General features: G+C 65.5%; 53 protein-coding genes (1 of these 53 running past the window's edge). 20 read left to right on the top strand and 33 right to left on the bottom strand.

Annotation, left to right across the window (positions count from 1 at the left end; translation table 11 throughout):
* Positions 1–357: the 5' end (the start) of a CaiB/BaiF CoA transferase family protein gene (locus AC1DIO_RS28185; protein ID WP_476854412.1), read on the bottom strand. It extends 777 nt beyond the left edge of the window; the window shows 357 of its 1,134 coding nt (coding positions 1–357); its start codon is at positions 355–357; its stop codon lies beyond the left edge, outside the window.
* A gap of 36 nt (positions 358–393) precedes the next feature.
* The gene (locus AC1DIO_RS28180; RefSeq protein ID WP_441491709.1) at positions 394–1,365 is read right to left on the bottom strand and encodes an AEC family transporter; all 972 of its coding nucleotides are present in this window, start codon (positions 1,363–1,365) and stop codon (positions 394–396) included.
* A gap of 276 nt (positions 1,366–1,641) precedes the next feature.
* Between AC1DIO_RS28180 and AC1DIO_RS28175 the strand changes: the two genes are divergently transcribed.
* Both AC1DIO_RS28175 and hspQ read left to right on the top strand, forming a co-directional pair.
* Entirely contained in the window at positions 1,642–2,700 is a 1,059-nt protein-coding gene (locus AC1DIO_RS28175; protein ID WP_441507652.1) for an HpcH/HpaI aldolase/citrate lyase family protein, read from the top strand.
* Positions 2,701–2,817: 117 nt separating this feature from the next.
* The gene (gene hspQ / locus AC1DIO_RS28170) at positions 2,818–3,147 is read left to right on the top strand and encodes a heat shock protein HspQ (protein ID WP_043242591.1); all 330 of its coding nucleotides are present in this window, start codon (positions 2,818–2,820) and stop codon (positions 3,145–3,147) included.
* A gap of 141 nt (positions 3,148–3,288) precedes the next feature.
* On the opposite strand, the gene AC1DIO_RS28165 is transcribed toward hspQ, so the two are convergent.
* Positions 3,289–4,086 (bottom strand): invasion associated locus B family protein, encoded by a 798-nt coding sequence (locus AC1DIO_RS28165; RefSeq protein WP_476776608.1) that lies wholly within the window; start codon positions 4,084–4,086, stop codon positions 3,289–3,291.
* A gap of 243 nt (positions 4,087–4,329) precedes the next feature.
* On the opposite strand from AC1DIO_RS28165, the gene AC1DIO_RS28160 reads away from it, so the two are divergent.
* Entirely contained in the window at positions 4,330–6,183 is a 1,854-nt protein-coding gene (locus tag AC1DIO_RS28160; RefSeq protein WP_441507651.1) for an extracellular solute-binding protein, read from the top strand.
* A gap of 10 nt (positions 6,184–6,193) precedes the next feature.
* Positions 6,194–7,210 (top strand): AMP-binding protein, encoded by a 1,017-nt coding sequence (locus AC1DIO_RS28155; RefSeq protein WP_441507650.1) that lies wholly within the window; start codon positions 6,194–6,196, stop codon positions 7,208–7,210.
* Between the two features lie 59 nt (positions 7,211–7,269).
* On the opposite strand, the gene ppx is transcribed toward AC1DIO_RS28155, so the two are convergent.
* Positions 7,270–8,772: an exopolyphosphatase gene (ppx, locus tag AC1DIO_RS28150; protein ID WP_476854411.1), complete on the bottom strand. Its 1,503-nt coding sequence runs from the start codon at positions 8,770–8,772 to the stop codon at positions 7,270–7,272.
* 7 nt (positions 8,773–8,779) lie between these two features.
* Positions 8,780–10,975 carry an RNA degradosome polyphosphate kinase gene (locus AC1DIO_RS28145; protein ID WP_476854410.1) on the bottom strand — a complete coding sequence of 732 codons (2,196 nt, stop codon included), beginning with the start codon at positions 10,973–10,975 and terminating at the stop codon, positions 8,780–8,782.
* 264 nt (positions 10,976–11,239) lie between these two features.
* Between AC1DIO_RS28145 and AC1DIO_RS28140 the strand changes: the two genes are divergently transcribed.
* Complete coding sequence (locus AC1DIO_RS28140) at positions 11,240–12,481, top strand: acyl-CoA desaturase (protein ID WP_476854409.1); 1,242 nt, start codon at positions 11,240–11,242, stop codon at positions 12,479–12,481.
* A gap of 81 nt (positions 12,482–12,562) precedes the next feature.
* Here AC1DIO_RS28140 and AC1DIO_RS28135 read toward each other — a convergent pair whose 3' ends face one another.
* The 4 genes from AC1DIO_RS28135 to AC1DIO_RS28120 all read right to left on the bottom strand — a co-directional run bounded on the left by AC1DIO_RS28135 (position 12,563) and on the right by AC1DIO_RS28120 (position 15,347).
* Entirely contained in the window at positions 12,563–12,850 is a 288-nt protein-coding gene (locus AC1DIO_RS28135; RefSeq protein WP_476768665.1) for a gamma-glutamylcyclotransferase family protein, read from the bottom strand.
* Between the two features lie 38 nt (positions 12,851–12,888).
* Positions 12,889–13,587: a P-loop NTPase family protein gene (locus AC1DIO_RS28130; RefSeq protein WP_476854408.1), complete on the bottom strand. Its 699-nt coding sequence runs from the start codon at positions 13,585–13,587 to the stop codon at positions 12,889–12,891.
* Entirely contained in the window at positions 13,580–14,689 is a 1,110-nt protein-coding gene (locus AC1DIO_RS28125) for an AI-2E family transporter (RefSeq protein WP_441491719.1), read from the bottom strand. Before AC1DIO_RS28125 ends, AC1DIO_RS28130 begins: the two co-directional genes overlap by 8 nt.
* 127 nt (positions 14,690–14,816) lie before the next feature.
* Positions 14,817–15,347, bottom strand: coding sequence for a CDP-alcohol phosphatidyltransferase family protein (locus AC1DIO_RS28120; RefSeq protein WP_441507644.1), 531 nt, complete (start codon positions 15,345–15,347; stop codon positions 14,817–14,819).
* Between the two features lie 141 nt (positions 15,348–15,488).
* Between AC1DIO_RS28120 and purM the strand changes: the two genes are divergently transcribed.
* Positions 15,489–16,562: a phosphoribosylformylglycinamidine cyclo-ligase gene (purM, locus tag AC1DIO_RS28115; protein ID WP_476854407.1), complete on the top strand. Its 1,074-nt coding sequence runs from the start codon at positions 15,489–15,491 to the stop codon at positions 16,560–16,562.
* Positions 16,563–16,615: 53 nt separating this feature from the next.
* Positions 16,616–17,179, top strand: coding sequence for a phosphoribosylglycinamide formyltransferase (purN, locus tag AC1DIO_RS28110; RefSeq protein ID WP_441507672.1), 564 nt, complete (start codon positions 16,616–16,618; stop codon positions 17,177–17,179).
* On the opposite strand, the gene AC1DIO_RS28105 is transcribed toward purN, so the two are convergent.
* A complete protein-coding gene (locus AC1DIO_RS28105) occupies positions 17,110–17,889 on the bottom strand; it encodes a helix-turn-helix transcriptional regulator (protein ID WP_476854406.1) in 780 nt (259 codons plus the stop codon). The genes purN and AC1DIO_RS28105 overlap by 70 nt on opposite strands.
* Positions 17,890–18,009: 120 nt before the next feature.
* Here AC1DIO_RS28105 and AC1DIO_RS28100 point away from each other — a divergent pair, with 120 nt between their 5' ends.
* Complete coding sequence (locus AC1DIO_RS28100; protein WP_441507641.1) at positions 18,010–18,732, top strand: glutathione S-transferase family protein; 723 nt, start codon at positions 18,010–18,012, stop codon at positions 18,730–18,732.
* Here AC1DIO_RS28100 and AC1DIO_RS28095 read toward each other — a convergent pair.
* Positions 18,716–19,078, bottom strand: coding sequence for a hypothetical protein (locus AC1DIO_RS28095; protein ID WP_441507640.1), 363 nt, complete (start codon positions 19,076–19,078; stop codon positions 18,716–18,718). The two genes, AC1DIO_RS28100 and AC1DIO_RS28095, sit on opposite strands and share 17 nt — an antisense overlap.
* A 111-nt stretch (positions 19,079–19,189) precedes the next feature.
* The gene (locus AC1DIO_RS28090; RefSeq protein WP_476776611.1) at positions 19,190–21,277 is read right to left on the bottom strand and encodes a molybdopterin-containing oxidoreductase family protein; all 2,088 of its coding nucleotides are present in this window, start codon (positions 21,275–21,277) and stop codon (positions 19,190–19,192) included.
* A 139-nt stretch (positions 21,278–21,416) separates the two neighbouring features.
* On the opposite strand from AC1DIO_RS28090, the gene AC1DIO_RS28085 reads away from it, so the two are divergent.
* Complete coding sequence (locus tag AC1DIO_RS28085; protein ID WP_476854405.1) at positions 21,417–22,235, top strand: MipA/OmpV family protein; 819 nt, start codon at positions 21,417–21,419, stop codon at positions 22,233–22,235.
* Positions 22,236–22,301: 66 nt separating this feature from the next.
* On the opposite strand, the gene ndk is transcribed toward AC1DIO_RS28085, so the two are convergent.
* The gene (gene ndk, locus AC1DIO_RS28080; protein ID WP_441491726.1) at positions 22,302–22,724 is read right to left on the bottom strand and encodes a nucleoside-diphosphate kinase; all 423 of its coding nucleotides are present in this window, start codon (positions 22,722–22,724) and stop codon (positions 22,302–22,304) included.
* 224 nt (positions 22,725–22,948) lie between these two features.
* Between ndk and AC1DIO_RS28075 the strand changes: the two genes are divergently transcribed.
* Complete coding sequence (locus AC1DIO_RS28075) at positions 22,949–23,341, top strand: DUF2147 domain-containing protein (protein ID WP_441507637.1); 393 nt, start codon at positions 22,949–22,951, stop codon at positions 23,339–23,341.
* A 130-nt stretch (positions 23,342–23,471) separates the two neighbouring features.
* On the opposite strand, the gene AC1DIO_RS28070 is transcribed toward AC1DIO_RS28075, so the two are convergent.
* The 4 genes from AC1DIO_RS28070 to gatB form a co-directional block, all read right to left on the bottom strand.
* Positions 23,472–24,179, bottom strand: a complete 708-nt coding sequence (locus tag AC1DIO_RS28070) for a glutathione S-transferase N-terminal domain-containing protein (RefSeq protein ID WP_441507636.1) — start codon at positions 24,177–24,179, stop codon at positions 23,472–23,474.
* Positions 24,180–24,326: 147 nt separating this feature from the next.
* Positions 24,327–24,815 carry a GNAT family N-acetyltransferase gene (locus tag AC1DIO_RS28065; protein WP_441491729.1) on the bottom strand — a complete coding sequence of 163 codons (489 nt, stop codon included), beginning with the start codon at positions 24,813–24,815 and terminating at the stop codon, positions 24,327–24,329.
* Between the two features lie 120 nt (positions 24,816–24,935).
* Complete coding sequence (locus AC1DIO_RS28060) at positions 24,936–25,442, bottom strand: GNAT family N-acetyltransferase (protein ID WP_441491730.1); 507 nt, start codon at positions 25,440–25,442, stop codon at positions 24,936–24,938.
* The gene (gene gatB / locus AC1DIO_RS28055; protein WP_476854404.1) at positions 25,439–26,920 is read right to left on the bottom strand and encodes an Asp-tRNA(Asn)/Glu-tRNA(Gln) amidotransferase subunit GatB; all 1,482 of its coding nucleotides are present in this window, start codon (positions 26,918–26,920) and stop codon (positions 25,439–25,441) included. The genes AC1DIO_RS28060 and gatB overlap by 4 nt, the downstream gene beginning before the upstream one ends.
* 228 nt (positions 26,921–27,148) lie before the next feature.
* Here gatB and AC1DIO_RS28050 point away from each other — a divergent pair, with 228 nt between their 5' ends.
* A complete protein-coding gene (locus AC1DIO_RS28050; RefSeq protein ID WP_441507635.1) occupies positions 27,149–28,306 on the top strand; it encodes an efflux RND transporter periplasmic adaptor subunit in 1,158 nt (385 codons plus the stop codon).
* A gap of 72 nt (positions 28,307–28,378) precedes the next feature.
* Positions 28,379–31,573, top strand: a complete 3,195-nt coding sequence (locus AC1DIO_RS28045) for an efflux RND transporter permease subunit (protein WP_441507634.1) — start codon at positions 28,379–28,381, stop codon at positions 31,571–31,573.
* A gap of 56 nt (positions 31,574–31,629) precedes the next feature.
* Here the strand turns inward: AC1DIO_RS28045 and AC1DIO_RS28040 are convergent, their stop codons facing one another.
* The 4 genes from AC1DIO_RS28040 to AC1DIO_RS28025 all read right to left on the bottom strand — a co-directional run bounded on the left by AC1DIO_RS28040 (position 31,630) and on the right by AC1DIO_RS28025 (position 34,795).
* Positions 31,630–31,836, bottom strand: a complete 207-nt coding sequence (locus tag AC1DIO_RS28040) for a hypothetical protein (RefSeq protein ID WP_441507633.1) — start codon at positions 31,834–31,836, stop codon at positions 31,630–31,632.
* 169 nt (positions 31,837–32,005) lie between these two features.
* Positions 32,006–33,520, bottom strand: a complete 1,515-nt coding sequence (gene gatA, locus AC1DIO_RS28035; RefSeq protein ID WP_441507632.1) for an Asp-tRNA(Asn)/Glu-tRNA(Gln) amidotransferase subunit GatA — start codon at positions 33,518–33,520, stop codon at positions 32,006–32,008.
* A gap of 88 nt (positions 33,521–33,608) precedes the next feature.
* The gene (gatC, locus tag AC1DIO_RS28030; RefSeq protein ID WP_113512524.1) at positions 33,609–33,896 is read right to left on the bottom strand and encodes an Asp-tRNA(Asn)/Glu-tRNA(Gln) amidotransferase subunit GatC; all 288 of its coding nucleotides are present in this window, start codon (positions 33,894–33,896) and stop codon (positions 33,609–33,611) included.
* Positions 33,897–34,096: 200 nt separating this feature from the next.
* Positions 34,097–34,795, bottom strand: a complete 699-nt coding sequence (locus AC1DIO_RS28025; RefSeq protein ID WP_441507631.1) for a metal-dependent hydrolase — start codon at positions 34,793–34,795, stop codon at positions 34,097–34,099.
* Positions 34,796–34,918: 123 nt separating this feature from the next.
* Here AC1DIO_RS28025 and ade point away from each other — a divergent pair, with 123 nt between their 5' ends.
* The gene (ade, locus tag AC1DIO_RS28020; RefSeq protein ID WP_476776612.1) at positions 34,919–36,619 is read left to right on the top strand and encodes an adenine deaminase; all 1,701 of its coding nucleotides are present in this window, start codon (positions 34,919–34,921) and stop codon (positions 36,617–36,619) included.
* 166 nt (positions 36,620–36,785) lie between these two features.
* Here the strand turns inward: ade and AC1DIO_RS28015 are convergent, their stop codons facing one another.
* The 5 genes from AC1DIO_RS28015 to AC1DIO_RS27995 all read right to left on the bottom strand — a co-directional run bounded on the left by AC1DIO_RS28015 (position 36,786) and on the right by AC1DIO_RS27995 (position 41,493).
* Positions 36,786–37,766, bottom strand: coding sequence for an Ldh family oxidoreductase (locus tag AC1DIO_RS28015; protein ID WP_441507629.1), 981 nt, complete (start codon positions 37,764–37,766; stop codon positions 36,786–36,788).
* Positions 37,763–38,692, bottom strand: a complete 930-nt coding sequence (locus tag AC1DIO_RS28010; RefSeq protein WP_441491579.1) for a hydroxyacid dehydrogenase — start codon at positions 38,690–38,692, stop codon at positions 37,763–37,765. The genes AC1DIO_RS28015 and AC1DIO_RS28010 overlap by 4 nt, the downstream gene beginning before the upstream one ends.
* Before the next feature lie 24 nt (positions 38,693–38,716).
* Positions 38,717–39,766, bottom strand: coding sequence for a YeiH family protein (locus AC1DIO_RS28005; RefSeq protein ID WP_441491578.1), 1,050 nt, complete (start codon positions 39,764–39,766; stop codon positions 38,717–38,719).
* Between the two features lie 83 nt (positions 39,767–39,849).
* Entirely contained in the window at positions 39,850–41,040 is a 1,191-nt protein-coding gene (locus tag AC1DIO_RS28000; RefSeq protein WP_441507671.1) for a UxaA family hydrolase, read from the bottom strand.
* Between the two features lie 165 nt (positions 41,041–41,205).
* Entirely contained in the window at positions 41,206–41,493 is a 288-nt protein-coding gene (locus tag AC1DIO_RS27995) for a UxaA family hydrolase (RefSeq protein WP_043234293.1), read from the bottom strand.
* Here AC1DIO_RS27995 and AC1DIO_RS27990 point away from each other — a divergent pair.
* The 3 genes from AC1DIO_RS27990 to ruvX all read left to right on the top strand — a co-directional run bounded on the left by AC1DIO_RS27990 (position 41,467) and on the right by ruvX (position 43,954).
* The gene (locus tag AC1DIO_RS27990) at positions 41,467–42,348 is read left to right on the top strand and encodes a GntR family transcriptional regulator (protein WP_441507627.1); all 882 of its coding nucleotides are present in this window, start codon (positions 41,467–41,469) and stop codon (positions 42,346–42,348) included. The two genes, AC1DIO_RS27995 and AC1DIO_RS27990, sit on opposite strands and share 27 nt — an antisense overlap.
* Positions 42,349–42,416: 68 nt before the next feature.
* On the top strand, positions 42,417–43,406 hold the full coding sequence (locus tag AC1DIO_RS27985; protein ID WP_441491576.1) for a tripartite tricarboxylate transporter substrate-binding protein: 990 nt from the start codon (positions 42,417–42,419) through the stop codon (positions 43,404–43,406).
* Positions 43,407–43,462: 56 nt separating this feature from the next.
* Positions 43,463–43,954: a Holliday junction resolvase RuvX gene (gene ruvX / locus AC1DIO_RS27980; protein ID WP_441491575.1), complete on the top strand. Its 492-nt coding sequence runs from the start codon at positions 43,463–43,465 to the stop codon at positions 43,952–43,954.
* A 63-nt stretch (positions 43,955–44,017) separates the two neighbouring features.
* Here the strand turns inward: ruvX and AC1DIO_RS27975 are convergent, their stop codons facing one another.
* The gene (locus AC1DIO_RS27975; protein WP_441491574.1) at positions 44,018–44,389 is read right to left on the bottom strand and encodes a hypothetical protein; all 372 of its coding nucleotides are present in this window, start codon (positions 44,387–44,389) and stop codon (positions 44,018–44,020) included.
* 63 nt (positions 44,390–44,452) lie between these two features.
* Entirely contained in the window at positions 44,453–44,944 is a 492-nt protein-coding gene (locus AC1DIO_RS27970) for a hypothetical protein (RefSeq protein ID WP_441507626.1), read from the bottom strand.
* Between the two features lie 271 nt (positions 44,945–45,215).
* Here AC1DIO_RS27970 and AC1DIO_RS27965 point away from each other — a divergent pair, with 271 nt between their 5' ends.
* Both AC1DIO_RS27965 and AC1DIO_RS27960 read left to right on the top strand, forming a co-directional pair.
* The gene (locus tag AC1DIO_RS27965; RefSeq protein ID WP_441507625.1) at positions 45,216–46,139 is read left to right on the top strand and encodes an AEC family transporter; all 924 of its coding nucleotides are present in this window, start codon (positions 45,216–45,218) and stop codon (positions 46,137–46,139) included.
* 218 nt (positions 46,140–46,357) lie between these two features.
* Positions 46,358–46,546, top strand: coding sequence for a hypothetical protein (locus tag AC1DIO_RS27960; RefSeq protein ID WP_441507624.1), 189 nt, complete (start codon positions 46,358–46,360; stop codon positions 46,544–46,546).
* 83 nt (positions 46,547–46,629) lie between these two features.
* Here AC1DIO_RS27960 and dprA read toward each other — a convergent pair whose 3' ends face one another.
* The 4 genes from dprA to AC1DIO_RS27940 all read right to left on the bottom strand — a co-directional run bounded on the left by dprA (position 46,630) and on the right by AC1DIO_RS27940 (position 50,844).
* Entirely contained in the window at positions 46,630–47,859 is a 1,230-nt protein-coding gene (gene dprA / locus AC1DIO_RS27955; protein ID WP_441507670.1) for a DNA-processing protein DprA, read from the bottom strand.
* A 15-nt stretch (positions 47,860–47,874) separates the two neighbouring features.
* A complete protein-coding gene (gene plsY / locus AC1DIO_RS27950) occupies positions 47,875–48,486 on the bottom strand; it encodes a glycerol-3-phosphate 1-O-acyltransferase PlsY (protein WP_441507669.1) in 612 nt (203 codons plus the stop codon).
* A gap of 48 nt (positions 48,487–48,534) precedes the next feature.
* Positions 48,535–49,827: a dihydroorotase gene (gene pyrC / locus AC1DIO_RS27945; protein WP_441507668.1), complete on the bottom strand. Its 1,293-nt coding sequence runs from the start codon at positions 49,825–49,827 to the stop codon at positions 48,535–48,537.
* 72 nt (positions 49,828–49,899) lie between these two features.
* Positions 49,900–50,844 carry an aspartate carbamoyltransferase catalytic subunit gene (locus tag AC1DIO_RS27940; RefSeq protein ID WP_069880943.1) on the bottom strand — a complete coding sequence of 315 codons (945 nt, stop codon included), beginning with the start codon at positions 50,842–50,844 and terminating at the stop codon, positions 49,900–49,902.
* Positions 50,845–51,138: 294 nt separating this feature from the next.
* Between AC1DIO_RS27940 and topA the strand changes: the two genes are divergently transcribed.
* Complete coding sequence (gene topA / locus AC1DIO_RS27935) at positions 51,139–53,823, top strand: type I DNA topoisomerase (RefSeq protein WP_476854403.1); 2,685 nt, start codon at positions 51,139–51,141, stop codon at positions 53,821–53,823.
* 243 nt (positions 53,824–54,066) lie between these two features.
* Here topA and AC1DIO_RS27930 read toward each other — a convergent pair whose 3' ends face one another.
* A complete protein-coding gene (locus AC1DIO_RS27930) occupies positions 54,067–55,137 on the bottom strand; it encodes a DUF2778 domain-containing protein (RefSeq protein ID WP_441507622.1) in 1,071 nt (356 codons plus the stop codon).
* Positions 55,138–55,798: 661 nt separating this feature from the next.
* On the opposite strand from AC1DIO_RS27930, the gene AC1DIO_RS27925 reads away from it, so the two are divergent.
* The coding region (locus AC1DIO_RS27925; RefSeq protein ID WP_476854402.1) for a DNA translocase FtsK at positions 55,799–56,990 on the top strand (1,192 nt) is incomplete at its 3' end.

The raw sequence follows: 56,990 nt of genomic DNA, 5'->3' as shown, positions 1-56,990 counted from the left end.
GCAATAGATCAGCCGGGGATTGATCATGTGGAGGGCTTCGAAACCGAGACCGAGCCGCTCCATCACGCCAGGGCGGAACTGTTCGATCAGGATGTCGGCGCGCTCGACCAGAGGGCGCAGCAATTCGGCGGAATCGGAGGATTTCAGGTCGATCTCGATGCTCTTCTTGCCGCGGTTGAGCGCAGCGAATGGAGCCGAGGTCTCGCCGAAGCGCGGTGGGAAGCGGCGGAGGTCCTCACCACCCGGCCGCTCGATCCGGATGATCTCGGCACCCGCCTCGGCCAGAAACAGGCTCGCGAGCGGGCCCGGCAGCAAAGTCGAGAAATCCAGAACCAGAAGGTCGTCGAGCGGCAGCATCGCGATCCCGGGGATTGGACGGGCGCAGGGCAGCCGTCAGGGAAACAGGTCTGCCGCCATCCTGCCCGTCTTCACCAGCCACAGGAAGCCCGTCAGCGTCACCATCGAGACGATGGTGCCGACGAGGATGCAGGCCGAGGCGCGCTCGACGCCGACCTTGTACTGCGTCGAGATCACGAAGATGTTCAGGGCCGGCGGCAGCGCCGCCATGATCACCGCCGCATAGACCCAGGGGTCGGCGAAATTTCCGAGCGCCGAGAGCAGCACCCAGACCAGCAGCGGGTGGAGGACGAGCTTKACCGCGACCAGGGCCGGCACTTCCGCGGGCATCGACCTCATCGGCCGCAGCGCCACCGTGACGCCGAGCAGGAACAGCGCGCAGGGAGCCGCCGCCTGCGACAGCCAGAGCGTCATCTTGTCGAGCGCAGTCGGCAATTCGAGCTTGGTGTAGCTCGCGATCACGCCGGCCAGGGTCGCGAGATTGAAGGGGTGCGTCACCACCTTCCAGAGCACCTCGCCGGCTGTCGCGAGAAAGCCCTTCTTCTCGACGCCGGCCAGGGCCATCAGGAAGGGCACCAGCGAGAACAGCAGAATATTGTCGAAGACAAAGATCAGCGCCACCGGCGCGCTCGCGACCGGCCCGAGCGCGGCCAGGATCAACGGTGGGCCCATATAGCCGATATTCGAGTAGGAGCCGGCGACCGCCTGCATCACCGCCTGGGGCATATGCCCGTGCGTGGATTTCAAGCCGATGAGGAAGGAGAGCGAGAAGACGCAGAAGGTGGCGAGCGTCGTGGCGCCGACAAAGCCCCAGTTCGAGAGCTCGCTCAGCGGCTTGTCGGCAATCAGGCGGTAGAACAGCGCCGGGAGGGCGATGTAGATCAGGAAGTACTGCATCCACGCCAGCCCCTCTTCCGGGAGCCGCTTGTAGCGCCCGACAGCGAAGCCAAGGACGATCAGGCCGAAGAACGGCGCGACCAGATTGAACAGGCTGGCAAGTTCGGCCATACGCGCTGGAACCTCGGGCGGGTGCACCTCCCGGGTAACAGGCAGGCGCATCGCGGCGGTGTAGCGGGTCGAGGGCCAACGGCAAAGCCGCGCAGCGCATCGCTCGCAGCCCGGCAATGCAACAGGCATGAATGCCTAGGAATATTGTCTGACGCGCGCGCTGGAATTTCATCCTAGGCTATCATTCTCAGTTCGACGCCCGGCGCGCTGCGAAAACCMAATGGACGGGCGCTGCATGGTCCGGCACATTCGCTGCAACGCACCATGGAGCCCACCATGCCAACCAAGACGCCGCGCCAGTTCTTCCGCCCGCTCGCCATCGGCGCGCCGGAGCCCTTGCGGGAGCTGCCGCTGAAACTGGAGCGCATGATCCATTTCGTGCCGCCACATCTTGAAAAGATCCGCGCCAAGGTCGGGGAACTCGCCGGTCAGGTCGATATCGTGCTCGGCAATCTCGAGGATGCGATCCCGGTCGACGCCAAGACGGCTGCGCGCGACGGATTCATCATGATGGCCAAGTCCGTCGATTTCGGCGCGACCGGCCTATGGACGCGGGTCAACGCCCTGAACTCGCCCTGGTTTCTCGATGATATCAGCACGATCATGTCCGAGGTCGGCGGCAAGCTCGATGTCGTAATGGTGCCAAAGGTCGAGGGGCCCTGGGACATCCATTATGTCGATCAGCTGCTCGCCCAGTTCGAAGCGCGGCATCAGCTCCGCAAGCCGATCCTGATCCATGCCATTCTTGAAACAGCCGAAGGCGTGAAGAATGTCGAGGCCATCGCCACGGCCTCCCCCCGCATGCACGGCATGAGCCTTGGCCCAGCCGATCTGGCCGCTTCGCGCGCCATGAAGACGACGCGCGTCGGCGGCGGGCACCCCGAGTACAAGGTGATCGCCGACCCCTCCCCCGAAGGCGGCGCTCGCGCCGTCGCTCAGCAGGATCTCTGGCATTATACGCTGGCGAAGATGGTCGACGCCTGCGCGTCGGCCGGGTTGAAGCCCTTTTACGGCCCTTTCGGCGACTTCTCGGATGCAGCCGCCTGCGAAGCCCAGTTCCGCAACGCCTTCCTGCTCGGTTGCGCCGGCGCCTGGACCTTGCATCCCTCGCAGATCGAGATCGCCAAGCGCGTCTTCAGCCCGGATCCCGGAGAGGTCGCGTTCGCCCGACGCATCCTGGAAGCCATGCCCGACGGCTCGGGCGCGGTCATGATCGACGGCAAGATGCAGGACGACGCCACCTGGAAACAGGCCAAGGTCATCGTCGATCTGGCCCACCAGGTTGCCGCTCGCGATCCGGCTCTCGCCGAGCGCTATGGATTGCCGCCGAACTAGCGACTTTCAGCCGTTGATCTTGACCTATTTGCGACGCAATCCTACCGCATGCGCGAGATGGCGACGTTAGCCGGCAGTATGAGAGCCTGCCGGCTTGAGGACGGATCAAGGCGAGACATGGAAGCGCGTTCAGCGAAATTCCGGATCGGGCAGGTGGTGAAACACCGTGTCTATCCGTTCCGAGGGGTGATTTTCGACGTCGACCCCACCTTCTCCAATACGGAGGAATGGTGGCTGGCGATCCCGGAGAACCTGCGCCCGTCGAAGGACCAACCATTCTACCATCTCTTCGCGGAGAACGAGGAGACGGAATATGTCGCCTATGTTTCCGAGCAAAATCTCGTGATCGACGAATCCGGCCGGCCGATCCGCCATCCGCAGGCCAAGGAGTTCTTCAGGCGCGACCGCAAGGGCCGCTATCTCATCGACAAGGCCGACCTGAACTGATCCCGCCGCCCGACGCCATTGGAGTGCCCGCCCGAAAAGTGGGTTCCGGCTCTCGGGAAAGCTGATGCAAACGCAGAAGGCCCATGAAAAAGGCCGGCCCCGAGGGGCCGGCCTTTTCTGTTTGTGCGAACGGCAACCCGATCAGGGCTTGGGAGCAGCCGGAGCGCCGGGAGCGGGAGTCGCGCCGGGAGCCGCCGGAGCGCCCGGAGCCGCATTGGCTCCGCCGCCGCCAAGACGCTGGCGCAGCTCTTCCTGGCGCTTGGACAATTCGTCCTGCAGTTGCTTCTGCTGTTCTTCCAGCACCTTCGGGTCGATCGGGGCGCCATCGAAGCCCTTGCCGAAATCGGCAAGCGGAATCGAGAAGGTCACCTCGCGGCCGGTCTGATTCTGCACGCTGATATTGAGCGTATTGCCCTTCTTCATCGCGTTGATKACATCGTCCTTCACCTGCGCCTCGGCGAAGCAGCCGTTCGGGAAGCAGATGGCGTAACGGCCGGGCACCGGCTGCGCCGCGTCTACGCCGAAGCGGACACCAGGCTGCAGCATCAGGCCGAGCGGCATCAGGAAGCGCACAATCCGGGTCGCGTCGCCCTTGACGTCATAGACGGCAACCGCAAGCACCGGCTGGCCCTGATCCGAGACGAAATCGCGCGTCGTGTAGCAGATTTCCTTGTTGGCGGCCTGATCCTTGCCGCAAACCTTGGTCCAGCTGGTCTGAGACGGCTCCGGCTTGACCTGAACGACGGTGGGACCACCCTGCTGAGCTTGTCCGGCCGGCGGCTGCGCGGGCTGCTGCTGAGCCGGTGGCTGGGCCGGGCGCTGGGCGGGACGCTGCTGCTGAGCGAAGGCGGCGACCGGGCTGAGGCCGATCACGGCGCTCATGGCCAGGCCGAACGCTCGGGCGGACAGGCGCTGAGACGGGCTGAACGAAGCGGTCATATGGTTTTCCTTACCAGGCGAATCTCGAAACACGACTTCGCAAGCCGCGCGCATCATTGTCGACGGGCTCAATCGCTTACGCGCGCCAGCCCCTGGAAGGCCGTGCACATCGGTTGCGATTGCGGCGTTTGAATGACACCTCGCGCTGCGTTTAGCGAGTTCTGCTGCAGGTTTCCAGTCTGAACAGCTTACGTGACGGCCGGCAAGCCGTGTTATTCTTGCCGCTGGGAATCAGGTCAGGCAATGGGTTCATATCTTGCGCCGGCTGCAGCGATTGGCGTTGCGGTACGGCATATCTTCGCAATTCTTGCCGCCGTTCTGGCGGCGGGCGCGGTTGCGCGCGCCGAATCGCCATCGGTCGATCATGCCATCGCCATGCATGGCGAGCCCGCCCTGGCGAAGGGCTTTGCGCATTTGCCCTATGCCGATCCGGCCGCTCCCAAGGGGGGGCGAATCATTTTTGGCCTGCAGGGCACCTTCGACAGCCTGAATCCGCTCGTGGTGCTCGGCGTCGCCCCGGACGCCGTGCCCCGCTATGTGCAGCAGAGCTTGCTCTTCCGCTCGGCTGACGAGCCCTTCACGTCCTATGGCCTGCTGGCGAGCAAGATCGAGCTCAATGACGACCGCACGCGGCTCGCCTTCGAGATCGATCCGCGGGCCACCTTTTCGGATGGCCAGCCAGTCACTGCCGAAGATGTGCGCTTCACCTTCGACATGCTGAGGACCAAGGGCAAGCCGTTCCACCGCTCCAGTCTCGGGCGCGTGACCAAGGTCGCAGTGCCCACGCTGCGCCGGATCGAGTTCGAGCTCGGCGACGGCTCCAATCGCGAATTGCCGCTGGTGATCGGCGCCATGCCGATCTTCGCCAAGCACGCGACCAATGCGGAAACCTTCGCAGAGACCAGCTTCAAGCCCGCTCTCGGCTCCGGTCCCTATCTCGTGAGTGACGTGAAGCCGGGCGAGGCACTGACCTTGAAGCGCCGCAGCGGCTTCTGGGCCGAGGATCATCCGCTGACCCGCGGTCTCTTCAATGCCGACGAGATCCGCTACGATTTCTATCGAGACGCCAATACGCTCTTCGAAGCGTTCAAGGCCGGCCTCTACGATATCCGTCTCGAAGGGGACCCGACACGCTGGATGACGGGCTATGATGTTCCCGCCGTGCGCGATGGCCGCATCGTCCGGGAGGCGCTGCGCTTCGAGGCGCCGAAGGGCATGACGGGCTTCGTCTTCAACACGCGCCGCACGGTCTTCGCCGATGTCAGGGTGCGCGAGGCGCTCGGCATCCTGTTCGACTTCGAATGGGCCAACCGCAATCTGTTCCATGGCGTCTATCGACGGGCCGGCAGCTTCTTCGCGGATTCGGAGCTCTCCGCGCTCGGAGTGGCGGCGGATGCGCGCGAGAAGGCACTGCTCGCAGGCTTCCCCGGGGCCGTCCGGGAGGACGTTCTCGCGGGAACCTGGATGCCCTCGGCGACCGACGGTTCCGGCCGTGACCGCGATCAGGCGCGCAAGGCGCTCGATCTGCTGCAGAGCGCTGGTTACGCACTTCAGGACGGCGTGCTGCGCCAGAGCAAGAACGGCGAGGCGCTGAGCTTCGAGATCACCGTCACCAGCCGGCCGCAGGAGCGGCTTGCGCTGAACTATGCGAAGTCGCTGACCAGGCTCGGCATCGCCGTCACGGTCAGGTTGATCGACGACGTGCAGTATTGGCGCCGCCTTTCCACCTTCGATTTCGACATGATCCAGTGGACATGGCCGGCCTCGGCCTCTCCCGGCAACGAGCAGGTCGGGCGCTGGGATTCGAGCAATGCCGAGCGCAAGGGCTCGTTGAACTATGCAGGCGTGAAATCGCCGGCCGTCGACGCGGTATTGAAAACGCTGCTCTCCGCCCGCGAACGCGCCGATTTCGTTGCCTCGGTGCGCACGCTCGACCGGCTGCTGATCTCCGGGTTCTATGTCGTGCCGCTCTATTATTTGCCCGAGACCTGGCTCGCTCGTTCACGCGATGTCGTGCTGCCGGCCCGCAGGCCGGCCTATTTCCTGTCCACCGAAGTTCTGGCCCGCGTCCCGGCGCCGCCCGCTCCGGCGAACTGAAGGATCGTCGATGCGGGCTGACTACGACGACGCTGCTGCCCTGCTAGACGGCCTCGATCTCGATACTTTGCTGAAGGCCCTGGTGCGCAGCCGCGGCTACGAGGCGGCGCTGCGCGATCCCCCCGGACGCCGCAGCTGGAGCGACGAGCAGCCGCGCTCCCTCAGTTTCGTGGACCTGGACGACCGGGTTTCGCGCCTCGCCGGGCTTCTGAGCACCAATCATGCCCAGCCCGGCGCGAGCGTCGCGATCCTTGCACCGCTGGGGCCCGAGGCACTGGTTTCCATTCTGGCCGCCTTGCGCTCCGGCCTCTCGCCGCTGATGTTGCCGCTGCACGCCAATGAGCTGGATCTGCTCCGGTTGATCGAGGCATCGGGGGCGGTGATGGCCCTCGGCGCCGGCCGCATCGGGCACGTTCGCCCATTGCTGATGCTGCGGACACTTGCCATGCGTGCCTTCGGAACGCGCTTCGTCGGCGGTTTCGGCCGTGACATTCCCGACGGCGTCGCTCCGCTCGATACCCTGATTGCGAATGGCGTGCGCCACCCCCTGCCGGAATCGACGGAACGCCCGGCCCTCCAGGTCGTCGACAGCAGGAGCTTTGCGGGACCGCAGGCCATCTCGGAACGCGCATTGCTGAGCAAGGCGCTGGAGATTTCGCGCCTGCTGAAACCGCTGGCCTCGTCACGGATCATCACCACGCTGGTCGGCGGGGACCTCGCCGCGCTCGCCTCCGGGCCCGGTATGGCGATCCTGACAGGTGTCGAGCTGCTGCCGCTTGGCCTGTTCAGCCTCGGCGACCTGCATGCCTGCCTCGAAGGAGGCAGAAAGGCACATCTGGTGCTTCCCGGCGCCATGGAGCCAGCCTTGGCACGTTCGAAACTGGCGAGCCACCCTGCCCTCGCCAGCCTGGTCTTCGTGCAACGGCCAGGCGAGACGCGCGCCTATCCGGCCATCGATCGCCCCGACCTCGCGATTGTCGATGTCGATGTACGCTCGGCGACCGAGGTCGATGTCAGCAGGCGTTAGGTCCCCGGACCCGGTATCGCATCGGGCCCGATGATCGAACCCTCTTTCCGGCCGATGCCTTAGCCCGCCGCGACCTCGTGCTCGCGGCCGAGCAGGCGGGCGAGCTGCTTCAGCCGCCCGGTGACCCGTTCGCTCGACAGCGCCTTAAGGTCTGCCGGGAAGCGCAGCACGAGCCGGCGGTCGACGCAGGTCAGCGAAATGCGGGTCAGGATATCGGGCATGCCCGCCGAAAGCAGATAGGCCACGCGGAACGTCGCCGCGAGCAGCAGCGCGCGTTCGAGCTGCCGGGGTGTCAGGAGGCGCCGCAGCTCGGATGCCACCGGCGTGTCGCTCTTGGCGCCGGCATAGCGATGGAACACGGCGAGCGCCAGKAAGGCGCGGCCGGGGTGATCCACGCCGTTGAAGGCGGCATGGGCAATGACATTGAGGCTCTGCTCGCCGCGATAGTCCGGATGGGCGCGCCAGCCGATATCCGAGAGCAGGCAGGCGACGTCCTGCAAGCGGCGGCTTGCCGCATCCTCATGCATGCCAGCGCTGGCGAAGAGCTTTGCGACCCAGGCAATCAGGTCGATCGCATGCCGCGGGTCGCGGGCCCTGAGCTGGTTGTAGTCCTGTGCCCCCTGAAGCAGCGGATCGATCCTGCGCTCCTCGTCGGGGAGCTGTTCGTGCAACAGTCCCTCGCGGACACCGTTGGCCGAAATCACAACAGACCTGGGACGGCCGCGCTTGATCAACTGGTCGAGCACCAGTGCGCCATAGGCCAGGAGCGGCCGGCGCGCCGAGGACACTGCTTCGATCGATTCCAGCACGGCGCTGTCGGCCCGCTCGACCAGCTTGGCGAATTCCGTCACGTCCCGCGCCGGCACGGTGTAGGCGTGCATCACGCTCAGCGGATAGACCGACTGGCGCTGATGCAACGTTGCGAGCGCACGCCAGGTGCCACCGACGGCGTAGAAATCGCGTCCGCGCATCGCGGCGAGCTGCGGCAGGTTGTCGAGTGCCTCGCGGACGATCTTCTCGGCGAGCTTGACCGAGCCTTTCGAGCGGTCGAGCAGCGCCAGCACGCCAATCGGCAGGCTGGCCCCCTCGCCCACCCGGTCGTTGTCGACGGCGGCAAGCTCAAGCGAGCCGCCGCCAAGGTCGCCGACGACGCCACGCGGTGCGTCAAAGCCCGAGATCACGCCGAGAGCCGACAAATAGGCTTCACGCCCCCCGGAGATCAGCTCGATCGGCTGGCCGATCGCCCGCTCGGCAAGCGCAATGAACGCAGGTCCATTGGCGGCGTCGCGTGCCGCAGCCGTCGCGATGACCCGGATATCGCGGACATGCATCGCCTCGCAGAGAATGCGGAAGCGCACGAGCGCGCCAAGCGCCTTCTCGATGGCGTCATCGGCAAGCCGCCCGGTTGTCGCGACCTGACGGCCGAGGCCGGCCATCTCCTTCTCGTTGAAGACCTGCGCCGGCGAACGCGACAGCATCTCGTAGACGACGAGACGCACCGAGTTCGAGCCGATATCGACGATGGCGAGCGTCTCGCCGAGGCTCAGCCGCCCCGGGATCAACGCCGGGTCAAGCCTTTCTGCCGGTCCGGCGCGCAAGGCTGCGGGGGCTTGAATTGGAGAGCGATTTTCCACGTCCGGACAAACTCGGATTGGTCATGAAATATTTGTGGGCGTTGAACGACTCGTCGCTCGGCGGCGGGACAATGCGTCTTGAGCCACCATCGGGCAAGATGGTCCAGCTTTGCTCGTTGTCGAGGAAATTCGCCAGCATGATCTGCTCCAGCAATTGCTGGTGCACCGTCGGATTCTGGATCGGGGTTAATGCCTCGACGCGCCGATCGAGATTCCGCGGCATCAGATCGGCCGAGGAAATATAGAGCTTGGCCTTGGCCGAGGGCAGGCCGAAGCCGGCGCCGAAGGCATAGATCCGGGTGTGCTCGAGGAAGCGTCCGACAATCGACTTGACCCGGATGTTCTCCGACAGCCCCGGAATTCCGGGTCTCAGGCAGCAGATGCCGCGCACGACGAAGTCGATCTCCACACCGGCCTGGCTCGCATCATAGAGCGCGTCGATGATCTCGGGGTCGACCAGCGAGTTGCACTTGCCCCAGATCGCACCCTTGCGGCCTGCCTTCACATGGGCAATCTCCTCGGCGATGTCGGACAGCAGGCGCTGTTTCAGCCCCACCGGTGAGACGGACATCTGCTCCAGCTCGGCCGGCTCCGCATAGCCGGTGATGAAGTTGAAGACGCGCGCGACGTCCTGCCCCATCACCGGATCGGCGGTGAAGAAGGAGACGTCGGTGTAGATGCGCGCCGTGATCGGGTGATAATTGCCGGTCGCGATATGGCAGTAGCTGACGAGTTGGCCGGCCTCGCGCCGCACCACCATCGAGAGCTTGGCGTGGGTCTTCAGCTCGATGAAGCCATAGACGACCTGCACGCCCGCGCGCTCCAGATCCTTGGCCCAGCGAATATTCGCCTCCTCGTCGAAGCGCGCCTTGAGCTCGACCAGGGCCGTCACCGACTTGCCCGCCTCGGCAGCCTCGGCCAGCGCCCTGACGATCGGCGAGTTCGATGAGGTGCGGTAGAGCGTCTGCTTGATGGCGACGACGTTGGGGTCATGCGCCGCCTGCTGCAGGAACTGCACGACGACGTCGAAGCTTTCATAGGGGTGGTGGACGAGCAGGTCCTTCTGGCGGATCGCGGCGAAGCAATCGCCGCCATGCTCGCGAATGCGCTCGGGGAAGCGGGCGTTGTACGGCTTGAACTTGAGGTCCGGCCGGTCGACGCCGACCAGCTGCGAGAGCTCGTTCAGCCCGATCATACCATCGACCTGGACGATCTCGTCGGGATCGACCTTCAGTTCGCGCACGATCAGCCGGTGCAGATGCGGCGGCATGCCGTCGCTGACCTCGAGACGGATGACGACGCCACGGCGGCGCTGCTTCAGCATCGTCTCGAAGACGCGGACCAGATCCTCGGCCTCCTCCTCGATATCGAGGTCGGAGTCGCGAATGACGCGAAACGAGCCGGTTCCCTTGACGTCGTAGCCAGGGAAGAGCTTGCCGATGAAGAGCGAGACGGTGTCTTCCAGCGTGATGAAGCGGTGCACGCCGTCGCGTGCCAGATCGGGCAGCTCGATGAAGCGGTCGATCTTCCCGGGAACCCGGATCAGCGCGTCGAGCTGCCGGCCATCGCTGATCCGCTCCAGCGCCAGCGCCAGCGTGAAGCCAAGGTTGGGGATGAAGGGAAAGGGATGCGCCGGGTCGATCGCCAATGGCGTCAGCACGGGGAAGAMGAGATGGAGGAAGTGGTCCTCGAGCCAGGTGCGGTGCTGCGCACCGATGTCCTTCGGCCCCAGCAGCACGATCCGATTATCGTCCAGCTCGCGCTTGAGTTCGACCCAGCGCGCCTGCTGGTCGGCGGTAAGATCGGCCGTCGCCTTGGCGATTTCGATCAGCTGCTCGGCCGGGGTCAATCCATCCTGGCTGGGCGTGACGACACCCGCCTTGAGCTGCTCGCGCAGGCCCGAGACGCGGACCATGAAGAACTCGTCGAGATTATTGGCAGAGATCGAGAGGAAGCGGAGCTGCTCCAGCAGAGGATGGTTGCGGTTCGACGCCTCCTCCATCACCCGACGGTTGAACTGCAGCCAGGACAGCTCGCGATTGACGAAGCGGGCCGGCGAATGGCGCAGACCGATGGGACCGACCTGAGGCGCGATGTCCGCGGCCTTCACGTTTGTCGGTTCGATATTCATGAGTTTCGCCCTCGTCTCGAACGCAAGCCGGGCCGAGATCGCCCGCCTGTCAAACTTGAAGCCATCCTAGCGTGACGCTTCGATGACGGGCGAGTGCTATTCCTGCGTTGCCTCGAACCAATTGCCTTCCCACGTGGTTTCCTTGCCATGCTGCGGCGAGTGGCCTACTTGCGCGGCGCCGGCTCGTCCTGTTTGGTGCCGCTGGACATGCGGCCCGTGCCGCACCGAAGCGGCGAATCCGCGCGAACCCCACAGAGAGCATTCTTGAGCGACAGCACTGCCCCTCATGATGATGGCGACATCGTCTACCCATCCGCCGTTCCCTTCGTGCTGGCGCATCTCGCCTGTTTCGGGGCGCTCTGGAGCGGTGTGACCTGKACCTCGGTCTGGCTCGCGATCGGGCTGTACTGGTTGCGGATGTTCGCGGTCACCGGTGGCTATCACCGCTATTTCTCACATCGCTCCTACAAGACCAGCCGCTTCGGGCAGTTCCTGCTCGCGCTGCTGGCCCAATCGACGGCGCAGAAGAGCGTGCTCTGGTGGGCCTCCAAGCACCGTCACCATCATCGCTATGCCGATACCGAGCATGACGTGCATTCGCCGGTCATGACATCCTTCGCCTATTCGCATGTCGGCTGGATCTTCAGCCGCGATCACAGCACCTTCGACGATTCAACGATTCAGGACCTGACGAAGTTCCCCGAATTGCGCCTTTTGCACCGTTTCGAGCTGGCGCCCGCGATCCTGCTTGCCGGCCTCTGCTTCGCGATCGGCGGCTGGGCCGGCCTGATCGTTGGCTTCTTCTGGTCGACGGTTGCGGTCTATCACGCGACATTCTGCATCAACTCGCTCGCGCATGTGCATGGCGACAAGGACTATGTGACCGGCGACGAGAGCCGCAACAACTGGTGGCTGGCGATCATCACCATGGGCGAAGGCTGGCACAACAACCACCACGCCTATCAGTACAGCGTGCGTCAGGGCTTCCGCTGGTGGCAGTGGGACCCGACCTATTACGTGATCCTCGGTCTCTCGAAGATCGGCGCGGTCTGGGACCTGAAGGCGCCGCCGCAGGCCGTCGTCGATCGTTCGCAGGCCCTGCCGCCGCGCGTCATCGAACGCTCTGCCGAGCGGCTTGCGGCTTCGGTGCCGCTGGACCGCGTCGTCAGCGCCTTCCGGGAAGCCTATGCGGCGAGCCCTGCCCTGTCGGAGCTGCATCTGCCGACGATGACGCTCGCCGATTTGCGCGAAGCGCTCGCCGAACTGCAGCAACGTGCGGGTGACCGGCTGGCCGAAATGCAGCAGCAGGCCCAGGACGCCGTTGCGCAATGGCATCTGCCGGTCCTGCCGAGCCGCGAGGAGCTCAGCGAGAAGGCGGCCGCGATGTTCGTGCGGACGCCCTCGCTCGACGCGATCGCAGCCCGTGCGCATGAACTTCTGATCGAGGCCATGCATGCACGCCTCGTTGGGCCGTCGGCCAAGTCGGCTTCGGAAGGCGCGGCCTGAACGTTCGATTCAGGACGCGTCCGCAGCCCGGACATAGACKAACGCCTCGGTCCCGGATCTGAGCCACACCGCAATCCGGCGCTAATCCGAGACCTCGTAGGAATCGGCCGCGGCGAGCTCCGCGGCTGTGATGTTGAAGACGGTTCCGGCCACTTCGTCGGCAGGATTGCCGGACCGGGTCACGATCGGATGATGCGTCTCGCGGCTGGTGGCGATCACCTCCGGATCGGTGATCTCGACCATTGTGCGGGCGAAGCCGACAAGGGCGTCGTCACGGCCTTCGAGCTCTCGGCCGAATGTGGCGAGCTGGACGTTCCTCTGGCGCAATGTGCCGTAGGAAAACAGCCGGATCTCACGTCCGTCGGCCATACCGCTCTCCTTCCAACCTGCCTGGCTGCGCTGCCTGTTCAGTTCGCATCATCCGGAAAGAGGTCCGCCAGGACCTCGCCGGCCAGGGCGCGCGTGACGCGCCGCCCGCGTTCCAGCGAAAGCCTGTCGAGCGCGTCGACCAGTGCACGCGCCGCGGCAAACGAGCGCTCCATCCGCAGCGTCAGCGCTTCGATGATGCCGGCATCGACGATGAGCTGCCGGTCGATGAAGAGCTTGACCAGCAGCGCCCGCAGCAGCGCATCGTCCGGCGGCGCGATCGTCGCATGGGGCGCCAGCCGCAGGCGCGACAACAGGTCGGGAATACGTACGCCCCATTGATCGGGAGCTGCGCGTGCGGTCAGCAGCAGCGAGCCGCGCTTCGCCTTGATCGCGTTCAAGAGGTGGAACAGGGCGGCTTCGTCGCGAGGCCGTCTGTCGCAATCCTCGACGACGAGCGCCCCTCCGGAGATCAGGTGCGGCACGTTCTCCTCGGTCACCTCGGAGACGGGCATGACCCAGGCATGGGCCGCCTTGGCCCAGATCGCCGCKAGATGGGTCTTTCCCGCCCCTTCCGGGCCAACCAGGCGCAGCCAGGCCTCGGGCCAGTGCGGCCAGGCCTCGATCATCCCATAGGCGGCTTCGTTGGACGGGCCGATCAGGAAATCCTCGACGCCGTGGCGGCTGTCGACGGGCAGGTCGAAGGCGAGCTGACGCGGGCGGCTTGTATGGTCAGACATCGGCTCCGAGACGCTTGCGGGCTTCGGCGGACTTCGAAACATCGCCGCCATGATAGATGTTGCTCGCCAGATACTGCCGAAGCGCGAAACGGCTCAAGACCCCGATGACTGCCGCCAAGGGAACCGCAAGCAGGAGCCCGACGAAGCCGAAGAGAGAGCCGAAGGCAAGCAGCGCGAACATCAGCCAGACCGGATGCACGCCGATCGAGTCGCCGACGAGCTTCGGCTGCAGGATGTTGCCTTCGATGAACTGACCGGCGGCAAAGACGCCGAGCGTCACCAACGGCCAAGTCCACTCCGGCCAGAACTGCACGATCGCGACGCCGACCGACAGCACGAGGCCCGTCAGCGAGCCGACATAGGGGATGAAGGAGAGGAAGCCGCTGATGATGCCGATGAGCGCGCCGAAGTTGACGCCGACGATGCTCAATCCGACGGCATAGAAGGTCCCGAGCAGGATGCAGAGCAGCGCCTGGCCGCGCAGGAAGCCGGCGATCGCCTTATCCATCTCGCTCAGCAGGCCGCGGATGGTGTCGCGATGGTCGAGCGGCAACCAGCTGTCGACGGTCGCGCACATGCGGTCCCAGTCGACCAGCAGATAGAAGGCGATGACGGGGGTCAGAACCAGCAGCGAGAACACGCCGATGATCGCGGTCCCCCCGGACCAGAGCGATTGCAGGACACTGCCGACCCATTTGGTTGCTTCGCCGACGAGATTTCCGAGTGAATTCTGGGCATCCTGGGCAAGCTTGCCACCACCCAGCTTCTCGAGGAGCGGCGCCCCCCGCTCCAGGATCAGCGTTTGCAGCTTGGCAGCGACCTCGGGCATCCGCGCAACGAAGCCGGCGAGCTGCTGGCCGAGCAAGGGCATGAGCAGCACGAGCGACAGCACGAAGATCAGAAGGAAGACGATCAGGATGACAATCGTCGCGGCCAGACGGCTCATTCCGAGCCGCTCGAGCCGATCCGCAAGGGGGTCGAGCAGATAGGCCAGCGCCAGCGCCGCGATGAATGGCAGCAGCACGTCGCGCAGCAAGACCAGGCACAGCACGAAGACTGCGAGCGAGATCAGCCAGAAACCGATTTGGCGTTGCAACGACATGAACAGGCAGTCCCCGGCGGATTCCGCGATGCGAGATCATCGACCGCGTCCACGAAGATGGGTGAACACGAAGCAAGTTCCAAGCCGCAGCACTGAAACGGACGCAATCGCGCCCGCTCGCCGCAGGTCAGGCCGCCATATGGCGCAGCCAGAACGCGAGATAGGCCGCCATTGATCCCAGCGTCAATACGGCGACCAGGAGCTGGCCGACATCGATCGCCGGCCCGGGATCGACCCCGAAGGCCTTGCTCCCGAGCATCAGCGCGGCGAAAATGAGCTGTGCGGCCGTGTTGAGCTTGCTGACCACGAAAGGAGCGATCTCGACGGGTTTTTCCATCACCCAGGACAGGATCACGGCGGAGACGATCATCAGGTCGCGCGAGACCACCAGGACGACCAGCCAGACCGGGATAGCCCCGACCAGCGCAAGCGTGATGTAGATCGAGACGATCAACGCCTTGTCCGCGACGGGGTCGAGATAGGCGCCGAGCTCGCTGGTCATGCCGAAGCGCTTGGCGATGAATCCATCGACCGCGTCCGAGACGCCGGCCGCCACGAAGAGGATGAAGGCCGTCTCCCAGCGTCCATTGGTGATCATCACCACGACGAGCGGCACCAGAAACAGCCGGCCGATGGTGATGAGGTTGGGAAGGGTCATGCTCTTCCGGATTCGCAGCGCTGTCCTGTGCGAGGCTAGAGCCCGAAACGGTGCACCGGCAAGGCCGAATCCGTCATAGCGGCTTGCAAGGCGCGGCTGGCTTGCCTATCGCTCGCGCGAACGGAATGGAAGCCGAGGACCATGAGCAAGCCAGKAGCGAACGGACTGACCTATGCGCAGGCGGGCGTCGACATCGATGCCGGCAACGCGATGGTCGATGCCATCAAGCCGCTGGTGCGTGCCACGCGCCGCCCCGGTGCCGATGCGGAGATCGGAGGCTTCGCCGGCCTCTTCGATCTGAAGGCTGCGGGCTTCAATGACCCGATCCTGGTCGCCGCCAATGACGGCGTCGGCACGAAGGTCAAGATCGCGATCGAAAGCGGGCGGCATTCGACGATCGGCATCKACCTCGTCGCGATGTGCGTCAACGACCTGATCGTGCAGGGCGCCGAGCCGCTGCTTTTCCTCGACTATTACGCTACCGGCAAGCTCGATCCGCAGGTCGGCGTCGAGATCGTGCGCGGCATCGCCGATGGCTGCCGGCAAGCCGGCTGCGCGCTGATCGGCGGCGAAACTGCCGAGATGCCCGGCATGTATGCCGAGAAGGATTATGACCTCGCGGGCTTCGCGGTCGGCGCCGCCGAGCGCGGGGCACTGCTGCCGCGTGCGGATCTCGTGCCCGGCGACGTGGTCTTCGGCCTGCCCTCCTCCGGCGTCCATTCCAACGGCTACTCGCTGGTCCGGCGCATTGTCGCTCTGTCGGGACAGAGCTGGGAGGCTCCCGCCCCCTTCGCACCTGAGACCAGCCTCGCCGAAGCGCTGCTCGTGCCGACACGCATCTATGTAAAGCCGCTGCTGGCCGCGCTGAAGGCGACGGCGGGCATCAAGGCGCTTGCCCACATCACCGGGGGCGGCTTCCCCGACAATATTCCGCGCGTGCTGCCCGAAGGGCTCGGCGTTGCGCTCGATCTTGCGGCCATTCCGGTTCCGCCGGTCTTCGGCTGGCTTGCCAAGGTCGGCGGTGTTGCCGAGCGCGAGATGCTTCGCACCTTCAATTGCGGCATCGGCATGATCGTCACCGCTGAAGCCGGCAAGGCCGGTGAGGTCGAGGCCGCCCTGAGGGACGCCGGCGAAGCGCCGGTGCGGCTTGGCGAAATCGTCCCGGTCGCGGCCGGCGAAGAGCCGGTGAGCTATCGCGGGACGCTCAGCCTGTGATTCAGCCGGCGCGTCGTCGCACCGCGATCCTGATCTCGGGGCGCGGTTCCAACATGGCCGCGCTGATCGAGGCGGCGCAGGCCGGCGACTATCCGGCCGAGATCGCTCTCGTGCTCTCGAACGTGCCCGAGGCCGGTGGCCTGGCCCGGGCTGCGGCTGCCGGGGTGCCCGTCGCAACCGTCGATCACCGCTCCTTCGGTCGGGATCGTGAGGCTTTCGAGCGCGCCATGGACGATGTCCTGCGCGTCAATCAGATCGAGCTCATCGCGCTCGCCGGCTTCATGCGCATCCTGACGCCCTGGTTCGTCAGGCGCTGGGAAGGACGGCTGCTCAATATCCACCCCTCGCTGCTTCCCCTGTTCAAGGGCACGCATACTCATCGCCAGGCTCTCGAAGCCGGGGTCAGGGAGCATGGCTGCAGCGTGCATTTCGTCGTGCCGGAGCTCGATGCCGGGCCGGTGATCGCACAGACCCGGGTTCCCGTGCTCGCCGGCGACGATGAGGATGCCCTGGCGCACCGCGTGCTCGGCGTCGAACACGCGCTCTATCAGCGGGCGCTGGCGGAGGTTGCCTCCGGCAGGGCCACGCTGGCGGGGGGCGAGGTCGTGCGCGGCTGATCGATCGGGCAGGATCGGGCCTGTGCCGCCTGTTCCTCTTCCTTCTCCCAGCGACGGAACAGATCGGCCCGTCTTGCCGGATAGCGCTCTTCGCGCGGGACGAGATCGGTGATGCGGTCCGTGCGAAAATGCCGGAAGGCCTGCCGCAGCTCGCACCAGGCGATGACGATCCGCACCCGCTCGTAGAATGTCATGCCGATCGGCCAGATCATCCGGTCGGTCTCCTGACCGGCCTCGTCGCGATACCGGATCGCGAGCTTGCGGCCCTGGCGGATCGCAGCCCTGATGCCGGCGGCATCGATCTGATCGACCGGCTGGTCGCAGCGATAGGCCGGCGCGAACAGGGCGCCATCGAGCAGGATCGGTCGTAGATGCGGCGGCAGGACGGCTGCGACCTTGCTGACGACGTCTTCCGCCGCGCGTGCCAGCACCGGGTCGGCACGCTCACCAAGCCAGCGCATGCMGACGAGAACCGCCTCGATCTCGTCCGGCGAGAGCATCAGCGGCGGCAGATCGAAGCCAGCGTCAAGCACATAGCCGATGCCGGCCTCGCCGCGCACCGGCACGCCCTGGCGCATCAATGCGCCGATATCGCGGTAGATCGTCCGMACCGAGACATCGAGTTCGGCGGCGAGGGTATCGGCCGTCACCGGCCTGCGACGTCGGCGCAGGCCCTGGATCAGATCGAGCAGACGTTCGGCACGTTGCATGACGAGGAATTCCCAAGCATCAKGTTGGGCAGGAGAATGCTCTAGCTCTGCTGACAAGAGTTGTCAGCAGTCTGTCAGCAGAAAACCAACGCCTTGCCTCTGCCAATGGGAGGATTTCGCATGATCACGCTACAGGTCTTCGGACCCGGGTTCGGCCTGCCGGACCCGAGCCCTTTCTGCATGAAGGCGGACATCCTCCTGCAGATGTCCGGCCTCCCGCATGAGCGCAAGATCGGCAATATGAGGCGGGCGCCCAAGGGCAAGCTGCCGCTGATCATCGACGCTGGCGAGATCGTCGCCGACAGCACCTTCATCAGACTGCATCTGGAGCGGAAATACGGCATCGACTTCGACAAGGGCCTGACGCCGGAACAGCGCGGCATCGCCTGGGCCGTCGAGAAGATGCTGGAGGATCATCTCTACTGGTTCGTGGTCAGCGAGCGCTGGGCCAATGACAGCAATTTCAACCGGGGGCCGCTTCAGTTCTTCAGAGTCGTGCCGGCGCCGTTGCGACCGCTGGTTGCCGCGATGGTCAAACGCCAGGTGCAGCGCACGCTCAAGGGCCAGGGCACCGGGCGCCACAGCCCGGTTGAACAGGCGGAACTCGCCCGGCATGCGCTGGGAGCCGCCGCCGCGATTCTGGGCGAGCGGCCCTATCTGATGGGCAGCGAGCCTTGCGGCGCGGACGCCACGCTTGGCGCCTTCCTGGCCTCGGGGCTGTGCACGCTCTTCGAGTCGCCGATACGCGGCCTGATCGAAAGCCACCCCAATCTCGTCGCCTATGCGGCGCGGATCGGGGCGCGCTATTTCGCCGACCGGAAGCTGATCAGCTCGGCCGCCTGAGCTTGCAGCGATCGATGAAATCGTAGCCCTTGGCGCGGGCGCTGTCGTTGAAATAGCCGGTTTCGCGGAAGGCCTGGATCTCGTCCTTGGTCATCGCGTTGACGGTGCCCTTGGCATAGCAGCTGCAAGGCGTGTGGACGGCTTCACGCGTCGTGCCGATCAGCTGCGACTGGGTGACCAGGCAGGCATCGAAGGCCCGAAGCTGGATCATGTAGGGCGTCAGGTTCTTGGCGGTCGGATCGGGCGGCGGCAAGGCGCTCGTGCCGCTCGCGGCCTGGGCCGAAACCGCAGCCATCATCAGGAACCCACCGGCCAGAACGACCGCACCTATCCGCCGCATCTTCATGATTCCGCAGTTCCTTCGAGACATGCCCATGCCGGGGCAAGCATCATCCATGCCTCGCCCGCGCGCGGCGGAATGGTCACAGCCCTCCGTAAAGGTCAAGTGGCCGATCAGTCACGCCTTCTTGATCCACACTTTGTTGTCGTGGAAGGCGGCCCCGCCGAAGGGAGCGACCGCATCGGCGCCGGTGATGGTGTTGATGCCGCGCCCATGCTTGTGCGCCGCATTCGGCCAGATCGATTCGGCAATGACKACGCCGCGCACCACGCCGGAGAAGAACTTCGCCGTCAGATGCACGCTGCCGCGCCGGTTGCCGATAACGACTTCGCCGCCATCGGAAATGCCGAGCCCTTCCGCGTCCTGCGGATGCATCATCAAGCTCGGTCCGCCCTCCTTCTTCTGCGAGCTTGGTGTCTCGGTGAAGGTCGAGTTGAGGAAGCTGCGGGCGGGGCTGGTCGCGAGGCGGAAGGGATGCGTCTCGTCCGTGTTCTCGATTACGCCCCAATGATCGGGAAGACCCGGCATCTGGCTGTAGGGGCCGACCGGGCCGTCATTGGCGTTGGGCACCTTCGGCCAGTCCGGCTTGAAGCGGAACTTGCCGTCGCGATAGCCGAAACCGTCGACGTAATGCGCGCGATCGAACCCCGGCTGGATGTCGTGGAAATCAGCCGCGATCAGCTCGTCCAGCGTGCCGCGGCCGGTCTCGCGCAGCGTCCAGTCGACGATCTCGCGCGGCGTCATCGCGAACCCGCGATGTTCGGCGCCCAGGCGCTCGGCAAGCGCACAGATCACCTCGTGGTTCGAGCGGCACTCGCCAGGCGGCTCGACGAGCTTGCCGCCCCACATGATGTGCTGATGCCCGCCGCCCTGGTAGAGGTCGTCATGCTCCATGAACTGCGTCGCCGGCAGCACGATGTCGGCCATGGCTGCGGTCTCGGTCATGAACTGCTCGTGCACGACCGTGAACAGGTCGTCGCGGGCAAAGCCCTGCTTGACCAGTTCCTGCTCGGGCGCAACCGAGACGGGATTGGTGTTCTGGATGAAGAGCGCCTTCACGGGCCCGCCCTGGCGCAAGGCCTCGGCGTCGCCAGTCAAAACCCTGCCGATCTGCGACTGGTCGAGCTGGCGGATGCGGGGATCCCGGACATCCAGCCCTTCGATCAGGCTCTTGCGCCACTGGTAGATGCCGCTGTTCGAATGAAAGGCGCCGCCGCCTTCGTACTGCCAGGCGCCTGTCACCGTCGGGACGCAGAGCGCCGCATGCATGTTCACCGCACCGTTGCGCTGGCGTGCGAAGCCATAGCCGAGGCGAAAGAAGCTGCGTTTGCGGGTGCCGACCAGGGTCGCGAATTCCTCGATCGCGGCGACGTCGAGTCCGGTGATCGCAGCCGCCCATTCCGGCGTGCGGCTGGCGAGATGCTCCTCGAGTTCGGCGGGCGCATCAGTGTAGCGCGCGAGATAGTCGCGGTCGGCATGGCCGTCGCGGAAGAGGACATGCATGACGGCGCAGGCGAGCGCGCCATCGGTACCCGGGCGCAGCACCAACGCGAGATCGGCCTGGGCCAGCGTCGGGTTGTGGTAGATGTCGATGGCGACGATCTTGGCGCCGCGCTCCTTCCGCGCCTTGATCGCGTGATGCATGACATTGACCTGGGTGTGCACGGCGTTCGTGCCCCAGATCACTACGCAGTCCGATTTCGCCATCTCGCGCGGATCGGGACCGGCGAGCCGGCCCGTGCCGGCGATGAACCCGGTCCAGGCCATCGTGGTGCAGATCGTCGAATACTGGCCGGAGTAGCGCTTGACGTTGCGCAGCCGGTTGATGCCGTCACGCATCACCAGCCCCATCGTGCCGGCATAGTAATAGGGCCAGACGGCGTCGGCGCCGTGCTCGGCCTCGATCGCGAGGAAGCGGCGTGCGGTTTCGTCCAGCGCCTCATCCCAGGAGATACGCTCGAACTGCCCGGAGCCCTTCGGTCCGGTGCGGCGCAAGGGGTGCAGCAGCCGGTCCGGATGATGGATGCGCTCGGAATACCGCGCCACCTTCGCGCAGATCACGCCGTCGGTGTAGCTCTGGCGCTTGCTGCCGCGCACCCGCCCGATGCTGCGCCCGTCGATCACCTCGACTTCCAGCGAACAGGCCGATGGGCAGTCATGCGGGCAGACTGACGGCAGATGCGTGATGCGGGGCAGTTCGGTCATGGATGATCCTTCAGCCCGCTACTGGTGACGCGCCGGGCTTTTGCGGTCAATGCCGGCGGCGTCAACCCGGGATTAACGATAACGCTTCAGATTGTCGGAACTTCCGCTTGCCAAGGCGCCGTTGCGCCGGAGTTCGATAATGCGTTGCGTTGCGTTTCTGACCGGCCTTGCGGCCAGTCTCTGCCTGTCGCCTGCCGGCTMAGCTCAAGCCCAGTCCAGCGATTACACCACCCTCACCTCCCCCGAATCCGTCCAGAACTGGCACCTGACCCTGGGAGGCGGCCTGCGCTACACGCCGGACTATTCCGGTTCGAACGACTATGTCTTCCGGCCGCGGGCGATCGTGAACCTGGCGCGTGGCACCAAGAGCACCTGGTGGTCATCGGAAGACGATGCGATCAGCATCGGATTCTTCTCCGGCAAGGCCTGGCGCGTCGGCTTCTCCGGCAACCTGCTCTGGGAGCGCAAGGCGAGCACCAACCCTGCGCTGATCGGCATGCCGGACGTCAAGTTCGGCGCCGAGCTCGGCGGTTTTGTCGAATTCTACCCGACCTCCTGGCTGCGCGGCCGCGTCGACCTGCGCCGCGGCGTGATCACGCATGACGCGCTTGTCGCCGAATTCAAGATCGACGCCTTCCAGAAGATCGGGGCCTGGACGATCGGCGCCGGCCCGCGCATGAGCGTCGTCGGGGCCGACTATGTCCGGACCTATTTCGGCGGCAATTACGCGGGCAGAGGCGGCCTGCTGCAGCGTTACAATGCTGGGATCAACTCGATCGGCGCGATCGCGCAGGTGACCTATAACTGGTCCGAGAAGCTGCAGACGACTGCCTATCTCGAATACAAGCACCTCGTCGGCGATGCGACCAGATCGCCGATCGTCAAGCCGTTCGGCTCACGGGATTCGCTGACTGTCGGCGTCTCCGCCAGCTACGCCTTCGATCTCGGCTTCAAATAGTTCCCCGAACGAAAACGGCGGAGCCACTGGCTCCGCCGTTCGAAGACGATCAGCAGTCGCGCCGCGTCAGCCGACGATCTCGTTGCCGGCGAAGAACTGCGCGATCTCGATGGCGGCGGTCTCCGGCGCATCCGAACCGTGAGCGGTGTTCTCACCAACCGACTCGGCGAAGAGCTTGCGGATCGTGCCCTCGGCGGCATTCGCCGGGTTGGTGGCGCCCATCACGTCGCGATAGGTGGCGATGGCGTTCTCGCCTTCCAGGACCTGAACGACGACCGGGCCGGACGTCATGAACTCGACCAGCTCGCCGAAGAAGGGCCGTTCCTTGTGGACGGCATAGAAGGTCTCGGCCTGGCCCTTGGTCATCTGAATGCGCTTCTGCGCGACGATGCGCAGGCCAGCCTTCTCGATCACCGCGTTGACCGCGCCGGTCAGGTTGCGCCGCGTCGCGTCGGGCTTGAGAATGGAAAAGGTACGCTGGACAGCCATCGTTGGTTCCTTAGGGACAATCTGGAGAATGCGGCGGCTTATAGCTGCCGCCTCCCCGCCCTACAAGGCTGCCCGGCCGGCTTCGTTTGCCTGTCCTGCTCCGTGTCGGTCCGGCGGGAGCCGTCCATCAAGCCCGACGCGTCTCCAGCTTGAAGCGAAAGCCGGCTCGGATATAGTTCATATCTGAACCATGCAGCCATAGCTGGTCGAAACGGGAGGATCGCATGCGCTTTCACAAGACCTCGGCCAGGGCCGCTCTGCTCGGATTCGCGACGCTGGCACTCGCCGGCACCGGCTCCGCCCTGGCACAGGATGTCAGCGGCACCTGGCTGCGCGATAGCGGGGCCTCGCGGGTGCGCTTTGCCAAATGCGGCGAGGCGATGTGCGGCACACTGGCCTGGCTGAAGGACACGAACGGCCCCGCCAAGGTCGGCCAGCGCATCTTCTACGACATGAAGCCGACCGGCGCCGGCAAATGGAGCGGCAGCGCCTTCAATCCGGAGGATGGCAAGACCTATTCCGGCACGATGTCCTTGTCCGGAGATGCGCTGACCACCTCGGGCTGCGTGCTCGGCGGTATCATCTGCCGCTCGGTGAAATGGACTCGGGCGAACTGACGCGACGAGCTTAGGGCGCTGTCCGGTCAGCGCCGTCAGCAACCGGCATCTGGGCCGCCAGCCCGGCGCGCGCCGAGCGTGGCGGGAGGGTGACGGTCAACCCAAGGTCGACCATCGCCAATGGATCAGCTCAGCGGGCCCGCTGCCCGAACAGAACGGCCTTCTCTTCCGGCGTGCTGATGCCGGCCGGATTGCGCAGTTCAGCGCCGATCGCGAGGCCGCGCTGCACGGCCGGGCGGGCCTGCATCGTTTCCAGCCAGCGCCCGACATTCGGGAACTGCCTGATGTCCTGCCCTTGCTTCTCCCAGCCTCTGGCCCAGCCGATGCAGGCCATGTCGGCAATCGAGTAAGCGCCGCAGATATAGTCGCGGCCCTCGAGACGGCGATTGAGCACGCCATAGAGCCGGTTGGCCTCGTTGGTGTAGCGATCGATGGCGTAAGGCAGCTTCTCGGGCGCGTAGATGCGGAAATGATGGGTCTGGCCGAGCATCGGCCCAAAGCCGCCCATCTGCCAGAACAGCCATTCATCGACCGCGACGCGGCCACGCTCATCGGCAGGGTAGTATTGTCCGGTCTTGCGGCCGAGATATTGCAGGATCGCACCGGACTCGAAGACCGAGATCGGCTCTCCGCCGGGCCCATCATGATCGACGATCGCCGGCATGCGATTATTCGGCGAGATCTCCAGGAAGTCGGGCTTGAACTGATCGCCCTTGCCGATATTCACGGGGATGAGGTTGTAAGGGAGCCCGCACTCCTCGAGCATGATGGTGATTTTCCAGCCGTTGGGCGTCGGCCAGTAGTAGAGATCGATCGGCTTTGACGAACGTGCGAGCATCACAGCTTTCCTGTCGCGATTGAGCCGGGATCTGATGTAGGCCGCCCGGCAGGCCGTCGGTAGGGTTGCCGACCTGCTTGGCAAGCAGGTTGGTCATGTCCGGGCATGGTAAGCCGCCCGCGATCGGCCTGGACGGCTCTGCGGCCTTCAGACCGGCTTCTTGAAGCCTTCGTGGCTCTGGTCGAAGCCAAGATTGCGATAGAAGCGATGGGCGTCGGTGCGAGCCTTGTGCGAGGTCAGCTCGACCAGCCCCGCTCCCTTCTCCTTTGCGAAGGCGAGCCCGTGGGTCATCATCACTGCGCCGATCCCCATTCCCCGCGTTTCCGGCGCAACGTGGACACTCTCGAACTTCGCACGCTTGCGCCCTCGTGCGGCGAAACCCGGAATGAGCGTGACCTGGAAGGTGCCGACGACCTCTCCGGCGCGCTCGGCGACGAAAAGTGTGGTGTCGGGACTCGCCAGAACCTCGTCGAAGGCCCGCTCATAGTCCGGGTGCGCGGCTTCAGCTGCGGCGTCCTGTTCCGTCACTTCCTGTGTCGCGGAGCCAAGCACGATCAGGCTGGCGACACGCTGGACATCGTCGCGCCGGGCCTGGCGAATGGAAATCTCGGACGGATCGATCTTGCTCTTGCTCATGGCCAGGCCTCCGGACCGCTGGACAGCCCCGCGGTTGGCGCGGTGTTAGCAAAGCCCTTTCTGAAACGGAACTCGGCATGCCGGCCCATGCGGCACGCTGACGGGCTCCGCCGGCTGCCGTCACTCGGCAAACAGGCGCTTTGCCATCAGCAAGGTGTTGGGCGTGTCATCGCGGCCGTCGAAGCGGGCCGAGCGCTGCAGGAAGAAGCCCATCCGCTCGTAGAATGCGATCGCGGGCTCGTTCTGCAGCTCGACTTCCAGGCGCGCAACCGGCGCCAGGGGGAAATGGGCGAGCGTGACGTGCAGCAGGGTGCGGCCGATCCCGACGCCCTGATAGGTCGGCAGGACATAGAGCCGCGTCAGCAGCGCCGCCCGGTCGCGCTCGCGGCGGGCGGACGAGGTCGCAACGATCTGGTCATCGACCAGAGCAACGAGAAAGGCTTCGCCGTCGCGACCGAGCTGGGCGCTCAGATTCTCCAGCGAATGCCAGGCATTGGTGATCTCGGCGACACGCTGCCAGCCATAAATGCCGTCATAGGTCGCATGCCAGGTCTCGACCAACAGCGAGCGGACGGCCGGGAGATCGGCCGCAACCGCGTCGCGGATGATGAGCCTGTCTGGCGTCACTCGATACCCAGCTTCTTCTTCAGGATCTCGTTCAGCGCCTGCGGATTGGCCTTTCCGCCCGACGCCTTCATGGCCTGGCCGACGAACCAGCCAAGCATGGTCGGCTTCAGCTTGACCTGCTCGACCTTGTCGGGATTGCCGGCGATGATCTCGTCGACCGCCTTCTCGATCGCTCCAGTGTCGGTCACCTGCTTCATGCCGCGCGTCTCTACGATCTCGCGCGKATCGCCCCCTTCGGACCAGAGTATCTCGAACAGATCCTTGGCGATCTTGCCCGAAATGACGCTMTCGCCAAGCAGATCGACGAGGCCGCCGAGCTGGGCGGCAGAGACCGGCGAGGCGGTCACATCCTTGCCTTCCTTGTTCAGGCGGCCGAACAACTCGTTGATCACCCAGTTGGCGGCGGCCTTGCCGTCGCGGCCCTTGGCGACAGCCTCGAAGTAATCCGCCTGCTCGCGCTCGGCGACGAGCACGGAGGCATCATAGGGCGTCAGGCCGTATTCGGCGATGAAGCGCGCCTTCTTGGCGTCGGGCAGTTCCGGCAGCGCTGCCTTCAGATGTTCGACGAAGGCATCGTCGAATTCGAGCGGCAGCAGGTCCGGGTCCGGGAAATAGCGATAATCATGCGCCTCCTCCTTGGAACGCATCGAACGGGTCTCGCCCTTGCCGGGATCATAGAGCCGCGTTTCCTGGTCGATCTTGCCGCCATCCTCGAGGATGCCGACCTGGCGGCGCGCCTCGACATCGACCGCCTGGCCGATGAAGCGGATCGAGTTGACGTTCTTGATCTCGCAGCGCGTGCCGAGGGGCTCGCCGGGGCGGCGCACCGAGACGTTGACGTCAGCGCGCAGGTTGCCCTTCTCCATGTCACCATCGCAGGTGCCGAGATAGCGCAGGATGGTGCGCAGCTTGGTGACAAAGGCCTTGGCCTCGTCGGCCGAGCGCAGGTCGGGGCGCGAGACGATCTCCATCAGCGCGACGCCGGAGCGGTTGAGATCGACGAAGCTCATCGTCGGATGCTGATCATGGATCGACTTGCCGGCATCCTGCTCCAGATGGAGGCGCTCGATGCCGACGCTGATCTGCTCGGTCGGCGAGAGATCGACGACGATCTCACCTTCGCCGACGATCGGGCTCTTGTACTGGCTGATCTGGTAGCCCTGCGGCAGGTCGGGATAAAAATAGTTCTTGCGATCGAACACGGACCGGTTGTTGATGCGCGCGTTCAACCCTAGGCCGGTACGAACTGCCTGACGCACGCATTCGGCATTGATCACCGGCAGCATGCCGGGCATGGCCGCGTCGACTAGGCTGACATGCTCGTTCGGCTCGCCCCCGAAGGCGGTGGAGGCGCCTGAGAAAAGTTTCGCGTTGGAGGTGACCTGGGCATGGATTTCCATGCCGATGATGATTTCCCAATCGCCGGTTGCACCCTTGATCAGCTTCTTCGGGTCGGCAGGGCGGGCATGCGCGTTCATATCGGTCTTCCAACTCTGGTCAGGTCGCGTCTTCGGTAGAACCTTGGCGCCCGGGCGGCAAGCGTCTGTTGCCATCCTGTCACCCCCTGGCCGGAATGTTGCTAATCTGTCGTCATTCGACGGTGCTGTCGAGTGACGGAACTTGACAATCGTCAGCACGCAACCTTTCTTGCGCGCGGCCCGGAAACCGAGAGTGGTTGCGCCGGCCCCGCTATCCGGAGTTTTTCCATGCGAATCCGCCGCTCAACGGGTCGGACTCTTGCCACCTTCGCGGTGCTGCTCGCGACGTCCGCCGCCACGGCCCTCGCCCAGGGCGCCCCACCGGCTCCGCCGGTCCAGACTGCAGCGCCGCTCGCCAAGCGCGTGACCAACTGGGACGAGTACACAGGCCGCTTCGAAGCGCGCGAGCAGGTCGAGATCAGGGCCCGCGTCTCCGGGTTCCTCGACAGCATCCATTTCCGCGACGGCGATCGGGTGAACAAGGGCGATCTGCTCTTCACAATCGACCAGCGCCCGTATCAGCTTGCCGTCGATGCGGCACGCGCTGAAGTCGCGCGCGCCAAGGCCCAGGTCGAGCTCGCCCAGAACGAGGTCGAGCGCGCCGAGGCTCTGACGCAGAACCGGACGATCACGGTTCGCGACATTGACCAGCGCCGCGCCAACTTGAACGGTGCCGTCGCGTCCCAGCAGGCGGCCGAGGCCAATCTCAAGACCGCCGAGCTCAATCTGGAATGGACGCAGGTTCGCGCCCCCCTGTCCGGCCGGATCTCGAACAAGCGCGTCGATGCGGGCAACCTCGTCGCGGGCGGCCAGTCGGGTGCGACGCTGCTGACGACGATCGTCGCTACCGATCCGATCAATTTCGTGTTCGATACGTCGGAAGCCGACTACCTCCGCTATTCCAGGCTCGCCGGCGAACAGCGCGGGCTGACGAACCGTGAAAGCGCTCCGACCGCACAGGTCAGGCTCGCCGACGAGACGAGCTGGAAGCGCCAGGGCAAGATCGACTTCGTCGACAACGCCTTCAATGCCCGCTCAGGTACGATTCGCAGCCGCGCCGTATTCGAGAACAAGGATCAGTTCCTGACGCCCGGCACCTTTGGGCGCGTGCGCATCTATGCTGGCCAGGTCGACGCATTGCTCGTTCCCGACGCCGTCATCGTCTCGGACCAGGCCAGCAAGATCGTGCTGACGGTCGGCGCCGACAACAAGGTCGTGCCCAAGCCGGTGGTGCTCGGTCAGATCGCGGACGGGTTGCGCGTGATCACCAAGGGCCTGGAGAAGGACGACAAGGTCATCATCAACGGGCTCGCCAGCCCGATGGTGCGGCCGGGCGCGACCGTCACACCGCAGGCCGGCGAGATCAAGGTCGCCGCAACCAACTGACGGCTTACGCCGCCATCACCGGAAGCGGACGGCATCGGCCGCCCGCCCTGCCCTCCCGGCCAGGACCCCAGCATGTTCCGCTTTGCGCATTTCTTCATCGACCGGCCGATCTTCGCGACCGTTCTCTCGATCCTGCTGACGATCGCCGGCGCCATCGCGCAGCGCAGCCTGCCGATCGCGGAATATCCCGAGATCGCGCCGCCGACCGTCACGATCACCGCGACCTATCCGGGCGCATCGGCCGAGGTCGTCGCCTCGACCGTCGCAGCGCCGATCGAGCAGGAGGTCAACGGCGTCGACGATATGCTCTATATCTCGTCGCAATCGACCGGTGACGGGCGTGTTACGATCAGCGTCGTCTTCAAGGCCGGCACGGATGTCGACCAGGCGCAGGTGCTGGTGCAGAACCGGGTCTCGGCGGCCGAACCGCGCCTGCCGCAGGACGTCCGTACGCTCGGCCTGCAGGTCCGCAAGGCCTCGCCCGACTTCCTGATGGTCATCCACATGCTGTCGCCCGACGGCTCGCGCGACCAGCAATACGTCTCGAATTACACGACGCTGAACGTGAAGGACGTGCTGACCCGCGTCGAAGGCGTCGGCGACGTGCAGGTCTTCGGCGCGCGCGACTACTCGATGCGTGTCTGGCTCGATCCCGCCAAGGTCGCGGCGCGCAATCTGACGGCCGGGGATGTCATCGCCGCGATCCGCGCCGCCAACATCCAGGTCGCCGCCGGAGCAATCAACCAGCCGCCGGCGAAGTCGGATGGCGCCTTCCAGCTTTCGGTMAATACGCAGGGACGCCTCACCAGCATCGACGAGTTCTACAACATCGTCGTCCGCTCGGACGCGGATGGCGGCACGATCCGCGTCCGCGACGTGGCCCGCGTCGAGCTCGGCGCGCAGGACTATCTGTCGAACTCCTATCTCGACAACAAGGAAGCCGTCGCGATCGGCGTGTTCCAGCGTCCGGGCTCGAATGCGTTGTCGGCATCCGAAGCGCTCATCAAGACAATGGACGGGTTGTCGAAGAACTTCCCGGCCGGGGTCGAGTACAAGATCGTCTACAACCCGACGGAGTTCATCGCTGAATCCGTCTCCGCCGTGGTGACGACGCTGCTCGAGGCGATCGTGCTCGTCGTCTTCGTCGTGATCCTGTTCCTGCAGACCTGGCGTGCGGCGATCATCCCGATCATCGCGATCCCGGTTTCGCTGGTCGGCACCTTCCTGGTGATGAGCGCGGTCGGTATCTCCTTCAACACGATCTCGCTGCTGGCGCTGGTGCTGGCCATCGGTATCGTCGTCGACGACGCGATCGTCGTGGTCGAGAATGTCGAGCGCTATCTGGCGCAAGGCATGAGCGCCAAGGACGCAGCGCACAAGACCATGGACGAGGTCGGCGGCGCCCTGCTCGCGATTGCGCTCGTGCTGTGCGCCGTGTTCATCCCGACCGCCTTCATCACTGGTCTGCAGGGCACGTTCTACCAGCAGTTCGCAGTCACGATCGCAGCCTCAACGGCGATCTCGTGCTTCGTTTCGCTGACCTTGTCACCGGCGCTGTCGGCTATCCTGCTGAAGCCGCACAGCCATGAGGAGCCGAAGGGTTTCTTCGCGGCAATCGGTGCGCCGCTGCGTTGGTTCTTCAAATATTTCAACATGGCCTTCGACTGGCTCTCGCGCGCATACGGCGCGGCGACCTCGCGCCTGATCCGCGTCGGCGTCCTGATGCTGCTGGTCTATGCCGCCCTGATCGCGGTCGCCGGCCAGCGCCTGGCGGCGATTCCGACGGGCCTCGTCCCGCAGCTCGACCGCGGCTACTTCATCGCCGTCGTGCAGCTGCCTCCGGGCTCGTCGCTGCCGCGGACCGACGAGGTCATCCGCAAGGCGACCGACATGCTGCTGTCGCGGCCTGGCGTCGCCCATATCGTCGCCTTCGCCGGCCTTGATGGCGCAACCTTCACCCTGGCGCCCAATGCCGGCGTCGCCTTCGTCACCCTCACCGACTTCAGGGAAAGGGCCAAGGCGGGCCTCACGACCCAGGGCATCCTCAACGATCTGCGCAGCCAGCTGGGCCAGATCGGCGAGGCCTTCGCCCTGGTGATCGAGCCTCCTGCCGTTCCCGGAATCGGCAACGGCGGTGGTCTCAAGGGCTATGTCCAGGATCGCGGCGGGCGCGGCCTGCCGGCGCTTGAGGGCGCGACCTGGGCAGTGGCTGGAACCGCGGGCCAGGCTCCGGGAATCCAGCAGCCGTTCACGCTGTTCTCGACCAGGACGCCACAGATCTACGCCGATATCGACCGGACCAAGGCTGAAATGCTCGGTGTGCCCGTGACCCGGGTGTTCGAGACCCTGTCGGTCTATATGGGGTCGGCCTATGTCAACGATTTCAATATCCTGGGCCGCACCTTCCGGGTGACGGCGCAGGCCGACAATCCCTACCGGCTCGACATCCGCGACGTCGCGGCGTTGAAGACGCGCAATGTCGACGGCGAGATGGTGCCGATCGGCTCGGTCGCGACCTTCTCCGACACGACCGGCGCCTATCGCGTGCCGCGCTACAACCTCTATCCGGCGGCCGAGGTCCAGCTTTCGATGGCGCGCGGTTATTCGACCGGCCAGGGCATCGCGGAGGTGGAGAAGATCGCGCAGCAGGTTCTGCCGGCCGGGTTCGGTTTCGAATGGACCGAGATCGCATTGCAGGAGAAGCTTGCCGGCAACACTGCGATCATCGCCTTCGGCCTCGCCGTCGTCTTCGTCTTCCTGCTGCTGGCGGCACTGTACGAGAGCTGGACCTTGCCGCTCGCCGTCATCCTGATCGTGCCGATGTGTATTCTCGCGGCGATGGTCGGCGTCGGTTACAAGGACTTCGATCGCAACGTGCTCGTCGATATCGGTCTCGTCGTGCTCGTCGGCCTTGCTGCGAAGAACGCGATCCTGATCGTCGAATTCGCCAAGCAGGCCGAGGACGAGGGTATGAGCCGGCGCGAGGCTGCGATCGCAGCGGCCAGGACCCGGTTGCGACCGATCCTGATGACGTCGCTCGCCTTCATCCTTGGCGTGCTGCCCCTGACGATCTCCGTCGGTGCCGGTGCCGAAATGCGCCAGGTTCTCGGCGTCGCGGTGTTCTCCGGCATGATCGGCGTGACGCTGTTCGGCCTGCTGTTCACCCCGGTCTTCTATGTGGTGGTGCGCTGGCTCGCTTCTGTGCTGAGCCGGAAGAAGAAGGGCGAGCCGACCGCCGGCAAGGATGCCCATCCGGCAGCCCACTGAAGCCTGCTGAACAACGAAACCCCGCCTTGCCGATCCGGCAAGGCGGGGTTTCTCTTTTAGGCGAACTTTCGAGCCAGGAGCCGGCACGCGAAGGCGACGCCAGCCGCCACCGCAGCCGCGATCAGGTTCGCGAGGGGCTGCGCACCGGCATCGCCCCTCACCTGCTGCACGATGATCAGGAGAAGCAGGAGCGCGGCGACGAAGGCCAGCGCCCCTTGCAGGAAAGTGAGACAGGCCCAGGCGATGGCGCGGCTGAAGATCATGCCGCCAGCCTAGACCCAAAGCATGGTCCAGCGGAAATCTGTCCGCGCCATGCCGGACAAACCGCAAGGTGATGCAGAGCCGGAAACGATCCGGAAACTTCGAAGATCCAGGTGACGAATCCCGGGCTCCTGCCTGGAGGCTCCCGGGATTGGCGCCGCGCTCAGGCGCTTACGCCCACCACTTCTCGCCAACCGTGAAGCGGCCAGCCGCGTCCTCGATGACCTGGCCGAGCGAGAACAGCGTCTCCTCGTCGAAGGGGCGGCCGATCAGCTGCAGGCCAAGCGGCAGGCCCTGCGCATCCTGTCCGGCGGGCACCGCGATGCCCGGCAGGCCGGCCATGTTCACCGTGACCGTGAAGACGTCGTTGAGATACATCTCGACCGGATCAGACGAGCCCTTCTCGCCGATGCCGAAGGCCGCCGAGGGCGTCGCCGGCGTCAGCACGGCGTCGATTCCGTCGGCATAGGCCAACTCGAAATCGCGCTTGATCAGCGTGCGGACCTTCTGGGCCTTGAGATAATAGGCGTCGTAATAGCCGGCCGAGAGCACATAGGTGCCGATCATGATGCGGCGCTTGACCTCGGCGCCAAAGCCTTCGGCGCGGGTCTTCTCGTACATCTCGACGATGTCGCGGCCCGGCACGCGCAGGCCGTAGCGCACGCCGTCATAGCGGGCGAGGTTGGAGGAGGCTTCCGCCGGCGCGACGATGTAATAGGCGGGCAGAGCGTATTTCGTGTGGGGCAGCGAGATGTTGACGATCTCGGCACCGGCTGCCTTCAGCCAGGCGATGCCCTGCTGCCAGAGAGCCTCGATCTCGGGCGACATGCCGTCGAGCCGGTATTCCTTGGGAATGCCGATCTTCATGCCCTTCACCGAGCGGCCGACCGCGGCCTCGTAGTCCGGCACGGCGAGGTTCGCGGAGGTCGTGTCCTTGGCATCGTACCCGGCCATCGAGCGCAGCATCACGGCGCTGTCGCGCACCGTCTTGCCGATCGGACCGGCCTGGTCGAGCGAGGAAGCGAAAGCGACCGTGCCCCAGCGTGAGCAGCGGCCATAGGTCGGCTTGATGCCGACTGTCCCGGTGAAGGCCGCCGGCTGGCGGATCGAGCCGCCGGTATCCGTCGCGGTGGCGGCCAGGCAGAGGTCGGCGGCGACGGCGGCGGCCGAGCCGCCCGACGAGCCGCCCGGAACCAGATGGTTGCCCTCGATTGCGCCGGAGCCACCTGCTCCGACATTCGAGCCGCTGCGGCGCCAGGGATTGACGACATTGCCGAAGGCGCTGGTCTCGTTCGACGAGCCCATGGCGAACTCGTCATTGTTGAGCTTGCCGAGCATCACCGCGCCGTCGCGCCAGAGCTGGCTCGTCACGGTCGATTCATAGGCTGGCACGAACTCGCCAAGGATCTTCGAGCAGGCGGTGGTGCGCACGCCCTCGGTGGCGAAGAGGTCCTTGATGCCGAGCGGCAGGCCTTCGAGCGGGCCGCCCTCGCCCTTCGCCAGCCTGGCATCGGAGGCCGCGGCCTGCTTCAGCGCGTGGTCCGGCGTCTCCAGCACGAAGGCGTTGAGCGCGCGGGCCTTCTCGATGGCGGCGATATGCGCCTTGGCGAGGTCAGTCGCGGAAAAGGTCTTTGCCTTGAGGCCGTCGCGGGCCTCGGTCAGCGTCAGGCGGGTCAGGTCGGTCACGTCAGTGGTTTCCGGCAAATTGAACTGGGAGGAGCCCGCGGAGCGCGCGCCTGGCGCTTCCGGGGAGATAGAACGGGCGGATCAGCGCCTATTCGACCACCTTCGGCACCATGAAGAAATTGTCCTCGGAGACCGGCGCATTGGCGACGATCCGATCGGCGATCTCGCCATCCGTGACGACATCCTGGCGTTGCGTCATCGCCATCGGCGTGACCGATGTCATCGGCTCGACGCCGCTGACATCGACCTCGTCCAACTGCTCGACGAAGCCGAGAATGGCGTTGAGCTCGCCTTGCAGCTTGGGCAGATCGGCCTCGGGCACGGCAATGCGCGCCAGATGCGCGACGCGCTTCACGGTGGCGAGATCGACCGACATGGCAGGCTCCTGAAACTGTGGCTGAACAAGCCGAAACTGATTTGCCCGCGCTATAGCGCGTCGGCGGCAAAAGGATAAGTCAATACTGACGGGTCGTCGGAATCCCGGCCAGAACGCCGGGATCCATCGTCATGGACCGAAGCTGGATGGAGACGGGAATAGCGCGCTTCGTTGCCGATCCCGGATGACGCGGCCTTGCGTCAGATCTCGACCGCCTCGCCCTTCCCGGGCACGAGGGCCCGAACATCGCTGCCCTTCAACGCCGCGACGAACTCGTCGGCATTCTGGGCGATGATCGGGAAGGAGCCGTAATGGCAGGGGATCGCGACCTTCGGCTTGACGAAGCGGGTCATGGCCAGCGCCGCGGTCTTCGCGCCCATGGTGAAGCGGTCGCCGATCGGACAGATGCAGATGTCGACGGCATTCAGTTCGCTGATCAGCGCCATGCCCGGGAAGATGTCGGTGTCGCCCATATGCCAGAGCGTCTTCTCGCCCGGGGCCTTGATGACCACGCCATTGGCGCTGCCGAGCGGGAAAGCGACACCGGCCTCGACCAGGCCGGCCGAGTGATCTGCCCTGACCAGGGTGGTCTGGAAGGAGCCGAGATCGACCGTGCCGCCGGTATTCATCGGCTCGAACTTCTTCAGGCTCTTCGAGGCAAGGTACATGCACAGGTCGAAATTGGTGACGACGGTCGCGTGATTGGCCTCGGCGATGGCAAGCGTGTCGCCGATATGGTCGCCATGGCCATGGGTGATCACGATATGGCTGACGCCCTTCGATGCCTCGGCGGCATTACCCTCGAAGGCCGGATTGCCGGTGAAGAACGGATCGATCAACAGCGAAGCGCCGGGGAGATCGAGGCGGAAGGCCGAATGGCCGAACCAGGTGAGCTTCATGGCGGAACCCCTTAGGCTGACGGGCAAGACAGCCTATCTAGGCCGGCAACGCGCGCCGTCCAAGTCGACTTTGCATCGGGCGACGTGCACGCTGCCACGCCTGGACCAAATGGAACCCTCGCCATGACCGACGCCGCAACCCTTTCCCGCCGCATTGCCCAGGGCCGTGGCGACGAGCCGGCCGATCTCGTCATTCGCGGCGCCAGGCTGTTCGATCTCGTCACCGGCGCCCTGGTCGAGACCGATATCGCGCTCTGCGGTGGAACGATCGTCGGCACCTATGGCCGTTATGAGGGCATCGCGAGCTTTGATGCCCGGGGGCTGATCGCGGTGCCCGGCTTCATCGACACGCATCTTCATGTCGAATCGTCGCTGGTGACGCCGTTCGAGTTCGAGCGCTGCGTGCTGCCGCACGGGGTCACGACCGCGATCTGCGACCCGCACGAGATCGCCAATGTCCTTGGCGTCGAGGGTATCAGCTATTTCCTGCGCTGCGCCGAGGCGATGCGCATGGATTTGCGCGTGCAGCTCTCGAGCTGTGTGCCGGCGACGCATCTGGAAACAGCAGGGGCCCGACTGGAGGCGGGCGACCTGACGCCGCTGATGGACCATCCCAAGGTGATCGGGCTCGCCGAGTTCATGAACTTCCCGGGCGTGCTTCACCGCGATCCCGGCTGCCTCGCCAAGCTCGAAGCCTTCTCTCACCGGCATATCGATGGCCACGCCCCGCTGGTCCGTGGAATGGACCTGAACGGCTACCTCTCGGCCGGCATCCGCACCGATCATGAAACGACCACGGCCGAGGAGGCGCGCGAAAAACTCGCCAAGGGCATGGCGATCCTGATCCGCGAGGGCTCGGTGTCAAAGGACCTGCATGCCCTGATCCCGCTGATCACCCGCGACGCCTCCCCCTTCCTCGCGTTCTGCACAGATGATCGCAACCCGCTCGACATCGCCGAGGAAGGCCATCTCGACCACATGATCCGCACTGCGATCGCCGCCGGGGCGGATGTGCTTGCGACCTATCGCGTCGCGACGCTCTCGGCTGCACGGAATTTCGGCCTGTTCGATCGCGGCTTCATCGGCCCCGGCAAGCGCGCCGACATCGTGCTCGTGGATGATCTCGCGACCTGCCAGGTGAAGTCTGTCTTTGCGGGAGGCCGGCTCGTCGAGGGTGCCCTCTTCGCGGATCGCAAGCCCATTCCGCCGGTCGGCCTCGGCAGTGTCCGGTGCCGCAGACTGGAGCCGGGAGATTTCAAGGTCGCGGCCCGGTCCGGCGACACCCCCGTCATCGGCGTCGTGCCGGGCCGCATCATCACCGAGCGGCTGGCGATGTCCCTGCCCGCCCGGGATGGAGAGGCCCTGCCCGACCTCACGCAGGACGCGGTCAAGGTCACGGTGATTGAACGGCATGGCAAGACGAACGGCATCGCGACCGGCTTCGTCCACGGCTTTGGCATGAAACACGGCGCCATCGCCTCTTCCGTCGGCCATGACAGCCATAATCTCTGCGTCGTCGGCGTCGACGAAGCCTCGATGGCGGCTGCCGCCAACCGGCTGATTGAGATCGGCGGCGGGTTCGCCGTCGCGGATGGTGGCGTGGTCAAGGCGGAGCTGGCGCTGCCGGTTGCCGGCTTGATGAGCGACCGGCCTTTCGAGGTCGTGCGGCACGGCCTGGAGGGCTTGCGAACGGAAGCGAAAGCGCTCGGCGTCGTGCTGGCCGAGCCATTCCTGCAGGTCGCCTTCCTGACCTTGCCGGTGATCCCGCACCTGAAGATCACCGACAAGGGGCTGGTCGATGTCGATCGGTTCGACTTCGTCTGAGATCTAGCTTCACGGCATCGGCCCGCAGAGTGGATTGCGGACTTCAGGCCGATGCCGACACAGAAAGTCGGATCATCGGACCGGATGCGAGCCGGTTCGTTGATATAGACTCTTGTCTTTGCATCGGCTTTCCCGAAAACCGCAATCCACTCTGCGGGCCGATGCTTTAGGCGGAGAGGATTTCCTCAGGGATCAGAATCCCTTCAGCGCGGGCCTTCGCACGCAGATTCAAGCGCCTCGTCCCCGGCAGGCGCGTGCCTGGCTGGTCCTCTATCGCGTGGGCCAGCAGCTTCATGCGTTCGGCGAACCAATTGCCGCCCATGCTGGCGGGATCGATCGCGAGGATGAGCTGGCCGGTATCGGGTGGACCGCCCTTGTCGTCGATGAAGGAGGACGCTTGGAAGGCGAAATGCGTGCCGACCAGTGCCGCGGCGAGGATCTCCACCATCATCGCCAAGGTCGCGCCCTTGGCGTCGCCGAGCGGCACCATGGTGCCGGCAATCGCGGCGGCCGGGTCGGTTGTCGGCTTGCCATCCGCATCGAGCGCCCAGCCTTCGGGGATGGGCTCGCCCTTCTGTCTGGCGGCGACGATCGGCCCGCGCGCGACCTTGCTCAGCGCCATGTCGATGACGACCGGCTCGCGCCCGGCGAGCGGTGCGGCAAAGGCAATGGGATTGGTGCCGAAGACCGGCTTCGAGCCGCCCCAGGGCGCCATCGCGCCCGGCGTATTGGCGAAGAGCAAGGCGACGAGCCCCTGCTCGGCCAGGCGCTCGACATGCAGTCCCGCAGCGCCGCAATGGTTCGAGCGCCTGATCGGTGCCGCGACGACGCCCTGGGCGCGTGCGAGTTCGGGCAGCTCGCTGACCGCAAGATCGATCGCGGGATAGGCAAAGCCATGGGCGGCGTCGATGGCGAGCACGCCGGGCTTCGGTCGCCGGGCGATCGGCACGGCCTGGCCATCGATCTTTCCCGATTTCAGCATGGCCAGATAGGTCGGCACACGCGAAAGGCCGTGGCCCTTCAAGCCGTCGGCCTCGGCCATCACCAAGGCCCAGGCAACGGAGGCGGCATTGGCCGCTGAAGTCCCCGCAGCGGCGAACAGCGCCGCAATTCTGGCTTCGGCCTCCTCCAGAGAAAGGCGGGTCATGTCCGCCCCTCCAGCGCGGCGATGACGCGCTCCGCGACGAGGCCGGAAACGCGCCCGTTCGATTCGACGGTATTGCCGGCGATATGCGGCGTCAGGATCAGGTTCGGCGTGCCGGCGAAGAGCTTGGCGCCGCCGCGCAGCGGCTCCTCCTCGAAGACGTCGAGCGCCGCACCGGCGAGCCTGCCGCTCTTCAGGGCCTCGACCAGCGCGGCCTCGTCCATGACTCCGCCACGCGAGGCGTTGATCAGGATCGCGTCCGGCTTCATGCGCGCGAAGGACGCGCTTCCGATTAGCCCCTTGGTCTCCGAGGTCAGCGGCAGATGCAGGCTGATTACATCCGAGGTCGCAAGCAGGGCATCGAGCTCCAGCCGCTCGACATTGCTCCAGACCGGATCACCGGCTGGAACATAGGGGTCGTAGGCGGCGATGCTCATCCCGAGCAAGCGGGCATGCGCCGCAGCGTCACGCGCGATGGCGCCAAAGCCGACGAGCCCCATGCGCTTGCCGGCGATCTCGCGGCCGATCAGCTTTGTCTTTGGAAATTCGCCAGCCAGCATGGCTGCATTGGCGAAATAGGCGCCGCGCAACAGGGTCATCGCCGTGCCGATGACATATTCGACGACCGAGAGGCTGTTCGCCCCGGTCGCCGGGAAAACCTTGATGCCGCGGCCGGCGCAGGCTTCCATGTCGATATTGTCGAGGCCGACGCCAAGCCGGCCGATGACCGTCAAATTCTTCGCGCCTGCCAGCAACGCCCCTCTCACCTGCGTCTGGTTGCGGACGATGAGGGCCGGGATGTCGGCGACCAGCCGGGCGAGTTCGTCCGGCTTGCCGAAGAGTTCAGGGTCGTGATGAACCGCGTAGCGGGCGCTGAGGCTTGCGACCGCCGCCTCATCCATGAATTCGGTGATGACGATATCGGTCATGGCTCTCCCGCCTTGCGTGGCTGCTCAACCCAATGCTGTCAGGCCGCCGAGGACGAGCCCGAGAATGACGAGGCTGGTCCCGGTGACGACGACAAGATGCCGCCAGCCCAGCCGCACCATCGAGCCGATCGAGGTGCCGAGCCCGAGCGCGGCGATCGCGATCAGAAGCCCCCAGCGCGAGGCCTCCAGCAAGGCCGCGCGCACCGGCTCATAGAATCCGGCCAGCGTGGGCTGCGTCGCAAACGCGCTGTTGACCAGGCAAAGCGCCAGGAAGACGAAGGCGAAAACCGGGACCGGCACCTTGGCATCACTGGGATGGCCGCCTTCGCGCGCCATCCACCAGCCGACGAGCAGCACCGCGGGCAGCAGCAGGAAGACGCGGAACAGCTTGACGATGACGGCAGCATTGGCCGCATCGTCGGAAACAGACTGGCCGGCGCCGACGACCTGCGCGACGTCGTGAATCGAGGCCCCCAGCATGACGCCGGTTTGGGTCGGGCTCAGGCCGAGCCAGACGCAGATCAGCGGGTAGGCCAGCATCGCGATCGTCGCGAGCGCATTCATGGCGATGACCGTGAAGGCGACATCGGCGGCCTTGCCGCGATAATCCGGAAGCACGCTCGCCGTCGCCAGCGCCGCAGAGGCGCCGCAAACCGCGGTCGCAACCCCGGCAAGCGCGCCAAAACCGTGTTCGCGCCCGAGCAGGCGGGCCAGCCAGAAGCCGGAGATGACTGTCACGATCATCGAGAACACGACCAGCAAAGCGGTCGACAGGCCGAGCGCGATGATGTCGCCGAGCGCGATGCGCAGGCCGAGCAGCGCTATAGCCCAGCGCAGCATCTTCTTGACGCAGAAGACCATGCCAGCCTGGAACCGAACGGTATTCGCCAGCGGATGCAAGGCCATGCCGATCAGCAGGGCGATGACAACTGCAGGGATGCCGATCTTGCCGCCGAGCCAGGTCTTCAGGACCGGCTCAGCCAGGACCGACGCAATGGCAACAGCGGTCGAGAGCACGATCCCGTCGAGAAGGGGGCGCCAGGCGCTCAGCGGAGAGGATGAGGCGACGGACAAGAACTCTGCTCCGGCTTGCTCTGCCGGTCTTCGGCAGGTGGAGGGCGGGCGGCATAGCGCCCGCCCGCCGGTTTAGTGTCCGGTCAGGCCGAGCGATAGAGCTTGGTCATCGAAAACTCGCGATGCCCCAGTGCTTCGGCCGCGGTCATACGCCCATTGGCGGTGCGCACGATATTCTGGATGAGCGCATCGCCGGCCTGCGAAATCGTCAGGTCGCGGCGCAGGATGCCGGAGACGTCGACATCGATATGCTCCGGCATGGTGCGCATCGTCTTGGGATTGCCGGTGATCTTGATGACCGGGACGATCGGATTGCCGATGACGTTGCCCTGCCCCGTCGGGAATGTGTGCACGACATAGCCGCCGGCCGCCATCAGGGTCACGCATTCCGCCGCGGCCGAGGAGGTGTCCATGTAGTAGAGGCCGGGGCCCTTGGCCGGCGCTTCCGCCGGCTCGAGGATGTCGATGAACTTGCACTCCCGGCCGATCTTCTCGAGATTGCCGAGCGCCTTTTCCTCGATCGTGGTCAGGCCGCCGGCGATGTTGCCCTTGGTCGGCTGGCTGTCGGAGAGGTCGTCGGTCTTGTGGGCCTCGATCACGTCGTCCTGGTAGGCCTTCCACATCTTGTACCAGCGCTCGCCGACCTCCGGTGTCGCGGCGCGGGCCTTGCAGAGATGCTCCGCACCGGTGATCTCGGAGGTCTCGCCGAAGACGCCATAGACGCCGCGCGGAATCCATTTGTCGTACATGTTGCCGACGGTCGGGCAGGAGGAGAGCCCGGTCGTGGTGTCGGATTCACCGCATTTGGTCGAGACCCAGAGCTCCTCGATGCCGCATTTCTCGCGCTGCAGCTCGGTCGCCCACTGCACGAACTCCTTGGCGACATAGGACGCCTTGGCGATCGTGGCGATGTCGCCATGGCCCTCGATGCCGAAGCCGACGACCGGCTTGCCGGTCTTGGCGATGCCGTCAACGACCCGCTTGGTCCAGCCATCCTCGATGCCGATGACGATGACGGCGGCTACATTGGGGTTGGATCCCGTGCCGATCAGGGTGCGGAAATGGACCTCGAGATCCTCGCCGAACTGCAGGCGGCCATAGGCATGCGGAATCGCGAGCGTGCCCTTGATATTATTGGCGACCGCCTCGCAGGCGGCATTGGAGAGGTCGTCGAGCGGCAGCAGCAGGACGTGGTTGCGCACGCCGACGCGGCCATTCTCCCGGCGCCAGCCATGGAACGAATCGAGACTGCGGCCGGTCGGGCGCTTCACCATCGGCGCCTTGAACTCGGGCGCTTCGATCTTGCGGCCCTTGATGCGTCCGAGCTTGCCCTTCACGAGATCGAAATTGGCGACGATCGACATGGCGTTTCCTTCGTTTTCTTGACGGGCTCGACCCTGGCGGGAGCCCCGGAACAGGTCAGGCGGCGAACGTGCCGATCACCAGCGCTTGGTCTTGGCGTTGTGCACGTGGAGATGCTCGCCCTTGCCGATATCGGCGACGGCCTTGCCGATGTCCTGGCCGTATTTCCAGATCGTGTCGCCCTTCTTGATGTCCTTGAGCGCGACCTTGTGGCCGATCGGGATGTCCATCTTCGCGGCCAGGCGAAAATCCGAATTGTCGTGGGTGACGACGCAGAGCATGTCCGTCCCGGCCTTCAGGCCCTCGACGACGACGACACCGACGGTGTCCTTCTGCTCATGCACCAGGAGATGGGGCTTGCTCATGTAACGCCTCCTTCAAGCTTGCGAAGGTTCGCTCTGGCCCGTGCGAAAATCGGGCTCGACCTGCGCTCGGTGAAGTCTTATATAAGACATATGAGTGTGCACAAGCTCGAAAATGCAGAGCGGCGCGGCGCGGTCGACACGGCTGAGCCGCTGGGCTTTCGGCCGCTCTATCGCCAGGTGAAGGCGATCCTCGTTCGCCGGCTCGTCGATGGCGTCTGGGCGCCGGGCGAAGGTCTGCCGAGCGAAGGGCAACTCGCTGCCGAGATCGGCGTCAGCCAGGGCACGGTGCGCAAGGCGCTGGACGAACTGGCTTCCGAAAATCTCGTCGTTCGCCGACAGGGGCGCGGCACCTTCGTGGCCGAGCACGACGAGCGCCGCATCCTGTTCCAGTTCTTCAAGCTGGTGCCCGACCATGGCGAGCGGCGCTTTCCCGACAGCGCCGTGCTGAGCATCGCGACCGGACTGGCTGACGCAGCCGAGCAAGCTGCGCTGGATCTCGACGACAAGGCGCCGGTCATTCGCATCCGCCGGATGCGCTCGCTCGATGCGGCGCCGCTGATCGTCGAGACGCTGACCCTGCCGCAACATCTGTTCCCGGGGCTGGAGCATGGACCGGTGCCCAACAATCTCTACAGCCTGTTCGCGGCGCGCTACGGCGTGACGATCGCGCATGCGCGGGAGAAGCTGAAGGCCGTCGCCCTGTCCCCGGTGGATGCAGCTGCGCTCGGTGTCGAAGCCGGCCGGCCCGCCTTGCAGATCGACCGCGTGGCTCTGGCGCTTGACGGCATGCCCGTCGAACGACGCCTCAGCCTCTGTCTGACCGAGGAGGCTCATTACCTTTCCGACCTGCGCTGAGGCGCGGGCGGCATACCCGTTCCATACCAAGCCGCCGGAGAGCGGTTCGTCACGACCGGAGGAAATGAATGATTGCCAAGACGACGAGACGCCTCGCACTCGCGGGGTTGCTGGCGCTAGGACTTGCCTCGCCCGCGGCGGCGCAGGGATTTCCAACCAAGCCACTGACATTGATCGTGCCCTTTGCGGCGGGCGGACCGAGCGACGTGATCGCGCGGTTGCTTGCCGACCATATGGGTCGCACGCTCGGCCAGCAGGTGGTGGTCGAGAACATCGCCGGTGCCGGCGGCACGGCCGGCGCCAAGCGCCTCGCCGCATCCGACGCCGACGGCCACACTCTGCTGATCCACCATCTCGCGCTCGCGGCCGCGCCTTCGCTCTACAACAATCTCGGATACGACACGCAGACCGCTTTCGCGCCCGTCGGGCTGGTGAATACCGGGCCCATGGTCGTGGCCGGCAAGCTCGCATTGCCGCCGGTGGACGCCAAGGCGTTCTTCCCCTTCGCCAAGCTGCAGGCCGACAAGCTGACCATCGCCCATGCCGGGATCGGCTCGAACGCCCATCTCTGCGCGGTCCTGCTCTCGCAGGCGCTCGGCGCGAAGTTCACACAGGTTGCCTATCGCGGCACAGGTCCTGCGATGAACGATCTCGTCGCCGGGCAGGTCGACGTGCTCTGCGACCAGTCGACCACCGCGGTGCCGCAGGTCCAGGGCGACAAGGTCCGTGCCTATGCGGTGACCTCGACCGAGCGCCTCGGCGTGCTGCCGAACACGCCGACCGCGCGCGAGGCCGGCACCGATCTGGAGATGACGATCTGGCACGGGCTCTACGCGCCGAAGGCAACTCCGGCAGCGGCGCTCGACAAGCTGAACGGCGCGCTGAAGGCCGCTCTCAAGGACCCCGTCGTCCTGGAGCGCTTCAAATCGGTCGGCACCAGCGCCTTTCCGGAAGCTGAATGGAGCCGCGACGCCCATGCCAAGCGCTTTGGCAGCGAGATCAGCAAATGGGCGACCTCACTCAAGGCCGCCGGCGTGACCCCGCAGAACGTGAACTAGACGCCATCCCCCACGCGCCGCTCGCCAGTACGGGCGGCGCGTGCTACCCGGCCCTGATGTCAGCCAATCTGGTTCCTCTCGAAACCTTCCTGAATCTGCCCGATCACGCGCGGCTGCTCGGCCTCGACCTCGGCACCAAGACGATCGGCCTCGCGCTGTCCGATGTGGAGCGCCAGATCGCAACGCCGCTGGAGACGATCAAGCGGGTCAAATTCGGGCTCGACGCAGCAGCCCTGCTGAAGATCGCCGCGAAATTCGACGTCGCAGGGCTGGTCATCGGCCTGCCGCTCAACATGGATGGCACGGAAGGGCCGCGCGTCCAGTCGACACGGGCCTTCGTCCGCAACCTCGCCCCCCTCACCGCCTTGCCGATCGCATTCTGGGATGAGCGCATGTCGACGCTGGCCGTGACGCGCACCTTGCTCTCGGCGGACGCCTCGAGAGCCAAGCGCGCCGAGGTGGTCGACAAGATGGCTGCGGCCTACATCCTGCAGGGTGCGCTCGATCGCCTGATGCGCATGGAGCCCCCGGACACCGACGAGGCCTGACATGCGAACGCCGCCACGGTTTCCCGCGACGGCGCCTCTATCCTGACATTGCCGGGCKGCGGGTTACGGAATGACGTAGCCGCGCTTGATCGCCTTCTTTTGCGCCTCTCGGTGGTTCTTGATCGCGCGCTTCTGATCCTCGAGGCTCATGCCTGCCATCGGATTGTTGTTGCGCGGCCCGCGATCATAGCCGCCGCCATCATAGGAGCCGCGCCGGTCGTCGTAGCGTGGGCCGCGCCGGTCGTCATAGCGTGGGCCGCGATCGTAGCCGCGGTCATACCCGCGATCAGGGCCACGCCCGTAACGCGGGCCGGGCTCGTAATAAGGATCGCGGTTACTGCCGCCATAGTACTGCGCCGAGGCGGGAGCCGCCCACAGCACTGCCGACGCCGCAAGTCCAAGGCCGACCAGCAGGGCCTTGCTGTAAACGCTCATTCTCGTCCTCCATGACCGCGCACAAAGCCGGTCCGCCTCAAAACTCAAATCCCGGGCCGACGATCAGTTGCCGCCGCGCGCCGGATCGGTGGTTCCGTTACGGGAACCACCATAGGGGCCACGCTCTGAATAATAGTTACCGGGGCCGTAGTACCCGCCATGGTAGCGCGGGCGCTGATAGACAACCACGGGCTCCTCATAGACATAGGCGGGCTGGTAGCCGTAACTCGGCTGATAGTAGCTCGGCTGGTAGCCGTATCCCCCGTAGGCGTAGCCATCATCGTAGTAGTAGGTCCCGGAATAGGCCGGCCGGTTGGCTGCGATGGCAGCCGCGCCGAGAAGACCAACACCAACGGCGCCTGCGATGGCAACGTTACGGTTGCAACAGCCCCAGCCCCGTCCACGATAGTAGCTGTATCCGGCGCCGGCCTTGTCGAGGCGGCTTGCGTCAACGCCGGCGCGGGGCTCGCTGGCCGCCGCCGGCAGGACGAATCCAGCGGCCGAGACCGAGACGGTGGCCAAAGCCACGATGGCGGATTTCCTGAGAGAAGACACGGGTCATATCTCCTGCGATTCACGCGCCTGAACCTGGATCGCATGATCAGGCATCATGCTTGAATGCGGCCTGAACCAATCACGGCGGGATTGCGGCGGATGCAACTCGGACTGCGCGGGACGCGCGCTTGTTCGGGGCCGGCTGTCGTGAGAGGGGTTACGAAACGCCTCCGATGACAGTTTCCCCTCCATCAACGTCAGCTTTGGCAGATTGTTCCGGCCCTCGGATTCGCGCTGCCGGCGCCAAAGGCCGTCGCAGCCAGGTCCCGATATGAATCCGATCATCAACAGCCTGGTGGCGATCTTCCTGGTGCTCGCGACCGGCTGGGCCCTGAAGGCTCGCGGTTTCGTCTCCCCCAGCCACTGGGCCGGGGTCGAACGGCTGACCTATCAGGTGCTGTTCCCGGCAGTCGTCATTCACACCCTGGCCGTCGCGGATCTGAGCCAGTTGCCGGTGCTGGCGATGGGGCTGACCCTGGTCACCGCGATTCTCGGCGTATCGACCGTCCTCCTGATCGTTCGCCCCCTGCTTTCGCGTGTCGGAATCAACGGCCCGGCCTTCACCTCGGTCCTGCAGGGCTCGGTGCGCTGGAACACCTTCGTCGCGCTGGCCCTGGCGGCCGGGCTGCACGGCCGTGAGGGGGCAACGTTGATGGCGATCGCGGTGGCCTCGATGATCCCGCTGCTGAACGTGCTCTGCGTCCTCGTCTTGGCGCGCTTTGCCGTCGGGCGCCCGATGAGCGCGGCAGAGACGGCGCGCTCGATCGCAGTGAATCCCTTCATCTGGTCGTCTGCCGTCGGACTTCTGCTCAACCAGATGCAATGGATGCTGCCCGCGGCCCTCACGACCTATGTCGATATCCTCGGCCGGGCGGCGCTGGGTGTCGGGCTGCTCGTGGTCGGCGCCGGGCTCGAGATCCATCGCTTGAAGCAACCGCGACTAGCCCATGGCCTTGCCATCGGGCTCAAGCTCGTCGTGATGCCGCTCGTCGCCTGGATATTGGCGCGGCAGTTCGGCGTCACCGGCACCGCACTGACGATCACGGTGGTCGCGGCTGCGGTGCCGACGGCTACCGCGGCCTATTTCCTCGCGCGCGACATGGGTGGCGACGCCCCGTTGATGGCCGAGATCACCACGATGCAGACCCTTCTGGCGCTCGTGACATTGCCGGTGGCGGTCCTGCTTCTGGGATGATTCCAGACGCGCGTCAGACCCGCCTGCCGATGCACGCAGAAATTGAATTCGTTATTCCGTTAGGTCATTCTACGCATTGAGATCGCGTCGCTGCACGACCGCAGCGCCGCATCGTTCAAGGGCAAGCTGCCATGACTGCGCGAGGGCCGAGGCCAGGCCGCAAGACCAGAAATCCTCCCCATACGCCATTCGAGGCCGCTTCGTTCTCGACCACTCCCGTGAGCCTGGAGAGCTCCGCCACCCAGCAACTCGGAGTTGCCGAGTACATCGAGAGCATTTGTGTGGAATTGCGCATGATGGCCCGGGCGGCCAAGCTCGAAACGCTGGTCTACTTCCTCGACATGGCCCGGATCGAGGCCACGATCCAGATCGAGAGCCACGGAACGCTCGGCAAGCCATCCGACTGAAGACGTTCTCCGACGGAAGGAAGCCCTCCGACTGACGGCCGATTCCGCGAGGTTTGATGGCCGGGCGGGCCGTCCCGACGCGCTCAGGGCATGACGCGCGAAAGCGCGCCGCCGGGATGGCGCAGAATCGTGCCGTCGAGTTCCAGCTCGATCAGCAGCCGGCCGACATCGCGGGCGGAGCGGCCGCTGGCCCGGATCAGGTCGTCCAGGGAAACGGGAGCTGCTCCAAGCAGGGCCAGGACGCGCGCGCGGATCTCATCGCCTCCCCCTTCTCCTTCCGCTTCGCCTACCGCTTCCGACGGTGGTTCGAGATCGGAGCCGGCGATGGCAGGGGGCAGAACCGTCCTCGGCGCCGGGGAGATTTCCGGCAGATCGAGTTCGTCCCAGAGGTATTCTGATTCCGGATCATAGCCCGCGCGTGGTTGTGCGAGGCCTGTCGGCAGGGCGCCGCCATGGCCCAGCAACGGTGCGAGCGCCTCGATGACATGCGCGGCCTCTGCGCATAGCGTCGCGCCTTCACGGATCAGGTGATTGCCGCCCTCGGCGCGCGGATCGAGCGGCGAGCCCGGTACGGCAAAGACCTGGCGCCCCTGTTCATTGGCGAAGCGGGCGGTGATCAACGACCCAGACTTGCGTGCCGCCTCGACGACGACAGTGCCGAGCGCAAGCCCGGAAACTAGGCGGTTGCGCTGCGGAAAGTCGCGTCCGCGCGGGGCCCACCCCATCGGCATTTCGCTGATCGCCGCTCCCGACATGATCAGTCGCTCGAACAATTGAGCGTTCTGGGGCGGATAGATTTCGTCGAGCCCACCTGCCAGTACGGCGACCGTGCCGGTGCCCAGGCTCGCGCCATGGGCAGCGGTATCGATGCCGCGCGCCAACCCCGACACCACGACGAAACCGGCCTCGCCGAGATCCTGCGCCAGCCTGGCGGTGAATTTGAGGCCGGCCGCCGAGGCGTTACGCGAGCCGACCAACGCGACGCAGGGGCGCAGCAGGACCTCGCCGCGACCAAGCACGAGCAAGAGCGGCGGCGCGGAATCGATCGCCTGCAGCGGCCGCGGATAGTCGGGCTCTCCGAGGGCGATCAGTCGGCCGCCACACCGGCGCAGCGCTTCGATCTCGCGTTCGGCCTCGGCAACGGAGCAAATCCGGATGCTGCGGCCCGAGGTCCGTGCCAGTTCTGGCAGCGCATCGAGCGCAGCCGCGGCACCGCCAAACCGATTCATCAGAGCGCGGAAGGTGCGTGGGCCGATGCTTTCGCTGCGGATGAGCCGGAGCCAGTCGAGACGCTGGCGATCGGTGAGTGCGATGCCAGCCATCCCTGATCAGCCCTTCTGGCCGATCTTGCCCTCGCTGCGGTCCAGCAGCCTGGCAATGTTCTCGCGATGCATGAACCAGAGCAGCACAGTCAGAACGGCCATCAGCACGGCCATGCGCGGCTCGTTCGCCCAGAACCAGAGCAGCAGCGGCGTCAGCAGGCTGGCGAGCAGCGCAGCAAGCGATGAATAGCGGCTGAGATAGGCGACGCTAAGCCAGATTGCCGCGAAGGTCACCGCGATCGGCCATTTCAACCCGATCAGAATGCCGAGATAGGTGGCGACGCCCTTGCCGCCCTTGAAGCGCAGCCAGACCGGGAAGAGATGCCCGAGGAAGGCACCGAGCCCGGCGAGGAGCGCAGCATCCCGGCCGCCGATCAGATAGAGCCCGACGAGCACGGCCGCCGTGCCCTTGAGCATGTCGCCCACCAGGGTCAGCGCCGCCAGCTTCTTGTTGCCGGTGCGCAGGACATTGGTGGCGCCGATATTGCCCGAGCCGATGCTGCGAAGATCAGGTCCGCCGCTGAGGCGCGTCAAAACGACACCGAAAGGGATCGAGCCCAGCAGATAACCGATGGCCACGGCAGCCAGTGCCGAAGACCCGGGCAGGCCCAAACTCATCATCTCAGGCATTCCGCCCCCGCTTCCCCAGGCCATCGCCGCAAGAGCTTAGACTGCGTCCGCCTCGTAGACCACTCGTCCGGCAACGAAGGTTGTGCGTACCAACCCATCGAGCCGCGCCTCGTCGAAGGGCGAATTCTTGGCCCGCGATTTCAGCTTGCGCTTGTCGACGACATAGGGCGCGTCGGGATCGAGCAGGATCAGATCGGCCGGAGCTCCGACCGAGAGGCGCCCGCACGACAATCCAAGCAGAGCGGCCGGGCGCGTCGAAAGCGCCGCCAGCAGTGTCGGCAGATCGGTCTGCCCTGCATGGACCATGCGCAGCGCTGCCGACAGCATCGTCTCGATGCCGAGCGCGCCATTGGCGGCCTCGGCGAAGGGCTGGCGCTTGGTCTCGACATCCTGCGGGTCATGGTCGGAGACGACGACATCGATCACGCCCTCGGCCAGCGCGGCCACCATGGCGAGCCGCTCGTCCTCATGGCGCAGTGGCGGCGAGACCTTGCAGAAGGTGCGGTAGTCGCCGACGTCGTTCTCGTTCAGCGTCAGATTGTTGATCGAGACGCCGCAGGTGATCCGCACGCCATCGGCCTTGGCCCGGCGCACGAGTTCGACGGATTCGGCGCAGGAGATCATCGCGGCGTGGTAGCGCGCGCCGGTCGCCCGCGCCAGGCGGATATCCCGCTCCAGCATGACGGTCTCGGCTTCGATCGGAATGCCCGGCAGGCCCTTGCGGCTGGCGAACTCACCCTCGTTCATCACGCCGGCGCCGCGCAGGTCCGGATCCTCGAGATGGTTCATCAGCAGCGCATCGAAATCGCGGCCGTAGATCATGGCGCGGCGCATGACCTGCGGATTGCGCACGGCCCGGGAGCCATCGGTGAAGGCGACTGCGCCTGCTTCGAGCAGCAGGCCGAACTCGGTGATCTCCCGGCCCTCGATCCCCTTGGTCAGGGCAGCAGCCGGCAGCACGTTGACGACCGCCTTGTCGCGGGCACGGCGCTTGATGAAATCGATAATGGCGGGATCGTCGATCGGCGGATCGGTATCCGGCCTGCAGACGACCGTGGTGACCCCGCCGGCCGCGGCGGCCTGCGAGCCCGTGCCGAGCGTTTCGCGGAACTCCGCTCCCGGTTCACCGAGAAAGGCGCGCAGATCGACCAGCCCTGGCGCGAGGATTAGGCCGCCCGCATCGACCCGCTGCACGCCCTCGCCCGTCGCCGGAGCGGCGCCCCAGGCGATCTCCGCAATCGCACCATCGCGCAGCAGAAGCGCACCCGGCCCCTGCCGGCCCGATGCAGGATCGACCAGTTGGGCGTTGACGATCGCAAGCTCGCGCATTTCGGACATGATCTCGCTCGGTCTCGCCTTCAGTGTTGTGTTCCAACCGGCCGGGGAATGGCTCGGCCGCGCTCAGCCATTGGGCAGATGCTGGGCCAGCGCATCCAGAACCGCCATGCGGACGGCGACCCCCATCTCGACCTGCTCGCGAATCAAGGACTGAGCGCCGTCAGCGACTTCCGAGGAAATCTCGACGCCGCGATTCATCGGGCCGGGATGCATTACGAGCGCGTCCGGGCTGGCCAGCGCGAGCTTGTCGCGGTCAAGGCCGAAATAGCGGAAATACTCCTTCGGCGACGGCACGAAGGCGCCGTGCATGCGCTCGAGCTGGAGACGCAGCATCATCACGATATCAGCCCCTTCCAGTCCCTTCTTCATGTCGGTGAAGACGGAGACGCCCATACGCTCGATGCCAACCGGAAGCAGGGTCGAGGGGGCGATCAGGCGGACCTTTGCGCCAAGCGCATTGAGCAGGATGATGTTGGAGCGGGCGACCCGCGAATGCACGATGTCGCCGCAGATCGCGACGGTCAGCCCGGCGATCCGGCCCTTGTTGCGGCGGATCGTCAGCGCATCGAGCAGGGCCTGGGTCGGGTGTTCATGCGCACCGTCGCCGGCATTGACGACAGAGCAGTCGACCTTGCGGGCGAGCAGGTTGACCGCACCGGCGGCGTGATGGCGCACCACCAGAATATCGGGGCGCATCGCGTTCAGGGTGGCGGCCGTGTCGATCAGCGTCTCGCCCTTCTTCACCGAAGAGGATGCTACCGACATGTTCATCACGTCGGCGCCGAGGCGCTTGCCGGCAAGCTCGAAGGAGGCCTGCGTGCGCGTCGATGGCTCGAAGAAGAGATTGATCTGGGTGCGGCCGCGCAGGGTCGCCGTCTTCTTCTCGACCTGTCGCGAAAGCGCGACATAGTCCTCGGCGCGATCGAGGAGAGCCTCGATATCCAGATGCGACAGGCCCTCGATGCCGAGGAGGTGGCGGTGCGGATAGGTCGGGGCTGGCGATGTCATTTGAAGGTGGTTGTTTAGGCACAGACTCAAGACGGCGCAAGCGGCGAGATGGCCATTGTCCAGCGCTTCGTCCAAGGGCGGGCCGGAGCGACCGCGCGGGGAACGGCCGGAAAGCGACAGTTGATCGCCGCGCCACTGTTGCATTCGCGCAGCAATCCCTATTTGACAGCGCTGTCGTGCTGAACCACTTTCGCGCGCAATTCCGAACCTGACCCCGGGCGCCCAGCGCCAAGCCAGGCCGGACCGGCACGATGCGTGCTGGCCCTGCCCCTTTGTCATGAGACTTTAGCTGCCATGAAGCTCCTCGTCGTCGAGTCGCCGGCCAAGGCCAAGACGATCAACAAGTACCTGGGCTCCGATTACGAGGTCATCGCCTCGTTCGGGCATATTCGCGACTTGCCCGCGAAGGACGGCTCGGTTGATCCCGAAGACGACTTCAAGATGCTCTGGGAAATCGAGGGGCGCGGCGCCAAGCAGGTCGCGGAGATCGCCAAGGCGGCCAAGGGTGCCGAGAAGATCATTCTCGCAACCGACCCGGATCGCGAGGGCGAGGCGATTTCCTGGCACGTGCTGGAAGCGCTGAACCAGAAGCGCGCCATCAAGGGCATTCCGGTCGAGCGCGTCACCTTCAACGCCGTGACCAAGGATGCGGTGCAGAAGGCCCTCGCCAACCCGCGCCAGATCGATCAGGCCTTGGTCGACGCCTATCTGGCGCGCCGCGCGCTGGACTATCTCGTCGGCTTCACCCTGTCTCCGGTGCTCTGGCGCAAGCTGCCCGGTGCCCGCTCGGCCGGGCGCGTCCAGTCGGTGGCCCTGCGCCTCGTCTGCGAGCGCGAACGCGAAATCGAAGCCTTCAGGGCCCGGGAATACTGGTCGCTGGTTGCGACGCTCGCGACAGATACCGGCGCGACCTTCGAGGCTCGCCTGGTCGGAGCCGACGGCAAGAAGATCACCCGGCTCGACATCGGCACCGGGGCGGAGGCCGAAGCATTCAAGGCGGCGCTGGAGACAGCTCTCTTCAACGTGGCGCAGGTCGAGGCCAAGCCGGTCAAGCGCCACCCCTACCCGCCCTTCCAGACTTCGACGCTGCAGCAGGAAGCCTCGCGCAAGCTTGGCATGGCACCCGCCCGCACCATGCAGGTTGCGCAGCGGCTCTATGAAGGCGTCGACATCGGCGGCGAGACCGTCGGTCTCATCACCTATATGCGAACCGATGGCGTCGACATGGACGGCAGTGCCATCACGGCTGCCCGCAGCGTCATCGGCAAGGAGTTCGGTGCGGCCTATGTGCCGAGCGCGCCCCGCAAATACACGGTCAAGGCCAAGAACGCGCAGGAAGCCCACGAGGCCATCCGCCCGACCGATCTCGGCCGGCTGCCAGCGATGGTCGTGCGCCATCTCGAGCCCGAACAGGCCAAACTCTACGAGTTGATCTGGAAGCGCACCATCGCGAGCCAGATGGAATCGGCCTCGCTGGAGCGCACGACGGTGGACGTCGCCGCCAAGGTCGGTTCGCGTCATCTGGAGCTGCGTGCCACCGGTCAGGTCGTGCTCTTCGACGGCTTCCTGACGCTCTATCAGGAGAGCCGCGACGACGAAGAGGATGAGGACAGCAAGAAGCTGCCGCCGATGAAGGCGGGTGACGGGCTGGAAAAGCGCGCCATCGCCGCCGATCAGCACTTCACCGAGCCGCCGCCGCGCTTCTCCGAGGCGAGCCTGGTCAAGCGCATGGAAGAGCTCGGCATCGGCCGACCCTCGACCTATGCCGCGACGCTGGCCACGCTGCGCGACCGCGAATATGTCCGCATCGAGAAGAAGCGGCTGGTGCCCGAGGACAAGGGCATGCTGGTCACCGCTTTCCTCGAGAGCTTCTTCGGACGCTATGTCGAGTTCGACTTCACGGCCAGCCTGGAAGAGAAGCTCGACCGTGTCTCAAATGCCGAGATCGACTGGAAGGCGCTGCTGCGCGAGTTCTGGGAAGAGTTTACCCAGGCCATCGCCGGCACCAAGGACCTGCGCGTCACCGAGGTGCTGGAAGCGCTGAACGGTGTGCTGGGAGAACATATCTTCCCAGCGCGCGGCGATGGCGGCGATCCGCGCACCTGCCCGACCTGCGGCACCGGTCAGCTCTCGCTGAAGCTTGGCAAGTTCGGCGCTTTCGTCGGCTGCTCGAACTACCCGGAATGCCGCTACACCCGGCCGCTGACCGTTCCGGCCAATGACGGCGAGGCCACGGCCGAGGGTGGCCAGGGCGCGCCCGGCGTGCGGGTCCTTGGCAAGGATCCGGTCACGGATCAGGATGTGACGCTGCGTGACGGTCGTTTCGGCCCCTATGTCCAGCTCGGCGAGGGCGAGAAACCGAAGCGCCAGAGCTTGCCCAAGGGCATGAGCGCGGCTGCCGTCGATCTCGACAAGGCGCTGGCATTGCTTGCGCTGCCCAAGGAAGTCGCGAAGCATCCGGAGAGCGGCGAGCCGATCCTGGTCGGCATCGGTCGCTACGGCCCCTACGTCCAGCACGGCAAGACCTACGCCAATATCGACAAGGACGACGATGTCCTCGCGCTCGGCGGCAACCGCGCCATCGACCTTATCGTCGCCAAGGAKAGCGGTGCGGGCGGAGGACGGTTCGGTCGTGGAGCGGCGGTGCCAGGACGGGAGGTCGGCGAGCATCCTGCTGGCGGCAAGCTCGTCGTGCGCGCCGGCAAATACGGCCCCTATGTCAACTGGGGCAAGGTCAACGCGACCCTGCCCAAGGCGATGACGCAGGAGAGCCTGACGCTCGAACAGGCGGTCGAACTCGTCAACGCCAAGGCCGAAGCCGGAGGCGCGAAGGGCGGAGCGAAGGCAGCCGCCAAGACGAAGCGTCCAAGCGCGGCGAAGGCGCCAGCCAAAGCGCCGGCAAAGAAGGCTGCCGGCAAGACGGCCGCCAAGGCTGCGCCGAAGTCGAAGGCCAAGACCAAGGCCGACGCCGAGGGCTGACCCTCGGCGTGCTCTCGCTTCAGGGAAGAGGCTGGCCAAGCTTATCGCGGCGAGGCTTCAGCCCGGCTCAATCTTCGCGCCCTATGGACATGCTCCCATAGGGCCAGCGCTGTTCTTGATGCCGATAGGCTTCCCCCTGCTCCAGGAAAAGCGGCCAGCCTGGGTCGGCGCAATGCAGCGACCGATTGGATTCGTTGCGCAGTGGAGGAAAAGCGGCCTCGGACGCGGGCCGCGAAGTCCGGCCTACATGCTGGCTACGACGACCAGGCGTTTGACCTCACCCCTGAGATAGGCCTGCAGGAACTTGTCGTAGTCCCTGAACGAAACGCATCCGTTCGAATCCCCTCGCGGTCCGAGGAGGTAGGTATGCGCCAACAGGCCGGCGCGTCCGTGGATGGCGCCGCTGCCGCCGACCGGGTGGAGCCGTATAGCCCGCACACCGTGGAAAAGAGCCTCGCGCTCCTTCAGATCGTAGACATGCGGCGGCGTGACACCCTGCATCCTCACATGCGCGAAGCGTGGGTCGTCCATCTTGTCGCCGAGCCCAGAATGCGCCTCGAGCCGGTCGCCATTTGGCATGTACACCATGCGCGCCGAGATATCGTAGATGGCCGTCGCCTGGGCCGAGACGCCCGCCGAAGCCGGCAAGGTCGGGCTGAGCTTTCTGCCGCGGCTCCTGTCGACGACGTCGTCCTCCGGCGCTGCATAGGCGAGAGCCGGCCCCGACGAGCGCTGCACCCCAAAGATCTTCTCGAAGAACGAGCGGTTATCTGCTGCCGTCGGCGCGGGCGGGACGGCGGCGGTCCGTGTCCGCCGGGTGGTCTGGCGCTCGACTACGCGCGGAGCCTCCGGATCGGCGGGAAGGCGAAGCTCGGACGGGCGCGGCACCGGAAGCGGCGTAATCTGAGCGAGCTTGGGCGCGTCCTGCGGCTGCGGCACCGGCGCAACGATCTCCGGTTCGACGGCCGGAGCCGGCAGCTCGACGGGGTCGGCAGGGGGCGCCGCGGCGGATTGGAAGCCGGCGGCCAGGGGAGAGCTTTCGCCAAGGGTGAGAGGAGCCGGCCCCAGCGAATAGTCGGGATCAAGGAGCGGATCGTAGCGTCGGCTGGAAGCGACCAAGATCGGTTCCAGCATGGGGGCAAGCTCACGCACGGCAGAGACGATCGGCTGACCGTCCTTCTGTGCCCAGAAGCCGGCTGCCGCGCTCAGACCCAGGGTCGCGACGACGAAGGCAATTCGGGAGAAACGGATCCTGTGTCGGCGATTGCGCGCACGAGGGGCGAGGCCAGCAGTCGGACCGGACGAAAAACTCATGCGTCGTACTCTCGGGATACTCTGGTACTCTTCCCGCCTCCGACGCGCGCCAACACCCACCCCGCTCACGCAGACTCATCACGATGAGCCGCAAGCGGGTCGGCTTGCTGTCCCGATCTTCAGTGCTGGGAAACCCTAACTGTGTTCGATCTTGATTAAGCGCGCGCTTGGTTAATCATGAATGAAGCTGAATCATGTTTTTCAAAGTGCGACCCTTTGGCGCGTCCGACGCTCAGCCCCCTCGGCAAGCACTGCGGCAGGCCCCGTATCTAACGACGGTGAGGGAAGCTGTGGCGTTGCGTGGCTCGCTCCGTCCGGCTTGAGTTTCACGAGGCGTTAACCCTGCCCCGATACGCATTCAGCACCACCGTCCCTTCCAAAATAGTAGCCGTAACTGTCGATGCGTAAGTTGAAACTCTATCCGCAACGTATCGACGGAAACGACGATCATTGCCCGACATCCATGCCCGGCAGCTCTGACGAGAGGGCCGCGAGGCAGGTCCCTCACGGTCTGCGCGCTCAGCTGCCCGTTTCCGCGGTCATCACTCCCGTGCACCGAGCGCCGGACCCTGACGCGGCGCCCAGTCGTGTGCGCTACACAAGGACGCCGGACCATCTCCTGCGGAAGGTGTGGGGTGGGCTGGAGGCTACGACGACACCCATGGTGGACGTCGACGCGGTCGTTGAGGCCAAGGTCGAGATCGATCCATGCGATGCGATCCCGCCTGCGGACGAAGACCATGTGAGTTTCGAAGAAGCCACGCCGGAAGTAGCCGCACGGGAAGTCATGGAGATCGTTCCCGCTGAGAGCGAGGCGGATGGCGCACTCGAGCTCTACGCGAATATCTCGGACCATGCGTTCTGGGATCTTGGGTCGATCTCTGCCGAAGGCATGTCCAGCCCCGCGCCTGAGGCGCCGTGGGAGGAGCCAGCGACGCCTCTGCACCGGGACTATGCCGAAGACGCTCCATCCTCAGTCGAGAGCGGGGACGCTGATGCGGTCCTTGCTCTTCCGGTTAGCGACCTAGCACTGAACGTCATTCCCAGTTCCGCTCCGGCCTTGAGCTGGTCGCAAACCTATACGGTCAACCTCCAACTCGGAGGCGCTGCATGGTCCAAGAGCGACATCGCGCCCGGTGTGCAGGCGTCCGGCGAAAGCCGCTCGCATGCCGAGCCCCGCGTGGCGCAAGCCGTTCTGCCTGCAGCCAAGCTGGAAAGCGAGCCTGAGCCAACCCGGAATGGCGAGGCCGACGAACCTGCCGGTGTCGATCGTCAGGCAAGACGACGCAAGGCGCTGCCTGCGCCCGCACCCCTCATGCAGACGGGCGTCTTCGAGCTGCCGCCGCTGAGCTATCTTGCCGAGCCGAAGACGCAGCCCGAGGCGGCGGTCTCGACCGAGACCCTGCAGCAGAATGCGGGATTGCTCGAAGGGGTGCTCGAGGATTTCAACATACGCGGCGAGATCGTCCAGGCCTGTCCCGGCCCGGTCGTGACGCTGTACGAGCTTGAGCCGGCGCCGGGCATCAAGTCGTCGCGGGTGATCTCGCTGGCCGACGACATCGCCCGCTCGATGAGCGCGATCTCGGCGCGTGTCGCCGTCGTCCAGGGCAAGAACGCGATCGGCATCGAACTGCCCAATGCCAAGCGCGAGACCGTCTTCCTGCGCGAGCTGCTCGCCAGCCAGGATTTCGAATCGACCAAGCACAAGCTGGCGCTTTGCCTCGGCAAGACCATCGGCGGCGAGCCGGTGATCGCCGATCTTGCCCGCATGCCGCATCTGCTCGTCGCCGGCACCACCGGCTCGGGCAAGTCGGTCGCGATCAACACCATGATCCTGTCGATCCTCTACCGGC

This window comes from Allobosea sp. 05T439 (genome assembly GCF_056396005.1).
The sequence above is the reverse complement of the archived record's forward strand: the minus strand, read 5'-3'. Positions and strand labels throughout refer to the sequence as shown.

Bases quoted from the DNA above. Each gene is read 5' to 3' on its own strand.
- purN (WP_441507672.1), top strand. From the start codon at position 16,616: ATGGCCGCGCTGATCGAGGCGGCGCAGGCCGGCGACTATCCGGCCGAG.
- ruvX (WP_441491575.1), top strand. From the start codon at position 43,463: ATGTCAGCCAATCTGGTTCCTCTCGAAACCTTCCTGAATCTGCCCGAT.
- AC1DIO_RS27930 (WP_441507622.1), bottom strand. From the start codon at position 55,137: ATGAGTTTTTCGTCCGGTCCGACTGCTGGCCTCGCCCCTCGTGCGCGC.
- AC1DIO_RS28175 (WP_441507652.1), top strand. From the start codon at position 1,642: ATGCCAACCAAGACGCCGCGCCAGTTCTTCCGCCCGCTCGCCATCGGC.
- AC1DIO_RS28015 (WP_441507629.1), bottom strand. From the start codon at position 37,766: ATGACCCGCCTTTCTCTGGAGGAGGCCGAAGCCAGAATTGCGGCGCTG.
- AC1DIO_RS28070 (WP_441507636.1), bottom strand. From the start codon at position 24,179: ATGCTCGCACGTTCGTCAAAGCCGATCGATCTCTACTACTGGCCGACG.
- AC1DIO_RS28065 (WP_441491729.1), bottom strand. From the start codon at position 24,815: ATGAGCAAGAGCAAGATCGATCCGTCCGAGATTTCCATTCGCCAGGCC.
- AC1DIO_RS28125 (WP_441491719.1), bottom strand. From the start codon at position 14,689: ATGTCGTTGCAACGCCAAATCGGTTTCTGGCTGATCTCGCTCGCAGTC.
- AC1DIO_RS28010 (WP_441491579.1), bottom strand. From the start codon at position 38,692: ATGACCGATATCGTCATCACCGAATTCATGGATGAGGCGGCGGTCGCA.
- AC1DIO_RS27975 (WP_441491574.1), bottom strand. From the start codon at position 44,389: ATGAGCGTTTACAGCAAGGCCCTGCTGGTCGGCCTTGGACTTGCGGCG.
- AC1DIO_RS28100 (WP_441507641.1), top strand. From the start codon at position 18,010: ATGATCACGCTACAGGTCTTCGGACCCGGGTTCGGCCTGCCGGACCCG.
- pyrC (WP_441507668.1), bottom strand. From the start codon at position 49,827: ATGCGCGAGCTTGCGATCGTCAACGCCCAACTGGTCGATCCTGCATCG.
- AC1DIO_RS27965 (WP_441507625.1), top strand. From the start codon at position 45,216: ATGAATCCGATCATCAACAGCCTGGTGGCGATCTTCCTGGTGCTCGCG.
- AC1DIO_RS28075 (WP_441507637.1), top strand. From the start codon at position 22,949: ATGCGCTTTCACAAGACCTCGGCCAGGGCCGCTCTGCTCGGATTCGCG.
- AC1DIO_RS27990 (WP_441507627.1), top strand. From the start codon at position 41,467: ATGCACCAGGAGATGGGGCTTGCTCATGTAACGCCTCCTTCAAGCTTG.
- AC1DIO_RS28095 (WP_441507640.1), bottom strand. From the start codon at position 19,078: ATGAAGATGCGGCGGATAGGTGCGGTCGTTCTGGCCGGTGGGTTCCTG.
- AC1DIO_RS27995 (WP_043234293.1), bottom strand. From the start codon at position 41,493: ATGAGCAAGCCCCATCTCCTGGTGCATGAGCAGAAGGACACCGTCGGT.
- ade (WP_476776612.1), top strand. From the start codon at position 34,919: ATGACCGACGCCGCAACCCTTTCCCGCCGCATTGCCCAGGGCCGTGGC.
- AC1DIO_RS28040 (WP_441507633.1), bottom strand. From the start codon at position 31,836: ATGATCTTCAGCCGCGCCATCGCCTGGGCCTGTCTCACTTTCCTGCAA.
- AC1DIO_RS28000 (WP_441507671.1), bottom strand. From the start codon at position 41,040: ATGGTGAAGCGCCCGACCGGCCGCAGTCTCGATTCGTTCCATGGCTGG.
- ndk (WP_441491726.1), bottom strand. From the start codon at position 22,724: ATGGCTGTCCAGCGTACCTTTTCCATTCTCAAGCCCGACGCGACGCGG.
- AC1DIO_RS27985 (WP_441491576.1), top strand. From the start codon at position 42,417: ATGATTGCCAAGACGACGAGACGCCTCGCACTCGCGGGGTTGCTGGCG.
- AC1DIO_RS27940 (WP_069880943.1), bottom strand. From the start codon at position 50,844: ATGACATCGCCAGCCCCGACCTATCCGCACCGCCACCTCCTCGGCATC.
- AC1DIO_RS28025 (WP_441507631.1), bottom strand. From the start codon at position 34,795: ATGAAGCTCACCTGGTTCGGCCATTCGGCCTTCCGCCTCGATCTCCCC.
- hspQ (WP_043242591.1), top strand. From the start codon at position 2,818: ATGGAAGCGCGTTCAGCGAAATTCCGGATCGGGCAGGTGGTGAAACAC.
- gatC (WP_113512524.1), bottom strand. From the start codon at position 33,896: ATGTCGGTCGATCTCGCCACCGTGAAGCGCGTCGCGCATCTGGCGCGC.
- AC1DIO_RS28135 (WP_476768665.1), bottom strand. From the start codon at position 12,850: ATGGCCGACGGACGTGAGATCCGGCTGTTTTCCTACGGCACATTGCGC.
- AC1DIO_RS28155 (WP_441507650.1), top strand. From the start codon at position 6,194: ATGCGGGCTGACTACGACGACGCTGCTGCCCTGCTAGACGGCCTCGAT.
- plsY (WP_441507669.1), bottom strand. From the start codon at position 48,486: ATGAGTTTGGGCCTGCCCGGGTCTTCGGCACTGGCTGCCGTGGCCATC.
- AC1DIO_RS28050 (WP_441507635.1), top strand. From the start codon at position 27,149: ATGCGAATCCGCCGCTCAACGGGTCGGACTCTTGCCACCTTCGCGGTG.
- AC1DIO_RS28160 (WP_441507651.1), top strand. From the start codon at position 4,330: ATGGGTTCATATCTTGCGCCGGCTGCAGCGATTGGCGTTGCGGTACGG.
- AC1DIO_RS28120 (WP_441507644.1), bottom strand. From the start codon at position 15,347: ATGACCCTTCCCAACCTCATCACCATCGGCCGGCTGTTTCTGGTGCCG.